Below are 57,671 nucleotides of genomic sequence, written 5' to 3' on the forward strand. Positions count from 1 at the left end.
GGCACGCGTTTGTGCCTTTAAATCGGTTGGCGATAGCGCTACCTCCAGCCCTCGCTTACCTGCACTTACATACACTGTATTAAAGGCCATAGCACTTGAATGAATAAAAGTGGTTAGGCGCTTTTTTTGCCCAAGTGGGCTAACCCCTCCCAAGATATACCCTGTAGCGGCTTGCACCTTTGGCGCGCTTGCCATTGCGACCTTTTTAGCGTGACTGAGTTTGGCTAATTGCTTTAAATTTACTTGCTGGGAAACCGGTGTAACGGCAACAATTAACTGCCCTTCACTGGTTTCAAGCACGAGGGTTTTAAATACCTGCTCACTGTTAAGGTTTAACTTTTCAACGGCTTCTTGACCATAACGTGTTGTATTAGCATCGTGTTGATAACTGAGTACATCGTGAGGCACATTTTGTTTTTTCAGTAATTCTATTGCAGGGGTCATACAATTTAGCCACATTATTTTAAGCGCTTTATTAATCTACAATAAGGGTTAATCATTTTGAAGTGTAACTTAATAGCAAATACGTAAAAAGCCTCTTATTTACGAGGGTATAGGTACAAACGGTAAAGCAGTGTGGGGGCAATTGCCTAAGGCAACAAAATAGCTCAGTGAATTAATCGATTGAGTATACGCACTTTATAATATTGCTAAGTCGTGCCCAGTAATATGGTTGAAAAAAATGAATTTGAGCCAAAAAAAACGGTGCATCAAGCACCGTTTTTTTTAGTTTTTACGATAACTAATTACTTAGTTAAATCGTCAAAAAACTTTTTAACGCCGTCAAAAAAGCCTTGCTCTTTAGGACGGTTTTTTGAGCTATCTTTGCCCATGCTCTCGTCTAACTCTTTAAGTAACTCGCGTTGACGCTCGTTTAAGTTAACTGGCGTTTCAATCACTACTTTACAAATTAAGTCACCTTGAGCACCACTACGAACCGATTTAACACCTTTGCCACGCATACGGAACATTTTTCCCGTTTGTGTTTCAGACGGTATTTTAAGTTTTGCACGGCCATCAAGCGTAGGCACTTCAATTTCGCCACCTAAACCTGCGGTAGTAAAGCTAATTGGCACTTCGCAGTACAAGTTATTCGCATCACGTACAAAAATTGGGTGTTCGCGTACAGATACTTGCACGTATAAGTCGCCAGCTGGCGCTCCGTGCATACCCGCTTCGCCTTCACCGGTTAAACGAATACGATCGCCTGTATCTACGCCTGCTGGAATTTTAACTGACAACGTTTTCGTTTTCTCAACACGTCCTTGTCCGTGACACTTATCACATGGGTCTGAAATAATCTGACCTTGTCCCTGACACGTTGGACACGTTTGTTGAACAGCAAAGAAACCTTGGCGCATTTGTACTTGGCCAGCACCATGACACGTAGTACATGTTTTAGGCTTAGAGCCCGCTTTTGCACCACTGCCATCACACGGCTTACAGCTAACCCATGTAGGTACTTTTATTTCTACTTCTTTACCACGGACCGCTTCTTCTAAGCTTAGGTCCATGTTGTAACGTAAATCTGATCCACGTTGTTGACGCGATTGACGACGGCCACCACCGCCACCAAAAATGTCACCGAACACATCACCAAAAATATCACCAAAATCGCCTTGACCACCACCGCCAAAGCCACCGTGACCGCCGCCACCGCCTTGTTCAAAGGCAGCATGGCCGTATTGGTCATACATTTGACGTTTTTGATCGTCGGTTAAAATCTCGTAAGCTTCTTTTACTTCTTTAAATTTAGTTTCGAGATCTTTATCACCGGCGGTACGATCTGGGTGATATTTCATCGCTAAGCGTTTATACGCTTTTTTTATGTCTCTCTCGCTTGCATCTTTGCTTACGCCGAGAACTTCGTAATAATCGCGTTTTGACATATCTATCACACTACTCTTTTCTATTTGCAGCTAGGCTGCGGGATAAACCGATAAATCACATCGATTTATCATGAAAATTTTAAACCTTAAATACATACAAAAGGCGCGACAAGCTGTAGCCTGCGCGCCTCAAAAGTTCATCCTACCCTAAAAACTTGAGCAAATCATGTTGTTTAGGCTAGTTAGAAGCTTAGCTGACAATTACTTGTCGTCTTTTACTTCTTCAAACTCAGCATCAACTACATCGTCGTCTTGCTTAGCAGTCTGTTGTGGTTGCTCGCCTGCATCTGCGCCACCTTGTTGCGCTTTAGCTTGAGCGATTTCCATTAGCTTTTGAGACTTTTCAGCAAGTGCTTGCGTTTTAGCTTCAATTTCTGCTTTGTCGTCGCTCTTAATAGCTGCTTCAAGGTCAACAACAGCTGCTTCAATTGCATCTTTGTCTTCGCTTGGTAGTGCATCGCCAGCTTCTTCAATTTGCTTGCGAGTACCGTGTACCATTGCATCAGCTTGGTTACGAGTTGCTACTAGCTCTTCAAACTTTTTATCTTCTTCCGCGTTAGCTTCTGCATCACGAACCATTTTTTCTACTTCTTCATCGCTTAAGCCTGAAGACGCTTGAATCGTGATTTTTTGCTCTTTACCTGTATCTTTATCTTTCGCTGATACATGTAAGATACCATCCGCATCTACATCGAAAGTTACTTCGATTTGTGGAGTACCACGTTGTGCTGGACGAATACCTTCTAGGTTAAATTGACCTAGAGATTTGTTGTCGCTAGCACGCTTGCGCTCACCTTGTAGTACGTGAATCGTAACGGCAGATTGGTTATCTTCTGCTGTAGAGAACGTTTGCGATTTCTTAGTAGGAATCGTTGTATTTTTCTCAATTAGCGCGGTCATTACTGAGCCCATTGTCTCAATACCTAGCGATAATGGAGACACGTCTAGTAATAGTACGTCTTTAACGTCACCTGCTAATACACCACCTTGAATTGCCGCGCCTACTGCTACAGCTTCATCAGGGTTAACATCTTTACGTGGCTCTTTACCAAAGAACTCAGCAACTGTTTTTTGTACTAGTGGCATACGTGTTTGACCACCTACTAAAATGATATCGTTAATATCATTTACAGATAAATCAGCATCCGCTAGCGCACGTTTAAGTGGCTCAATTGACTTAGTTACTAAGTCTTCAACTAATGACTCAAGTTTAGCACGCGTTAGTTTAACGTTCATGTGCTTAGGACCTGATGCATCGGCAGTTACGTACGGAAGGTTAACTTCTGTAGATTGTGCAGATGATAGTTCGATTTTCGCTTTTTCAGCCGCTTCTTTAACACGTTGCATAGCAAGCGGATCGTTTTGTAAATCGATACCTTGGTCTTTCTTGAACTCAGCTACTAAGTAGTTGATTACGCGGTTATCGAAATCTTCACCACCTAAGTGAGTGTCACCGTTTGTAGCAAGTACTTCAAATGTGTGCTCGCCTTCAACTTCATCAATTTCAATGATTGATAAATCGAAAGTACCACCACCTAAGTCGTATACTGCAACAACATTTTCACCTTTGTTTTTGTCCATGCCGTAAGCAAGGGCAGCAGCTGTTGGCTCATTGATGATACGTTTAACTTCAAGACCCGCAATACGACCAGCATCTTTTGTTGCTTGGCGTTGTGAATCGTTAAAGTATGCAGGTACTGTGATTACAGCTTCAGTTACTTCTTCACCTAAGAAGTCTTCTGCCGTTTTCTTCATTTTTTTAAGTACTTCTGCAGAAATTTGTGGTGCAGCGCGTTTTTCACCGCCCGCTTCAACCCATGCATCGCCGTTATCAGCTTTGATGATTTTGAACGGCATAATACCGATATCGCGTTGTACTTCTTCGTCTTCAAAACGACGACCAATTAAACGCTTAATTGCAAATAACGTGTTAGTTGGGTTAGTAACCGCTTGACGCTTAGCAGGTTGACCTACTAGAGTCTCACCGTCTTGCGTGTAAGCAATAATAGACGGGGTTGTGCGATCGCCTTCCGCATTTTCAATAACACGTGCTTTATCACCATCAAGTACTGCAACACAAGAGTTTGTAGTACCTAAATCGATTCCAATAATTTTACCCATGAATCTTCTCCAACTTCAAATTCGTTAATACGTTCGATGACTAGTAAATAGGGATGCCACAAAGTTAATTCAACTGTAAAAATGAAAAAAAATTCATTTTTTGTAATTTATTTAACAAAAAACCTTAATAAAAGTAGGGTTTGATGCTTTTTACGCCAAATACACCTATTTAACACAACTAGTCTGACCAGTTGTTATGTGCTATATATGTCTGATAATGATAATTTCAAGGATATTAACGATGCATTTTGATGACTTATTAAAACAAGCCTCTGCTATTTCAAGCTCTTCTTCCGCTTCGCTTGCCAATAACAGCAATACAATGGAGTTTCCTGCTAATTGGTGCCAAGGTAGAACCGCTTTTGGTGGCCTTTCTGCTGCACTACTTTATCAAGCAATCAGAAAACACATTGACCCAAGTAGACGATTACTGTCTTTGAGCACTAACTTTGTTGGGCCGCTGCTTGCCGACACGCCTTTTTCATTGTCAGTTGAAATTTTACGCCAAGGTAAAAGCAGTACTCAGGTATTAGCTAAAGTGATTCAGAGTGAACAAGTGTGCGTTATTGTCCAAGCGTGCTTTGCTATTGATAGGCAATCGGGTGTTAATGTACCGGTTAGTAAAGAAATGGGATTAAAGCCAGTGGATGCACGTCATACATTGCCATTTATTGAAGGGCAAATGCCTGAGTTTTTCCAACATGTTGATTTATGTCCGCAGCAAGGCGCTATGCCTTTTAGCGCTGCACAGACCTCGCATTTAGGCGGCTGGATGCGCTTTAAACATACCCCAGAGGCAATTACCGAAGCACATATAATTGCCCTTACCGATGCATGGCCTCCTACATTATTACAAATGTTTAAACAGCCGGCTCCTGCAAGTAGCATGTCGTGGTATTTAGAATTTGTGCAAGAGCCAACGCTTACACCCGGTGAATGGTTAGGCTTTGAAGCAATTACACATCATGCTAAAGGGGGTTATGGCTTAGAAGATGGCTGTATTTGGTCGCAATCGGGGGAGCTAATTGCTTTGACACGTCAAACCGTTGCTTTGTTTGATTAAGTACCGCTTAGCTTACTAATGAGCTTGGTGGTAACCACTCATTATTTGTTGATATTTTCCCTTTGCTTTTATAGTTAGCAAGCCTTTATCAAATGTTTTTTGCAGCACTGCGTTGTTAAAATAAGCAGGGCGTGGGGCTTTTGGAAAAATTGGGTGAATATTAACGGGTAATGAGTGCGCATAGTCATTGTTATAGTAATGAAATATGCGCTCATCGAGGATAATTACATCCACCCAGTCTTTCATTAGCCTATCGACTTGCGCACGCTGATTAACTACTTCTTCATAACTTGCAAACTGAGCAACCCCTTTTGCAAATGGGGGTGGTAAATAAGCTGTCGCATGTTGAAATCCTAATACACTTTTATTGTTTAGCTCTTTTATAGTCTCAATCGTAAAGTTGCGCTTTTTAAGTGATACCGCCACATTTTTGTAACTCAATACTGGCTGACTAGGGTAAATACCTGCGCCGCGCTTTCCTGCGCAATTAAGCAGTATATCCACATTACCGCTATGCAGTTGCTGCTCGGCGCGCTTGTTAGACATGTAAATAACCACAATATTATCTAAGCCTTGCTCAATAAGTGCCGCTTTAATTATATTAAGTTGTATACCCGTATCTGTTTTTTCTATTACATAGGGAGGAATAGTCGCACTGGCAGCAATCACAATTGGCTGTTTTTGCCAAGCGGCAGACACTGGAGGGCTTATAAAAAAACAGCTAATAAAGCAAAGTAATAACAGCCTCACATCTATCCTTAACGTATTGTTATTGCACTTAATGATGAATCGCGTTGTATTAATAACTTAAATATAGCAAAATTGCGTAAACATTCTTCTTTGATGGTTATAACTTGCAAACAATTTGCCCGTGCTGCGACCTAATAATTGATATACCCGCAATAGCCGATAAGCAAATGGCAGTGTGCCCGCATTGTCACCATAAGTTGTGCGAAGGCGATGTAAACAACGACAGTAAAGTGGTTGCGCTAAGTATTGGCTCATTACTAATGCTATTAAGCAGCATGTTTTACCCGTTTATTTCTTTTAGTAGCAGCGGCATAACGCAAACCATCACCCTGCCCGATGCTGCCCGAATTTTATTTAATTACGACAGTGAGTTACTTGGCTTATTTATTGATTTAAGCATTATTGCGCTGCCAATGAGCTTACTTATCATCCTTATTCCTATGCATCTGGGGCTTTTGCAATCCTTGCCTGAGGCCATCGCTAGGCGATTGCTCAAGTTTACCTTGGCCCTTGAGCCGTGGATCATGTCTGAAATATTTTTAATTGGCGTGTTAGTAAGCATGGTTAAAATTATGTCGCTTGCCGACATTAGTTTTGGCACCAGCTTTTGGGCATATATTGGCTTTGTTATTATGTATATTGCGGCGCTTGCCCATTTAAATAAGCCGCGCTTATGGGCACATATTAAACCAGCAACAACACTTGAAGACGCAGCACATGCCAAGCGCGCTATTGATCAAAACATAAAAGCTTGCCACGTATGCCATCAACTGTGTAAAAGTAGTATTTGCCCGCGTTGTCACACTAAAACCCATGTAAGAAACCCCAACAGTGTTCAAAAAGCAACGGCTTGGTTAGTGACCTCTGTGCTGTGTTACATACCTGCAAATCTATTACCAATAATGCATACCACCAGCCTGGGTGATGTGTCACCGTCAACCTTAATTGGCGGCGTACTGACACTTTGGAAAAGTGGCTCCTACCCCATTGCTGCCATTATATTTTTGGCCAGCGTGGTGGTGCCACTGGCCAAAGCCTTTGTGCTTAGTTTTTTATGCATTATGGTGGCAAAACCTGCTAACAAGCACACAAAAGGCTATACTAAAATTTATCAACTTACTGAATTTATTGGCAAATGGTCAATGATCGATGTATTTGTTGTTGCTATACTCGTTGCCTTAGTGCAACTAGGCAACTTAATGTCAATTACCCCAGGGCTAGGCATTGTATTTTTTACTGTTATGGTAATATGCCAAATGATGGCTGCACATGCGTTTGATCCGCGCTTGTTGTGGGATACACCAAAAAACAAACATTCAGAGAATAAAGCATGACCGAAACGGCTAATGTAACAACAAAACCAAAAATTTCTGCTATTTGGATTATTCCACTGATAGCCTTATTAGTTGGTATATGGATGTTGTATCAATACCAAGCAAATGTAGGCCCTACTATTTATATAAAAATGCCCCACGCAGAAGGTATTATTGCAGGTAAAACAGAAATAAAAGTGCGCAGTGTTAAAATTGGTCAAATTGATGCTATACGCCTTTCTGACTCGCAAGATAGCGTTATTGCCCGCGCACAAATAGACAAAAACTATAATGAGCTCCTCACCGACGATGCTAAAATTTGGGTTGTTAAACCCCGTATAGACGAAACGGGCATTAGTGGTATGAGTACGCTTTTGTCGGGTGTTTATTTAGAGTTTTCACCGGGGGAGAGTAAAAAACTAAAAGAGCGTTTTGTATTACAAGACGAGCCAGCCCTTATTGGTAAAGATGTAAAAGGTGGGCGTTTTCAGTTACTCAGCTACAACGCTGAAGTGCTAGAGGTAAGCACTGGGATATTTTTTAAAAACTATAAAATAGGCCAAATAGAAACCGCTACTTTTGACTGGAAAAACCAAGCAATGAAGTACGGTATTTTTATTAACGAACCGTATCAAAACCTCATAACATTAAACTCTATATTTTGGGTTAATGCCGGCATTGAAATAGATTTGTCGGCCGATGGTATTAATATAAGTACCGGCTCATTAAGTAAACTCCTCAAAGGCGGTATTTCGGTTGGCTTACCAGAGCAACAAGCCCCAGGCGACTTAGCCCAAGACGGCCACAACTTTTCGCTAAGCCAAAGCTACAAAGAAGCACTAGAAGAGCGCTTTTACGACTTTGATTACTACATTATTGATTTTGAACAATCTATACGTGGCCTAAGACCCGGCGCGCCTGTGGAATATCGCGGCACCCGAATTGGTACCGTGGTAGAAGCCCCCGCTAACGTTATTGTTAATGGTAAACCTGCACATTTTAAAAACCATAATACGGCGGTGCCGGTACTGATTAAAATAGAGTATGGTCGTTTATATCACGATAGCGCAGCGGCCAAAGAGTTTTGGCAAAGTAGCCTAACCGGCTGGATAAAAAATGGTATGCGCGCTTCTTTAAAACCTGGCAACCTTTTAACTGGCGCAGTGTATGTAGATTTTGATATATACCCCGACGCACCAAAAGCGCATTTAGCAAAGCTTGCCCAGTATGATGTATTTCCGAGTATATCTAGCGGCATTACGGTGCTTGCCGATCAGGTCTCGGATGTGCTTAACAAGGTAAACGATTTAAAAATTGAAGACAGCCTAGCGCAAATGCAGGCTACATTTAGCGACTACCAAGCGCTTGCTAACGAAATGCGTGCGTTATTAAGCCAAAAAGATACCCAAAACTTACCCGGCGACTTTAACCGTAACTTTGATAAAATGACCAAAAGTATGGAGCAGTTTGAAGTGACCATGCGTCAATTTGATAAAACCATGGCAAGTTATCAGGCCGGCTCTGAGTTTCATCATCAATTACAGCAAACCTTGCTTGAATTTAAACGCTTAAGTGAAGAAATTCAGCCGCTTACACGGGGTTTAAACGAACAACCTAATATGTTTATTTTTGATAAAGCACTCCCTGCTGATCCACAACCAAGGAAGCAATAATGAAACACTTATTTTTGGCCATAACCGTGTTAATTACCCTTGCAGGGTGCAGTGCGTCAATTCAAACCGCAACGCAGTATTATCAGTTTGAACAACCCATTGCTTCATCATCACGCCATGTAAAAGAAACTGATGCCCAATTAAGAGTGCAAACCGTGGCCCTTAGAGGCGCTTTAAACAATTTGGGTATAGCAATGAAAATTGATAGCAACCAAATTCATGCGGCAAATTACAACCTATGGGGTGAATCGCCCGATGTGATGCTCACCGCTACAGCGCAACAAACCCTTTTTAATGCAATGCCTAATTGGATGGTCATTAAGGGCTTACCGGTAATTACCGAGCTTGATCAGCAAACGTTTTACGAGCTTGAATATGAAGTGCACCACTTTAATGGTGATATGCAAGGCAATGCTGATATTTCTGGCCTGTGGCGCTTATATTACACCCACCCAGAAACCGGCCGCCGCCTAATTAGTGTGCATAATTTTTCGCATGTAGTTCCAATAGAAGATGATGGTTACGATGGCTTAGTGGCTACCCTTGAGCAAACTTGGCAAAACATAAACCTAAGCGTAGCAAAAGCCATAGAGCAAGCGCGACTTTAATAACCATATATAATTACGGCGGTTTTATCATTATTAATAACCGCCTTGCCTACCCTATTAAAACCTAACTTTAATAATACACACTGAGATGCGGTATTATTAGCCGCGCAGATAGCACTGACCTGCTTTATCCCAAGTGTGTGCCTATTTTGTAATAGCGCTTTGGCCGCTTCAAAAATATAACCGTTTTTCTCATAACGGGTTAACAAGGCAAAACCTAAATCTGGCAGTTGCAGTACGTCGCGTTTATAAAAACCCACAACTCCTACTACTTCACCATTGTGTAAAGTAATAATATAAGGGCCAAACCCTTGGTGTTTATGGGATGCCCTAAACGATTGCTCAATGTAGCGCTTGGCATCGCTGTGCGTATAAATGGCTTTATCGCCAATATATTTTATAAAATTTGGCTGATTCACCAAAGTAAGTAACATGGCTGCATCGTGCTCATTTGCATAGCGTAATAATAAACGTTGGGTTTTAAATACGGCCTCCACATTATCTCCTATAAAAAGTTATTTTGTACGTAAATTTTTATTGACTGAAATACAAAACCGGATTATTTTTGCGCCGATGTTTTTACAGGCACAACAATAGCGGCATGCTTCTCTTGCACCGTCTGGCGCCAAAGCCAACGCGTTTCCCTTTCGCTATTAATTTAACATAACAGCAAAGCACCCTACGCGGCAAAAGCAGTGACTTGGCACGTAATGACTATTACCTGCTTTGTTTTTGTTAAGCAATTTATTATTTAAATATGCTTTTAATTTTGTGAATCTTTAAATGCTTGAACCTTCTGCATTAAGTTTACTGCCACCAGCGGTGGTTGTGGTATTGGCTGTTGTTTTACGCCGCCCTATTTTATCTTTACTTATTGGCGCTTTAGTTGGCCTAGTAATAGCCGACCCAGCTCAGGTGCTTGCTAACTTTGCCAACACGTCACTTAAAGTAATGACCGACGAAACCATAGGTTGGTTAATACTCGTGTGCGGAAGCTTTGGCGCTTTAATCACTTTATTAGTGCGCACTGGCGGTGCGTCGGCGTTTGGCAAATTAGCGCTAAAATACACTAAAGGTAAACGCTCTTCTTTATTTATGACCTTTTGTTTAGGTGTGGTTATTTTTATTGATGACTATTTAAATGCGCTTACCGTTGGTGAAACAATGAAACGCATTACCGATAAATTTAAAGTAAGCCGAGAAATGCTAGCCTACGTTGTAGATTCAACAGCGGCACCTATTTGCGTACTTGTCCCTTTATCGACTTGGGCGGTATTTTTTGGTGGCTTGTTAGTCGATAACGGCATTGCCGAGGAAGGCAAAGGCATTGCGGTTTATATTCAAGCCATTCCTTATATGTTTTACGCCTGGTTTGCAGTATTGGTGGTTTTGTTAGTGGTACTGGGTGTTATACCTGCTATTGGGCCTATGAAAAAAGCCGAAAGGTTAGCGCAAGTTGAGCAAGCCACTGTAGACCCTGCGCAATTTAGTGATATTCAAACAGCCGACGAATACGCTGTAAAAGCAGTAGAAGAAAGCTTTGAAGATGCAGACCCTAAAGGAAAATTACACAACTTTTTACTGCCTATAATTTTACTAGTAGCCTTTACAGTTTACTTTGAAATAGATGTATATAAAGGCTTATTAGCAACTATGGCGGTAACGCTTCCTTTTTATGCACTACAAAAATTAATGAGCTTTAGCGAAATGATAGAGCGCATGCTTGATGGCTTTAAAAGCATGATACCGGCTATTGGCACTGTAATAGCCGCATTTATATTTAAAGATGTGTGCGACTTAATTGGCTTAGCGCAGTTTGTGATCGGTAGTTTGAGCCCGTACATGACTGCCCAATACTTACCGGCGGTGGTATTTATTGCTATGGCGGTGTTAGCGTTTGCTACAGGCTCTAGTTGGGGTATTTTTGCTGTGTCGATCCCAATAGTTATGCCACTGGCAACTGCCGTTGATGCTAATATTCCACTGGTTATTGGCGCGTTGTTATCGGCCTCATCATTTGGTAGCCAAGCCTGTTTTTACTCAGACTCTACCGTACTTGCAGCACAAGGCTCTGGCTGTAATTTAATGAGCCATGCAGTAACACAACTGCCTTATACATTAATTGCCGCGGCACTTGCCGTTGTCGGCTTTATTGTTATGGCATAAATTAAGTTAATACAAATAAAACACCCCAATGTAGTCTACATTGGGGTGTTTTACCAATCCACAATAATACTTAATTAAGCGGATTGGTATTATTTAGCTGTATAAATATATATAGCTTATTTTTGTAATTTAATACCATTGTAATAGGTTTCAAGCGATTGAATTTTGGTTTGATTTGGTAAATCAGCAAAGTCGCTTTCTACAAACTTAGTACCACGTAACTGCACATTTAAACGTGCGGCTTGTGGGTTTAACATAGTTTGTTTGTAGTACTGCTTAATATCTTCAAGCGTTACTTTTTCAACTTCATCAATTAGCTTTTGCTTAGAGTCAAAGTTAAAGTTTTCACGATACCAATCGGTAATAAGTGGCCCCATTTCATCGCTTAGGTTTTTAGGCTGCTCTTTTAGTGATACAAGCGTGGCATTTTTAAGTTGAGCAAAAGTATCTAAGCTCATATTATCAAGCTCTACCGCGTACTCTTTTTTGAATTGATCAAAACGTGCCTGTATTTCTTTTGGCCCTTTAACAGGTGTTTGAATAAACAAGCCAATTGCCGAGTAATCCTCTATTGGGCGAGCCAGCGCGCCTACAGCGTATGCAAGCTGCTCTTCGGTACGCATTTTATCAAATGCAATGGTTCTAAAGTGGCTTTGTAACACAGCGGCTTGCGCTTTTTGTTTATACCCTGGCACTGGGTGAACGGTCATATCAACAACTGCCACATCGGCAACATCAATATCTTTTTGCAATACTCGCGTTTCGCCTGGCTGTGGTAACCATGCTTTACTGCGCGCAAACTCACTCGATGTATGATTGCTTGGTAAAGTGGCACTTAACTCAGTGGCTATCGATTCTATATCTTGTTGGTTGTAATTACCGTAGCTAAATACACGTAAATCGTTGGTGGCAAATGTGGCTGTTTTTAGCTTGTTTAAATCGGCAACGCTTAACGATTCTGCAGCTTTTATCAGTGCCTCTGTATCAAAGCTGCCTGTGCGGATAAGTTTAGAGTAGGCGCCAAATGCTTGTGCATACGGAAATTGCTTTTGCTGATTTAACAAGCCACGTTTGTAGCGATCAATTGCTTGGGTAAATGCTTGTGCCGTTACGTCGGCTTTTAACCCGCTTAGTGCTTGTTTTAAAAGTACATCTTGCTTATCGGTAAAGCCACTCATTGATAAAACTAAACCATTACTTGGCGCAAGGTTAACGCTCATGCCGGCAATGGCGGCTTCGGTGCTTAGTTGGCTTTGTTGAATGTTATATAAGTCGGCCCATACTGAGTAAAGTACTTCAGCATTAATATCATTTAAGCCTGGCTGGGTATTAATATATACCTCAACCAACCCCTTTGGCTGGGCAGCAAATTTTTGGCTTGCTTGGCGCCATACTTTTACGCCGTTTTTATCGTAAGCCAGTTCAGGGTGTTTTTGCTCTTTAAACTCAGCTGTTTTAATCGCGAAGCTTTCAGGTAGTAAGTTATTTACACTTGGTAAAGCAAGCTTAAACTCGCTTGATGTTTTCCAACTGGCAATTTCGGCATCGCTAATATCTTCTATGCGGTATTTACCATCATAAAAATGCAGTTGCGAGTCGGTTTCTTCTTGTTGCGAAATATACCAAACGCGCAGCGTATCAGCATTTAATTGCTTAAGTACTTCGTTTATCGCCTCTGCGTCAAATTTGGCATAATAGTAAGGCGCATCAATGGCATGATTTAATGGGTAATCTTGCATGCTACCAGTAAGCGCGCTGACATAGCTAAACTCATCGCCTTTTTCTAAAAACTTAAATTGATTGCTAAGTGATGTACGAATTTCATTAAAGTACTTAGCATCTACACCTTCTTTTTTAATCAGTTCAATGTATTGCATAATAGTTGCGACAATTGTTTCGCGGTTTTTCATGCCTTCATCGGTTAATTCAAGCGAAATAGTAAGCGCGCCGTAATTGCCGTACTGACTAGGAGAAGGAGACGCTGTTAATTGCGATACCCAGCCTTTGTCGCGTAGTAATTGTGCCGGGCTACCTGGCATTTCATTACTTAATAAATAACTGACATAACGGTTAGGTTTAACCGCAAAGTCGCGGCTGTTGTTATTAATAGTAAACTCAAGTTGCAGCTGTTTTACGTCTTCATTAGGTGAGTAATATACTTTTTTGCCACCGGCTTTATCAAAATCAAGCTCTGCGGTAACGGTTGGCTTTTCAATGTGTTTATTTTTGATATCGGCAAAATAAGTTTTTGCTTTTTGCTCCATTTGCTCAATTGGCAAGTTTGAAATAAGCGCTACTTTCATAATGTTAGATGAATAGTATTTATTGTAAAAGTCGACCGTTTCTTTGTGTAATTGGCTGCCTTCTTTGTCTCCTAGCGTTTCTAGGTTACCAATTAAAAAGCGATTTGCCGGGTGAGCGCCCATCATTTTACGGGCAAGTTTAAACTGGCCAAAAAAGTCCATTTCGCGGCGCATTGACCACTCGGCATTTACAGCGTTTTTTTCTTTATCTGTATATTCAGGGTACAGCTTAGGGGCTTTAAAAAAATCAGCAAAACGGTCTAGCGCTTCATCAAAGGCATCGTTATTAATTTTAAACATGTAGTTTGTAATATCGAGCCAGGTATACGCATTATTTACCCCGCCATTTTTGGTCATAAAGTCAGAGTAGCCTTTTGTATCGGGGTAGCGCTCTGTGCCTAAAAAAAGCATATGCTCTAAGTAATGTGCCATACCCTGCTGCATCATAGGGTCGTGTAGTAAGCCTACGCCTACACTTAGCGATGCTGCTGATTTTTCAGCGCTTGGATCAGAGACTAAAATGACTTCTATTTCGTTTTCGAGGGTAAGGGTTTTATATTCGCGCGTATCATTTGGGCTTACAACTAATGTGTCTGAGAGTAAGGAGCTTTGCGAAGAACTAGCAACCGATGGGGTAGATGATGTATTAGTACAGCCACTTAAAACTGCTAAAGCGATGACGCTAAAACCAAGAATTTTTTTCATTTTGTTTTTCCATTAAAATTGCGCTTAGGATGCGCTCAAAACAACGTAATAGAGCTAAATTAACACTAACAATTAAGGGTTTACCACAAAATAATACTAATTTATGTAACACATTGTGAAAAACACCTGCATACTTAAAGTCAGAAAATAATAACGAAGGAAATAGGATGGAAAAAATAATAATACTCGCCATGTTTGCACAAGTAACGTTATCGCTCGTTGTAATGTTAATTATGGGCAAGCGACGCTTTGCTGCTGCAAAAAACAAACAATTACAGTTGAGCGATTTTAAAACCATGCGCCTTGATAACGCAGGCGATACCGTACGCGTAGCAGATAGAAACTTTACCAATCAGTTTGAAATACCAGTGCTTTTTTATATCGGTTGTATCGTTGCATTGCAACTTAACAGCGCTAGCTACTTAATTACTGCGCTTGCGTGCTTATTTGTTATTTCGCGTATTGTGCATACGGTTGTTCATATTGGCAGTAATAATGTAAGAATGCGCTTTAATGTTTTTTTATTAGGCTGCGCCAGTGTGTTTGCTTTATGGCTCGCGATTGTTTGGCGAATTTTAGCATTTTAGTAAAAGCGGCTTAATTAGCCGCTTTTTTATTTACTGTTTAACACATAATTAGTATTTAGCGCGTTTTAAGCGTTTACCCACACCAAGCAGTGCAATTAAGCAAAAACCAACACCCATACTCCCACCCGAACTGCTTGATGAGCCAGCCTCTGCTGATGAATCGTCCTGGCTTATTAATGTATTGGCTGTTGGGTTTAAGTTGGCCGATGAAAGCGGGTCGTCATCTAATACCACCACACTGTTAATAGTTACAAAGTTAGCGCTGCTCAGAGCGACATCGCTACTTGAGCATTGTTCACTGGTTATATCAACCAACGGGATATCGCCGCAGTGTACCAATCCAGCAATATTATCGAGCGTAGCTTGGCTTTGCGCTGTAATTTGCCCAAATACTGTAAAACCGCCATTTTGGGTATCAAGCGCTTCGCTATTATCAACCATATTAAAAAACCACTGGCTCGTTGCGCTGTTTTCATCGTTGGCTAATTTAGCCATCGCGATTGTGCCCTTCACATTAGATAAAACAGGCTCATTAACAACAGCAGGCTTGGTGGTTATTGGCACTAATTCGTCGGTAAATGTAAAGCCACCGCCTTGTATTACAAAGTCGCTGACTGAGCGGTGTATTACGGTTTGGTTATACGCGTCATCTTCAATATAACTTAGAAAGTTAGCAACCGTATTGGGGGCTTGTTGATCAAACAAGTTAAGCTCTATCACCCCGTGCGAAGTTTGCATTTCAACAATAGTGGCTTGGCTAGTAAAGCACGAAAACGCAAGTAGTGAGCCAATCAGGCACTTTTTCATTATGAGTCCTTTTTGTTATTGTTATTTAAATTAAGTGTTAATATTAATCCACACTATACGCCAAGGAAAAGCATTTAGAAGGCACAACTACAATTAATTCCCTTTTAGTTACACTTCATTACATATTCTTTTAAATAACACTCGCTGTATTCGCTTTGTGTAAAAGCATTTAATAATTTAATATTACTTTTAAAACTCGAATATAAAAAAGTATAAAATAAGTACGTTATTTATCGCTAAATTAGTTTAAACTAACCGCCTAATAAATTAAGCACACCATAATAAATGGGTATTTCATGCGTATAATTATTTTATTTTCAGTTATTTTATCTGTTATAGGTTGTACAGGCTCACCTTTAAACACCTCCTCTACTCCACAGTATATTACTGTATTACATACTAACGATAATCACGGGCGCTTTTGGCATAACGAAAAAGGTGAATATGGTATGGCGGCGCGTAAAACGTTAATTGACGCTTTACGTAACAAAGCTCAACAGCAAGGCCATGCCGTACTGCTGCTTTCTGGCGGTGATATTAACACCGGTATACCTGAGTCAGACTTACAACACGCAGAGCCTGATTTTAAGGGAATGTCGTTACTCGGTTACGATGCTATGGCAATTGGTAACCATGAATTTGATAACCCACTGAGCGTTTTAACTAAGCAGCAGCAATGGGCTACCTTTCCCTTACTGTCTGCAAATATTTTTGACAAAGCAACTGGGGAAAGCGCATTTCAAGGCTATAAAATTTTTGAAAAGGGGGGCTTAAAAATTGCGGTTATAGGACTTACCACTACAGACACCGCTAAAATAGCTAACCCACAATATATTGGCCATTTAGAATTTAAAGACCCCGTTGATGTGACAGCAGGTCTCGCTAAAAAAATTAATGAGCAATACAACCCCGATATCACTATTGCACTTACTCACATGGGCCATTATGTAGATGCAAACTTTGGGATTAATGCCCCGGGCGATGTCACACTTGCCCGCTCTTTACCCGCTAATACCTTAGATATGATTATTGGTGGTCACTCGCAAGAGCCGGTTTGTATGGCAGCTAAAAATAAAAATGACGATAACTTTAAACCCGGTCTTGCGTGTAAGCCCGATCAGCAAAACGGCACATGGATTATGCAAGCACATGAGTGGGGTAAGTATGTGGGTAAGGCAGAGTTTAAGCTAGAAAACGAAAAGCTCACCCTACTTGATTATAAATTGTTGCCAGTTAATTTATATGTTGATGAAATTCAAGCCGATGGGTCTAGTAAACAAGTATTAGCCAACGAATACATTAAACCCGATCCGACCCTAGAAGCTTTTTTAGCAAGTTACCAAGCAAAAGGCGCAAAACAAATTGCAGGTAAAATTGGCAGTGTTGATGCGCGTTTAGAGGGCGATAGAAACAAGGTACGTTACCAACAAACTAATTTAGCCCGTGTGATTATACAGGCACAAATGAATGTAGTTGGCGCCGACTTTGGCCTAATTAGTGGTGGCGGAATAAGAAGCTCTATTGAAGCTGGCGATATTAGCTATAAAGATATTTTAAAAGTACACCCGTTTAAAAATCGCATTACTTACATGGACTGGCAAGGGCGTGATTTATGGAACTACTTAGAAACAGTGACCAGCTTCCCTGTTGATGCAGGTGCCTATTTGCAATATCACAAATTAGCGTTTACCCGTAAAAATGGCAAATTAGTCAGTGTACTCATTGATGGTAAGCCACTTGATGAAAATAAAACTTACCGTATGAGTTTAAATAGCTATAACGCATCAGGTGGTGATGGTTACCCTGCTATTAATAAACTCAAAGGGTTTGTTAGCACAGATGAAACCGATGCCCAGGCACTTAAAACCTTTGTATCGCAAAATAGTCCACTTAAAGCTGCGCAGTTTGCACCTAAATAACAAAACGTTATTAAAAGATAATGTTTAAGGAAAGTAGCTGACTACTTTCCTTTTATTTCTATGTTTCCCTTTGCAATATTTATTAAACCGTAACTGTGTAAACGTGAGCGAGAGCCCTCGCCATATGCTTTAGGCGGATAATAAATGTCTTTCATATCAGGGTGTTCGTTTAAGACCTCGTCTAGGGCTGCACGAATCTCACTGAGTGTTTTTTCTAAGCTGCTATTAAAATTTGGCCGCTTGCGTATAGTATGTCCAAGCTCAATCAACCTATAAAAGTACTTATTAGCAAGCTCTATAAGCTCATCTGGCACGTATTTATTTTGATTTAGCACAACATCTTTATTATCACGACAAAAATCTATTAATGCTAAATAAAAGCATAGGGGTTTGTTAGCTAAACACACTGTAGCCTCAGGCATATAACTATTACTGAGTGTTTTAGTGTTTAAATCAATGATCAATGCCAGCTCTTTTGGTTTTCCTAAGTCAGTATCAGCGTTCAGTGAAGGGCCTTTAGCATCTACAGGCATACCTATAATAGACTTCAGCCATTTACTAAATAAAATACTCAAAACCAAAAATAACAAACAAATTAAAAATCTGTTTTCTGACCAAAACTGTGCGTTTTTCTCAAACACTAAAGAGACATGGGTAGTGCTCGACTTGAGTGTTCTTACAAACTGGTTTGGCTTTAAAGTTAAAGGCTTAGCTGATTTTGGCACAATTTTAACTAAGCGAAGATTATTGTCTAAATAGCCGTTGAGCTTTAATAAGTAGTCTTGCACTGCATGTTGGTTACCCGAGTGCTTTAAAAGCTCATTAGAGAGCGCAATTAACGGTAAATCCAGCGCAACTTGTTTTTCGGTTTCAATAACCTGGCGTTTAATAGCGTCACTCTGCTCATTAATTACAGACACATAAAACACTAAACAGTTAATAATAAAAACAGCGCAGCCAAAAAAAACATATTTATACTTATCCATTTTTAACGCTCTCATCTTTAGCTGTTACCTGCTCTGAACTGCAATCCCAGTACGATTGCGCCTCTTTGTAATAACTCAGTGTCTGCTCCTTTGACATATCAAGAATATGACGCTGTACAGCGCATAAAAGGTCTGTATTGTTTTGCTGCATTTTTAAATACCAGCGCGAACCTGAAATTTTATTACTTAAAGGGGTTATATAATTTTTTGAAAAACGAGCAGCATCACTTTCTTTCCAAAAAGACGCAATAATATCGACCTGCCCATTAGCTAATAAGTCACGAAGCTCGCTGTGCGAACTGGCGTAAGTAATATCTAAATTGGCTAAGTTAATATTTAAATCTTTAAACATTTTCTTTGGAAGTATATGGCCAGAGCGGCTTGTAGGGTAATCTAATAAGCCTATACGCTTATCTAAAAAGTATTGTTTTGTTAAGCGTGGCTTTTCTTTTGAGGAGATAAAAAATGCGGTGTAATCAGAAAAGCCCACCACAGATTGATAGTTATAAGTTAGCTCTGCATTAAAGGCATCCATTATATTATTTTTTGCAAGTACGAGGTCTGCAATCCCTTTGCCGACAAAATCGAAGCTTTCCGTTGTACTGTCACCCCAGTAACCTTTAACTGAACCGTATTGTTTCGTTACCACGGTATCAAGGCATAGAGACTCTGTAAGCTTCTCTGCCACGCTTTGCGATGGCGTAAATACAATAAGCTGATTTTTGTTTTCACTGGCTGTTGTATAACATTGTGTTGACGTTTTTATTAGTTCTGGGAAATTTATTTCATCACTTTTAACGCTCACCTTTCCAACAGACCATGCAGCAACCATAACCAGAAACAAAAGTGTAACAAACGACAGTTTATGTAACATGACCTTTCCAAACCCCATCAATAAGATGTACCTAACAACACTAAGGCTTTATTTGAACAATATTATTTACTTATTACAACAAGTAATTTTACCCATCAAAGGTAAGTTATTGATTTAATGCGATTATGAATAAGAAATAATGAATACTCTTGACTCCTTTCTATATTTAGCAAAAACAATCACAATGTTCACACCAGCTAATAGGTGAATAAAAATAAATGCAGGAAACATTGATGCGCATTAAAATTGCTACTCTCGTAGCAACAACGTTAATAATTGGTGCTGTTTTTACAACTTCTAAAGCGTATGCGTGGGGTCAAAATGGTCATCGAATTGTTGGGCATATTGCTGAGCAACATTTGAGTGATGAAACAGTGCATAACCTGTTACCACTATTAGAAGGACAATCCCTAGCTCAAATTGCTACTTGGGCAGATGAAATGCGATCTAGTCCTGAACTATTTTGGCGTAAAAAATCTTCACGCTGGCACTACATAAACCTTCCTAAAAATAAAACACTTTCTCTAAATCACGCACATACACACAGCAAAGACGATGTAACAAATATTCTAGAAGGTATTTACTTCTCTATTAATACACTTAAGTCATCTACCTCTTCCCTTAATGAAAAACAGTTTGCTTTAAAGTTTTTAGTTCACTTGGTTGGCGACAGCCATCAACCATTTCATGCTGGGCGAAGTGAAGATAGAGGCGGCAATTTAATTAAAGTTGATTTTTTTGACAACGAAACCAATTTGCATAGCCTTTGGGACACTAGATTAATAGAAAATGAAAACTTAGCTTACACTGAATACGCTAAGTTTATAGATACCGACGATGCAGCATTAATTAAAACATACTTAAACAGCAGCCCTACTACTTGGCTGATGGAATCTCACAAACTGGCCGAAGATATTTATACCTCAACCAGTGATGAAGTGAGCTATAGTTATGTTTTCAAATACAATCCGCTTGTTAAGCAGCGTTTGCAAAAAGCAGGCGTTAGGCTTGCGGGTGTATTGAACTATTTATTTGATTCGTCAGATGACAATAAAAAATTAAAAATAACGACAAAATAACAATCAACCTATAAATAAAAAACCTACACACGGGAATTAATTTATGTTTATACACTCTCTGGAGTATAGCTAAAATAATACAGCTAAAAATGTATTAATTACAAAATGTAAATAATTAATTGTAAAAGGAATTATAAAGTTTGCATTTCATAATACTGTCACATAACGGCGGTAACATAACAATAAGTAATTAATCCAAATTTAGTTAAGTATACAAGTATAAATTGTGCAAATTAATTTTGCATATTACAAGAGTATAAATTCAACAACACTGCTGACTTTATACTACTTAAAATAACAATTTAATTATAACTTTCACGGGAAATGAAAATGAAGACTAAACTTCAAAAAACAGCACTCTCACTTGCTATCGCTGCGTGTGTAAGTGTAAGTGGCGCTGCATTCGCCAACGAAACAACCTCTGCGATTAAGGGTCAAATTACCGGTCCAAACGGTAACCCAGCTCCAGGTACCAAAATAACAATTTTACACGTACCGTCTGGCTCAGTTAAAACAACAGAAGCAAACGATGCAGGTTACTTTACTGCTAAAGGCCTTCGTGTTGGTGGTCCTTACAAGGTAATCGTTGATTCTGATGTTTATGCTGATCAAGAATTTAATAACATTATCCTAAACATTGGTAACGATTACCCAGTAAATGCTGCACTTGAGCCACAATCAAGCATGGAGCAAATTGTAGTAACAGGCGCACCTATCAGCTCTATGTCTGGTGGTACTGGCCCAGCGTCTACATTTACTTTAACTGATCTTGAAAACACGCCTGCTATTAACCGTGATTTAAAAGATATCATTCGTATTGACCCGCGTATCACAATTGATGATAGCCGCGGTTCAATCAACTGTGGTGGTGGTAACCCTCGTTACAACAGCTTAACGCTAGATGGCGTTCGTATGAACGATAACTTTGGTTTAAGCTCTAACGGTTACCCTACTATTCGTGCCCCTTTCTCGTTTGATTCAATTGAGCAAGTTTCAGCTGAGCTAGCACCATTTGACGTACAGTACGGTGGTTTTACCTCATGTAACATTAATGCGGTAACAAAATCTGGTGGTAATGAAGTTCACGGTGGCATCTTCTACGATTTCACAAGTGATTCATTCAAAGGCGACGAAATTGAAGGCGAAGACGTTGATAACGGTAACTACACCGAAAAACGTTACGGCTTTAACGTTGGCTTACCGTTAATCGAAGATAAACTATTTTTATTCACTTCATATGAAAAACTTGAAGGTGTTCAACAGTTTAACTACGACGGTTTAAGCAGCGGCAGTGTAACTGCAGATGATATTGCTCGTATTACAAGTGTAGCTCAATCTGTATATGGTTATGACGTAGGCGGTATGCCTTCAAGTATGCCGGTTGAAGATGAAAAAATCTTAGTTAAATTAGATTGGAACATCAACGAAGATCACCGTGCAAACTTAATCTATAACTACAACGATGGTAATACGGTTTCACAGTCTGATACTGGTTCTAGCCGTGTTTCATTATCTAACCACTTTTACGACCAAAGTGCAGAATTCACATCAATTATTGGTTCTGTTTACTCAGATTGGTCAGATGACTTTTCAACTGAAGTTCGTATTGGTAAATCAGAACTAGATGCAACTGTACAGTCACTTGATGCTGCTAGCAGCTTTGGCGAAATGCAAATTCGTACAGAAGATGGTGGTACGGTTTACATTGGTCCAGATGACTCTCGTCAATCAAATGATTTAGATTACGATACCACTACATTTAAAGTAGCGGGTACTTACTACCTTGACCAACACACAATTACTGCTGGTTATGAGTTTGAAGAGTTAGACGTATTTAACTTATTCGTACAGCATACTGAAGGTGAATATCGTTTTGATTCAATCGATGATTTTGAAGACGGCTTAGCTGACCGTGTTTACTACAATAATGCTGCAGCGACTAACGATCCAAACGATGCAGCTGCAAGCTTTTCATACGCTCAGCATACGTTTTATGTACAAGATGAATACGCATTTACAGACTTAGATGCAAACATCACGTTTGGTTTACGTTACGATAAATACACAAGTGATGACGTACCTAACTTCAACCAAAACTTTACTGACCGCTACGGCTTTAGTAACCAAAGCACGTTCGATGGTATTGATTTACTTCAACCACGTGTTGGCTTCCAGTGGTATGCAACAGACGAATTAGAAGTACGCGCCGGTGTTGGCTTATTCTCTGGTGGTAACCCAAATGTGTGGTTATCTAACTCTTACTCTAACGATGGTATTACAAACATCGGTACATTCCGCAGCCCAGTTGATTTATTCAATACGCCAAACGTAAATGGCGGCGCGCCTGGTTTTGAAGTACCGCAAGAGATGTTTGATGAAGTTGCTAACACTGTTATCGGCTCGGGTGATTCAGCAACAAACGCTGTTGACCCAGATTTTGAAATTCCTTCAGAGTGGAAATACTCAATTGGTGCAACATACACAACTGAAAACGAGTATGTAATTTCACTTGATTACTTATACTCTAAGAAGAAAGATGCTGCCTTAATGCGTGACATCGCACTTCAGGATTCGGGCGAAACTACATTTGATGGTCGCCCTCTTTACGAGTCTATTGAAGGCCGCTCTGGTGAGTACCTTCTTACAAATGTAAGTGGCGATAGCGGTGATTCATCGGTTATTTCATTAGCAGTAAGCAAAATGTTTGATAATGGCGTAAGCGTTAATTTTGGTTACGCGTACACAGATTCAGACGATGTTAACCCAATGACAAGCTCTGTTGCTGGCTCAAACTACGGTAACATTGCGCTAACTGATCCTGGTAACCCTGGTGTTGCATCATCTGATTACGAAATTCCACATCGTTTTACTATGACGCTTGGCTACTCTCATGAATTTGTAGATGGTTTTGCTACTCGCTTTAACCTATACGGTGAAGCATACAAAGGCTTACCATACAGCTACACGTTTGATGGTAGCGATAGTAAATTCGGGGATAGCAACTGGAACGGGAGTCGTCAGTTACTTTACGTACCACTTGAAAACGATCCTAACGTTGTTTACAACATGAGCGCTGATGAAATTAACGCGTTTAACGATTTTATCGCGTCTAACGGTTTAGAGCGTGGTGAAATCACTGGCCGTAATGCTGAAAACTCAGATTGGTTTGTTAAATTTAACTTTAAAGTTACTCAAGAATTACCAGGCTTTATGGATGGCCATAAAGGTGAAGCGTTCTTCGTAATTGATAACTTAACTAACCTATTAAACGATGATTGGGGCGTACTTAAAAAAGGTCCTTTCGTTGGCGCTAGCATGATCAAAACCACGATTGATGAGCAAGGCCGTTACGTTTACTCAGGCTTTAATGAAAACAACGCAAATACATCAGTACAATCTGATGCGTCATTATGGCAAATGCGTGTAGGTGTTCGTTACACTTTCTAATCGCATTAGCGTAAAAAACGACTAATTAAAGCCCATCTTTTGATGGGCTTTTTTTTACCAACCAGCTTAATTAAATGATCTATTTATCCCCTCAAAATGATTAAGTATTATTGCGGATTGATTTTATAAGGCACCTTTAAGCTCTTTTAGTAAATTTAGCAATTGGACTTGTTGCTGCTTACTAAATTTTTCAGCTAATTGCCCTTCCCAATTTTGTGAATCACATGCTATGAGCTTGTAAATTGCATTGCCCTGCTCATTCAACATAACCTGCGTCACTCGCTTATCTTGCTGATTTAGTTGTGCTTCAACATACCCTCTTTGCAGCAATGATTTTATAACTCGCGAAACCGTTGACTTGTCCATATTGGCCTGAGTACATAAATCTTTTGCATTGCTTTTGCCATATTGTGCTAAGTTTGCCAACACCCGCCATTGAGGGATGGTTAAGTTGTATTTTTGCTGATAAACACGCGCAAAATCATCGCTTATGAGATTTGCCATTTGGTTCAACTGATAGGGCAAAAACTGCTCTAGATCTATTTCCATTATTACTTTCTCATCGCATTTACACACTGTGAAAACTGTGCATTTTTATTTACAGGCTAAAACATGCGCCCATTTGAAATTACTCTCACTTGAGAGTACTTTAAACTAATTAGGGCCTGTTGACCTTTCAGGATTGAAATTTGTTCAATCTAGGGGCCATTTAATCGCGGCGCGAGGTTTGTAACCTAGTGGGCTAAGTAAAAAACCGAGCAACAAAGAGTAAATGGCCTCTAGGCAGAACCCTTCGGGCAGCGCCTGTTTGGCATTTATGCTACGTTATGGCCTATTTATGGGGAACAACCACACAGCATAGGCTCTGCCTTGCCTAATTCCCAAACAGACTGCTATAAATTCAACCTCGAAAGATAAACAGGCCCTAGAAAAATAAAACAATGTCACTCTCACAGGATCTAAATATGGCCAGCGAAATAAACTACATGAGCGGTTTTGGCAATGAGTTTGAAACCGAAGCGCTATCCGGTGCATTGCCTGTTGGGCAATTTACCCCACAAAAGGTGAAGTACAATTTATACACCGAGCAATTTAGCAGCACGGCCTTTACCGCCCCGCGAGCCGCTAATCGTCGCACGTGGCTGTACCGCCTTCGCCCATCGGTTGTACAAGGTGAATACACCGCTATAGATAACGCTCTAATAAGAACAGCGCCTATAACTGAAGCAATTACGCCCCCTACAATGATGCGCTGGAGCCCTATTGATATTCCCACACAGCCCACTGATTTTATTGATGGCTTAATTACAATGGCTGCAAATGGCAGTGCCAATGGACAAACCGGTATGGGTATTCATGTTTATGTTGCTAACAGTTCTATGCAAGAGCGTTATTTTTGTAATGCCGATGGTGAGCTGTTGTTTGTGCCTCAGCATGGCGAACTGTTATTACACACCGAATGTGGAAAGCTCACAGTAAAGCCGGGGGAAATTGCCGTCATTCCTCGCGGGATTAAATTCTCGGTTGATTTAATTGATGAAACCGCACGTGGCTACATTTGTGAAAACTATGGTCACGCATTTGAACTTGCCGAGCGCGGCCCCGTCGGGGCAAATGGCTATGCCAACGACAGAGACTTTAAATACCCTGTCGCTGCATTTGAAGATAAAGAAGGTAGCTTTGAATTAGTCACTAAATTTAACGGTCATTTATTTAGTTGCCCTATTACACACTCGCCTTTTGATGTAGTTGCTTGGACCGGTAACAGCGCACCGTACAAATACGACTTAGCACGTTTTAATGTTATTAATACCGTGAGTTTTGACCACCCAGATCCTTCTATATTTACTGTACTTACCTCCCCTTCAGCCACTGAAGGCATGGCAAATGTAGATTTTGTAATTTTTCCACCGCGTTGGATGGTGGCAGAGAATACATTTAGACCTCCTTACTATCATCGCAATATTATGAGTGAGTTTATGGGCTTAATAGAAGGGGTTTACGATGCAAAAGAGCACGGGTTTATACCAGGAGGCGCTAGTTTGCATAATTGTATGTCGCCACATGGGCCTGAAGCCGAGGTATTCGAAAAAGCATCTAACGCTGAGCTTGCACCGCAAAAATACGAGAACACGTTGGCCTTTATGTTCGAGTCTCGTTACATAATATCGCCCACTAAATATGCCCTTGAAGGAAAAGAGCGCCAAACTAATTACACTCAGTGCTGGCGTAGTATCACAAAACATTTTACAGGCGAGGAATAATAACAATGAAACTATACAGCTACTTTCGCTCATCTGCCGCATACCGTGTACGCATAGCACTTAATTTAAAAGGCATTGAGCATGATATGCAATTCGTTAATTTACTTAAATCTGAACAGCTAGCGCAGCCTTACTTAGATAAAAATGTGCAAGGTTTACTTCCTGCTCTTGAAACGGACGAAGGCGTATTAGCGCAATCACTCGCTATTTTAGAGTGGTTAGATGAAAGCTATCCGCAAACGCCGTTAATTTATGGCACTGCATGGCAAAAAGCGCAAATTCGTAATATTAGCTATGCAGTGGCATGTGATATTCATCCAGTAAATAATTTACGAGTGCTGAAGTATTTAAGCAACGAATTGGAGGTAGACGAGCAAGCTAAAGCTGCCTGGTATAGGCATTGGGTAGAGCTTGGATTTGAAAAAATTGAATTGATGCTAAGTGAAAACAATGAGTTTTGCGTAGGCAATACACCCACTCTCGCTGATATATGCTTAGTGCCACAGGTATTTAATGCGTTGCGTTTTAATGTAGATATGGCTGCGTATCCAAAAATTGCAGCCATTTATGCACGTTGTAATGCATTACCCGCTTTTAGTGACGCCGCGCCGCAAAATCAGCGCGATGCAGTTTAACTTTTTAATGCGCAGTGAATAACACTCACGTGCTCTATTAAATCAAGGCCCAGTTCGGTTAAATAGCCGCCATCTGGGCTGTCTATCACGCCTTTATCAAACAACCTTTGCGCCGCGCTTAATAAACTTGGTTCAGCATCCGAATGTAACTTAATCCCTTGCATTTTGCTCTCACGTGGAAATTTAGCTAATAACGTAAATTCATCTATCATTGTTTGATTAAATTGCATGTGTTCACCTTTTTATAATTGTGTGTTTAAGTCAGTGTTGTTTAACGCTATTACTTACCCTAGCATGTTTTTTAATCGTGTGTACTATTTTTAAACTATCAAAATTCGAGGTCGCTCATGCGTCATATTATGGTTTTATTTATTTTTTTAATTGCGTTCACTTTGGCCCCTAGCAGTTATGCAAAAACAGTCAAAACCCATTCTATTATTGACGCTAATGAGATTATTAATAATGGTGATATTTGTTGGTACGACAACAAACGTTATAGTGAAGGCGCGCTGGTACAAGTACATTCTTTTACCTTAGTGTGCGCTGCTAATAACCCGCAGCATAATAACAGTGAGCTAATTTGGCTAAAATTAGATAAAAAAGGCAATATTGTTTATCCCACAAAGCCTAAAACCATTACGGTCAATTAGCGCTAAAAGAGGATTTACGCTACAATGCGCACAGTTTAAATAAGTAGTATGGCTATGGATAATCAACCAAAAAATCCTCTTCATGGGGTAACGTTAGAACAAATTTTAGTAGAGCTTGAGCAGCGCTTAGGGTTTAAAGCCATGGGCGAGCAAGTAAACATTAAGTGTTTTACCGACTCACCGAGTATTAAATCAAGCTTAAAATTTTTACGTAAAACCCCTTGGGCTCGCGATAAAGTTGAAGCTCTCTACTTACATACGTTAAGTAACAAGCCGCTGCGTAAACCCAAAAGCGCTCAGCGCCCTAAACCTGCCAGCCAAAGCGACAGCAGTGGGTTTGTTTGGCCAAGCATTAAAAAGTAACACACAAAAATGCACGTTAAATACGTGCATTTTGTATTTTATAACTCCTTACTAATTACATTTAACGAGGCGGGGTCAACTGTAATAGTAAGCGTATCCGCTGTTTTAATTTCACCATCGAGTACATACTTAATTTCTTCGTCTGCGGTTATCGTTACTTTTTTAGCGTTGGTATGATGCGAGCTAATTGCTAAATGCGTTTGTGTAATACTACTAAACATAAGTTCAGCAATGCTTAACACGCGAGTGGTGTTTTCATCACTAGGTAGCAGCCAATTAATGTCTAATAGGCCATCTTCGTGATCGGGCTGACCACCTCCTTGAGCTAATAACGTAGTAAATGGCGCAGCATTAGCCACAATAAAGCTATTTGTATTTACCTCCTGCGTTTGATTATCATCAAGGGTGACATAAAGGGTTTGCGCTTTTTGCTCACTAAATGCCTGAAAAAAACCACTTAAATAGGCAAGCTGACCCGATTCGTTTTTTGAGTCTCTATCTGCTTTTTCTACCATTGATTGCTCATAACCAATCCCAGCTAACAACAGCATAAGCTCGTCATTACAATAGGCCGTATCAATTGTTTGGGTTTGCCCATCAATAATAAGATCGCAGGCCTGCTCAACAGGAATGATTTTAGAGCTAATCCCCATAAGCACATGCGCTAATGCATTGGCTGTGCCCATTGGGATAATACCCAGCTTGCACTGAGTGTTTACCAACACACTTGCTACTTCTGTCACGGTTCCATCGCCGCCACAGGCAATTATTATATCTGGCTTATCTTTAATGGCTTGTTTAGCAAGCTCAATACCGTCTATTTCTTTGGTGGTGGTTAATACTTCTAAATCATAATACGCCGACAACCTAGCCACTATTAAATGCTCTTTTTCTTGCCACATTTTGGTACCCGATACAGGGTTTGCAATAATAACGGCTTTGTTTTTAATAACTAGCTCGCCCTTTTTATGTCGCTTTGCTAAATGACGAAGCTGATGCTTATTAAGATTTGCGGTTTCGCGGGTTTCTTTTATTTGCGCGAGCACTTGGTGAACATCGGCGTTTTTATCTTGGCTCAGTAAATACGCTGCCATAACAAATACCGAACGCCCTCTGCCCAGTGCACAGTGAACTACCACGCGGCGGTCTTCTTTAATATGATGATGTATCCAGTTAATGGCTTGGTTTAATTGCGAATGGGTAGGCACACTATGATCAAGCACCGGAATATTTAAATAGCTAATATTTTCTTGTGTAGAGCTCCATTCTAAGCCATCAAACTCACACGTGACATCTAATATTGCCGTTATGCCGTTTTCTTTTAACGTATCAATATCAGAGGGGAACAATCGGCATGCTAAAAATAAATGGTCGTTAATTTTTTGAATGGGAGGGACTTTATCGTGCTTGCGAGAATACGCATTGTAAATTTGAACACCCAGTAAAAAAGGCACAAATGCCCAGCGGATATAAAATGGGATGACACCATTTTCACGCTTTCTAAAAATTTTCGCCAAATTAAAAATGTAAGCACCACTGACAAGAATTAACGACAATGCACTCCAGTAAAATACCACTGCAAAATATACCGAGTTAACCTCCCACCCTATAAATATAAAAATTAACGCTAAAATTAAATAACTCGTTGCAGCCCACATATTTTCTCCTTTATTTTTACTGTTTTGGCACATTTTTTTACAGCTGTGTATAAGTGTAGTAGCAATTTACACGCCAACAAAAGTTGTTTTTTAGGAACAAAAACAACACTAAGTAACTGATATAAAATAAATAAAAGTAGCTAGCTTTAGCTGTATTCGCATATTAGGCGCTTTTTACACAGTAATCGGTCATTTTTTCTCACTACTCAAAGGTAACTGTTTATATTTAAAACTTGTTTCAATGTGTACAGCAGCTAATATAAATGTCAGCTTAAAAGTTTTTGCATCCAATCACTCTTTTCACACGTTTATTGAGAGTGTGTTTATCTTTATTTGTTAAATTTATAACAGCCTGTTTAGTCTCTATTTCAAAGCGATTAAGTTGCCCTTAAATAAAACAATTGTTAATTCACGAAGCTCAACACACCTCGGTAATAATAAAAACAACAGGAACCTTATGGAAAACGACAATTTACCTCCCCTTTTGTGTAAAACAGCACAGGGTAACAAAGCCGCGTTTGCTGACTTGTATCAGCAAACAAGCGCAAAGCTTTTTGCGATTAGTTTAAATATGCTTTCAAACCGCGCGCACGCAGAAGAAGTACTGCAAGAGGCATTTATAAAAATTTGGCATAACGCGTCAGAGTACAACTCATCTAAAGGCACAGTTATTAGCTGGATGATAAGCATTGTGAGATACCGCAGCTTAGATGCATTGCGTTATCACAAGGTAAGAAAAGAGCAGGCAATGGGTGATGATGAATACGACGAACAAGCAGTCGATGTTAGTTACGACGAACAAACCAAACTTGTTAATTGTATTGAGCAACTTGATCCCCAACAAAAACAAGCCATTCATTTAGCCTATTACAAAGGGCTAAGCCATGGTGAGTTAGTCAATCACATAGAAACGCCCTTAGGCACAGTTAAAAGCTGGATCAGGCGTGGTTTGCAGCAGTTGCAGAGGTGTTTAACATTATGAATTATAATAAACCAGAATTACTTGATGCTTTAGCAGGGCAGTATGTATTAGGTACTTTAAAAGGCCTGGCACGAAAACGTTTTCAACGCTTAATGCTCAGCTTACCGCAAGCCCGAGAAGCCACTATAATGTGGGAGCAAAATTTAAATGATTTAGCCAGTGCAATTACGCCTCAAACACCCAGCGCGCAAGTGTGGCAGAATATTTTAAATACATTAGAACACACCAACCAACCCGCTAAAACGGTGATCAAACCAGCTACATCGCTGTGGCGCAATTGGTCATTTATAGCTACAGCTGCCTGTATTATCTTAGCATTTTTGGTTATTCAGCCCACAACTCAGCCCCAATACAGCCAACAAATTGCTTTAGTACAAAATCAAGATAAGCAATCACTGTGGTTTATTAACGTAGATGAGCAAACATTATCGGTTAAAGCCAGTGATAAACTCGTTGCGCAAACCGATAAAGACTACGAGCTGTGGATGATTTTAAAAGGGCAAGACACGCCAATTTCGTTGGGTCTACTGCCTAAAAACGGTGAAAAACAGTTACTCAAAGGCACGCGCTTTAAAGCGCAAGATATTGCCCTACTCGCTGTTAGCTTAGAGCCTTTAGGTGGCTCGCCAAACGGCCTACCAACACAAGTACTGTACACGACAGATTTAGTTATTTTATAACTTAATAAACGCAACTGGTTGGTCAAACTTTGTTTGGCCAACCTTTTTATTTACCTTGGGGTCTAGCGCCTTTTAACCATTAATATTTGATTAAACTAAAGTAGGCTTAATCGCACTGCGATGTTTATCATATTGTGTGCTCAATACCTGCTGCGTTATTTTAATTGCATACCCCCCCTGTAATGAGTATATAACCAAACCGCTTCAGCCTCTTTATCACTTCATTATCTAAATATAAAACAGCCTGCTGAAAATTTAATCTTGAACGTTAAACACCCCTTTATTAACAAAATAAAAAAATATTTAACTTTTTTGCATCCATTGTGCTTTTTGCTTCGTTATTAGTTATGACTCCAATCAAAACTAAAGGAAAAAGTCATGAAAGCTTTAACTCCATCTATACTCGCAGTAGTAGTATGCAGTACCTTAGTAAGCACCTCTAGCGAGGCATCAAGTCATCGTGAAGCGCCGAACATTAGCCGCTTTCCAACCTTAGACTCTACCGACTTTTACGTATTTAATAGTTATGAAGCAGGCAGAGACGACTACGTTACGTTTATTGCCAACTATATTCCTCTACAAGATGCCTACGGCGGCCCTAACTACTTTGCTATGGACCCAGATGCAACCTACAGTATTCATATTGATAACGACGGTGATGCAGTTGAGGATATTACTTTTGCCTTTAATTTTACCAGTATGCTGCCAAACGATAATCAAGGTGTGCAATTAACCGTTGGCCCAGAAGATAATCAGCGTACTGTATCTGTACCTCTTAAAAACGTTGGTGGTGTAGCAGCAGGTGATGATAGCGCCGCTAATTTTAGCGAGTCATACACTCTCAGCATGATAAGCGGTCCACAACGCACGGGTACCAGTACAGCATTAAGTAATACCACCACCAGTTCAACCACGTTTAATAAACCGCTTGATTATATTGGTGACAAAACATTTGGTTCAATGGCTGATTACCAAACCTATGCAGATCAGTTTGTTTATCAAGTTTCGGTACCAGGCTGTGACAGTATGGCCAAAGTATTTGTTGGTCAGCGCAAAGACCCATTTGTCGTTAACTTAGGTAAAACATTCGATTTAGTAAATTACGTTCCCGTTGAAGGTGATAGTGCGCCAGGTGCTGGGGATGGCGGTGGTTTCCCTGGAGGGATTACACAAAGCAGTGAGAATGACGACCTCGTAGATAAAAACGTTACCTCAATTGCAGTTGAAATGCCTAAAAGCTGTATTGTAGGTGAAGGCAACGGCGTAATTGGTTCATGGACAACAGCGAGCCTACCTCAAGCACGCATTTTAAACCCTAACGCTAAATTTGCAGATAACGCGGTAAATGGCGGTGCATTAACGCAGGTTTCACGCTTAGGTAATCCATTAGTTAATGAGCTAGTTATTGGTATTAAAGACAAAGATACCTTCTCAACGGCTCATCCTAAAGACGATGCACAGTTTTTAGATTACGTTTCGCACCCGTCTTTACCAGAGCTGTTAAATATTTTATTTAAAGATGCAGTAAATACCACACTTGGTGCTAATTTAGAAACTCTTGCTCCAACTAACTTTCCACGTACTGATTTAATCACCGCATTTTTAACTGGTTTTGCAGGGGTAAACCAACAAGCCACCGTAACGCCATCAGAAATGCTACGTTTAAATACTGCAATTGCAGCCACAGCACAAACTGATCAGTCTGCATTTGGTGTAGCCGGTGATGATTTAGCAGGTTTTCCAAACGGGCGCCGTCCAGGTGACGATGTCGTTGATATTGCACTTCGCGTGGTAATGGGGCGTTTATGTCACCCTATTCCTGTAAATGGTGAAGACACCGACTTAGGTCTATGTACACCAGAGGATGCTGATGTAGGTACAGTGCCATTCACTGATGGTGCTCCAGTTGATGCGAGCATGATGGATGCCACTTTCCCATACTTAGCCACCCCACTTGCAGGCTCTAAATAAGGAGTAACGTATGCGTAATTTAAACCTTACCCATAGCAGTATATTGTTATGCGCTTTGGCACTAGGCGCGTGTAGCAGTGATGATGATAACAAACAACCCACACCGGTTGTAAATTCTGCGCCCAATGCTAGTGATGCAATGTTAACCACACAAACAGAGGTTGAAATTAACGACATGTTAGTGGCAACCGATGCTGATGGCGATACATTAACATACACATTAACTTCGCAGCCGACATTAGGTAACGCTGTAGTAAATAGCGATGGCAGCTTTACCTATACCCCAAACAAAGAAGCAACCGGTAGCGACAGCTTTATGTTTGGTGTATCAGACGGTGTTAACCAGCAAGTGACTGCAGCGGTAAATATAACCATTGAAGCACTGCAAGTGGACTTTGCACAATTTGCAAGCGATGCATTTAATCAAAGCCCCACTGCGCAACCGCTATCTACCAACGGACGTGTCTTTATCAATACAGACACAGACGTAAGCGGTATTTCATCGGGCGCTTCTGGTAACTAACTCAGTAAGTAAATTAAGCTGATGGCCATGGATGGCTTTTTTAAGAGGATAAAACAATGCGCAGTCATTATAAAAAAATGCTCTTTGTTTTTTGCGCTGCACTGTGTGTAAATAACGTGCTTGCAAAACCAATTACCCCAAAAGATAACGCAATTATTGCCTCAAGCAATGCAACATTAAGTGCTAATTTAACCCTGGAGCAACTCACTGCGCTGGTGCTAAATAGCCAATACATAGGCCAAACAGAGCGCTATCAAGGTGTATTAAAAAAACGCTTAAAAAATCTATATACCGCTTCTGCGACTGCACAAAGCGGTTATTTATATGCACGGGTACTTCAAAAGGAGCATGCGTTTTCTCGTGCCATAGACGTTGCTAATAACGTATTAAAAACCCAGCCAGATCATGTAAACACCCATTTATTACTCGCTAATATGTTGATGACACAAGGCAAATTTGAACAAGCTAAGCGCCATTGCGTGGCATTAATTGGTAACACCAGCCTATTAACGGCCAGCACGTGTGTGCTAGATGTACAAAGCCAACAGGGCAAACTGAGTGAAAGTTATCACGCGTTAGTTAAGCTTACGCAAAACAAAAACAGCAGCTTAACGACAAAACATGTGCTCAGCGAAATGGCGTTTAGACTCAATAAATTCACCCGTGCGCAGCAGCATATAAATAATATTGATTTAAACACAGCCCCGGTGAGCCTTATTGTGCTGTGGGCCGATATTCAACTGCAGCAAAACAACCCTGAAAAAGTGCTTAATACACTCGGTAAACTTGCCAATAGCCACTCATCGCTTGAAGACGCTATTTTGCTCAAGTTAGCCATAGCTGAAAAACGTAGTAATAAGCACACTAATACGGTGTGGCAACCGCTCATGCAACAGCGCGTAAGATTACGTGAACAACGCCAAGATACCTTCCATGCCAACGACTTAGCTAACTACTATATTCATGTACAAGCAAACCAAGCCAAGGCACAATACTGGGCAAATATAAATTGGCAGCAAGCAAAAATGAGTACAGATAAACACTTACTAAGCCAAGCAAATACGATGGTTAGGGATTCTTTATGAGTAAAATAAACGCGTTATTTGTTTTATTTATAGTTGCGCTATTTGCCAACTTTAGCGTGCAAGCACATCAGTTGAGCACAAGCTACATTTCACTGGATAATACCAACAACGAAAAGCAATACACAGGCACCTGGCAAATAAATATTAGCGATTTAGAACAACAAGTTGCGCTTGATGTTAACCAAGACACCCAAATAAGCTGGGGCGAATTAAAATCACAAAAGACGGCTATTAATCGCTATGCCAAAAATACTCTATCGGTTTTACAAAATGAGCAAACTTGCCCATTAACAATTACCGATAACTACCAATTAGATAATCATTTTAATGAAGCATATTTAGTGTTGCCGCTAGTTTTTAGCTGTAACACTGATGCAGATGTAACGTTAACGTACCGCGCTTTTTTTAACCAAGACGCAAACCACAAAGTTATTGTAAATGTAAATCAGGTTTCGCGGGTTTTCACTATAGATGAGCAACAGCACACTTTTACCACTGAGCAATCGAGTTATTTAACGACTTTTAACCAATATGTTTATCAAGGCGTGTTGCATATTTGGATTGGCATTGACCATATTTTATTTTTAATCGCACTACTTTTAACCTGCGTTTTAACACGCACTGAAAGTCACTGGCAGGCAATAGCAAGTAAAAAGCACATTATTAAGCACACTGCGTGGATTGTGACTGCGTTTACCCTTGCGCATTCACTTACCCTTACTGCTACGGCTCTTAATCTTGTTTCGCCAAGTAGCCGCTGGGTAGAGCTAGGTATTGCAATCTCGGTATTATTTGCGGCTGTAAACAATGTATGGCCGGTTATATTACGCCTTGGCTGGCTTACTTTTGCGTTTGGTTTGTTACATGGAATGGGCTTTGCCAGTGTACTGGGTGAGCTTGGGCTCTCGAGCGATTATCAATTGCTCAGCATTTTAGCGTTTAACTTAGGCGTAGAGCTTGGGCAGCTGAGTATACTGTGTATTGCACTACCGGTGTTACTAACCATGCGCAATAAACCTATTTACATAAAATGGGTGATGCCAATTGGCTCCCTTGCTATCGCTGCAATGGCACTATTGTGGTGCATAGAGCGTATTTAGCATTAAAAAGCGAGTCGTTTGACTCGCTTTTTAGTTTTCTATTACTTGGTTTTATCAAACGGCATGAGCAAGGTTTTCATCGCAGGCCTTAGCGCGATTAACACCGTTTCTTCGGTGAGCTCAGGGTAGAGCATCTTACGAAGCAGTAACCCCGCCATCATCGAAAAAATAACGTTAATGCGGCTTTCAAGTTCGTGTTCATCAGTGTCTTTAAGTGCACTACGTTCACTGGTGAGCAATTGACGCATGCGCCCCCGTGCTTGAATATCCATATCTCGTAAAAGCGAGGCCACTTTACTATTGCGACCCGCTTCCGCCATCATGTCTAAATCAACCACACAGGCACCGGTATCCATATGCCTTTGTACACCAATGTTTAAGCCATCTATAAGCGCTTGCAGAACATCACCAGGGTGATCTTCAAACTCCTGAAAGATAGAAAACATTTCTTCCATGTCTTTAGCAATAATACTTTCAATTATTGCCTCTTTGCTTTCAAAGTAGTTATATATATGCCCAGCGCTCATGCCTGCCGTACGGGATATTTCGGCCATGCCTGCGCCATGATATCCCTTGCGTTTAAAACACTCTGAGGCAGCACTAAGCACCTGCTCTCGCCTAGCTTGTGCTAATGCTGGGTCTGTATGCCTTTTAGCTTTCGTGCTCATAACCCTACTCCGGTATTAAGCGCATATTTAATACAGCGTAAGCTCATTGCATAGCTTAACTTAACAACACCTTTCATTTTACTGCTCTTGCACAGGTGTTTTAGCTATATTCCAGCCGCCACCTAAAGCTTTATACAAATTAATTTGGCTGGCAAGGTAAGCCTGCTGACCTGTTATTAACTGCTGTTGAGCCGAGTACCACGTACGCTGTGCATCAAGTACCTGTAGGTAGCTATCAGCGCCTTTTTCGTAACGCATTTTTGATAAATCGTACGTTAGCTGACGCGAACTAATTAGCATATCGAGGGCATCAAGTTGCTCTTTGTAGCCTTCTCTATCTGCTAATGCATCGGCAGTTTCACGAAACGCATTTTGAATTTTTTGCTGGTACGTCGCCACCGCAATTTCTTGATCGGCCTTTGCCACATCAAGGTTTGCCTGGTTACGTCCCATAGTAAAAATTGGTAAGTTGATTGACGGTACAAAGCTCCACGTCCCTGAGCCTGAATCGAACAAGCCACTTAAATCGCTAGACGTACTGCCCGCAGTTGCGGTTAAGCTAATGCTTGGGTAAAACGCCGCACGCGCTATACCTATATTCGCGTTAGCGGCTAATAAAGCGTGCTCAGCGGCTTTAATATCAGGGCGCTGCGTTAATAAATCAGAGGGTAAACCAACAGGTACTTCTGGTAAATCCAGTAAATTAGTTAACGAGTTAGTCGGTAATAAATCACTCGATACAGGACGCCCTACCAGTAAATCTAACGCGCTTTTATCACGCTTTAACAAGCGTTTATATGTTGCTATATCTACTTTTGCAGTGGCAACCGTACTTTTAAGCTGCTCAAGCGTAATTGCCGATGTAGCGCCTAAATCAAAGCTTTTTTGCGTAAGCGAGAGCGACTCCTGCTGCGAGCTTAATGTTTCTTTAGCAAGCTCTAATAGCTGTAAGTCAGTTGCGTAGTTTAACCAAGCATTGGCAAGCTCAGCAATGAGTGAAATTTGCGTGCTGTATTGCGTAAGCTCAGTGTTATAGAGGTTTTGCAGGGCTTGCTCAGACTGGTTACGTACCTTACCCCAAATATCTAATTCATAAGAGGTAATACCAACCGTTGCGCTGTATTGTGAGCTAATACCTGCTTCACCCGTACTGGTTAAATCAGCCGGTAAACGTTGGCGCGTAGCCCCACCATTAAAATCTAATGAAGGGTATAAACCCGAATCTTCAATTTGATATAAACCTCGTACACGCTGCACATTTAATACCGCGATTTGCATATCTTTATTATGCTCAAGGCTTAAGCTAATCAAGGTTTGCAATTTTTCATCATTAAAAAATTGCTGCCAATGTAACTGCTGCGCTGCTGCTTGCTCAGTGTCAGATACATAAGTATCTGGCACTGGTAAAGCAAGGTCTTGTTGCTCAGGGGCTAGTTGGCAGCCACTTAAAACAACTAATGTAATTGCGCTTAAAGTGAAGCGTTTAATGCTCATTGTGCGCTCTCCTTTTTATCGTCGCTGTTTTTCATTGGAAATACACGACGAACTAAAACAAAGAATAACGGCACAAATACCACCACTAAAATAGAAGAGGCAAGCGTACCACCTATAATCGAAATACCCAGTGCATTTTGCGCACCTGAACCGGCACTTGAGGCAATAGCAAGCGGTATAACACCACAAATAAAGGCCATTGAGGTCATTAATATTGGACGTAAGCGTAAGCGTACTGCTGCAATAGCCGCATCGACCAACCCTAAGCCTTCTTGCATTTTATGAATCGCAAATTCTACGATTAATATTGCATTTTTAGAGGCTAATCCTATGGTGGTTAATAAACCTACCTGAAGATAAATATCGTTAGATAAACCTGCCATTACCGCGGCAACCGTAGCTCCAAATATACCTAATGGCACAATAAGCATAACCGCAAACGGTACAGACCAGCTTTCATAAAGCGCTGCTAAACATAAAAATACAAACAATAGCGATAAACCGTAAAGTAACGGTGCTTGGCCACTGCTAGAGCGCTCTTGAAACGAAATACCCGTCCACTCAGAGGCAATTCCATTAGGAAGTTGTTTAACTAAGCGCTCCATTTCATCCATTGCTTGACCAGTACTGTAACCTGGTGCAGCAGTACCTTGAATTTCCATTGCTGAAAAGCCGTTATAACGCTCAAGACGTGGTGAACCATAGGTCCAATACGAACTTGCAAAGGCTGAAAATGGCACCATATCGCCGCTGTCATTACGTACATACCACTTGTTTAAATCCTCTGGCACCATACGTCCTTGCGCTTCACCTTGAAGGTAGACCTTTTTAACGCGGCCACGGTCAATAAAGTCATTAACGTAACTACTACCCCACGCAGTTGATAGCGTGCTGTTAATATCAGCCTGAGACACTCCGAGTGCTTGTGCTTTAGCAAGGTCAACATCAAGTTGCAGCTCGGGCATATCTTCTTGTCCGTTAGGGCGTACACCCGCCAAAATTGGGCTTTGACTCGCTAAACCAAGTAATTGATTACGCGCTGCTAATAAAGCATCGTGGCCAAGTCCAACCCTGTCTTGTAAAAAAATATTAAAACCATTTGCAGTACCTAGCTCAACAATGGCTGGCGGCGGGAAAGCAAACACAAACGCTTCTTTAATCGTTGAGAAATAGCCCATTGCTTTACCTGCCACACCTTGCACAGATAAATCATCACGTTCGCGCTCATCCCAATGCTTAAAGTTTACAAACCCTATTGCTGAGTTTTGACCAGAACCTGCAAAGCTAAATCCGGTTACCGTAAAAATACCGTTAACAGCTTCAGATTGATCGTTTAAATAGTGGTTTTCTACTTTTTTAACCACTTCTAATGTTTCTTCGGTAGTTGAGCCTGCAGGCAGTGAAACCTGGTTAAACAAAATACCTTGGTCTTCATCAGGTAAAAACGCTGTAGGTAGGCTTGAAAAGATATACACCATGCCCGCAACAATAAGGCCATAACATAAAAGGTAGCGCTTAGATAAGCGGATCATACGGCTTACAAAACTTTGCGCGCCGGCATTTGTTTTATCAAACCCGCGGTTAAAACCACTGAAAAAACGGCCAAACATCGAGCTATTATCATGCACGTGGCTAGGCTTTAAAAGCGTGGCACACAATGCAGGTGTTAAAATAAGTGCTACTAATACCGAGAGCCCCATTGCTGATACCAGCGTAATAGAAAACTGACGATAAATAACACCGGTAGAGCCACTAAAGAACGCCATCGGAATAAATACAGCCGACAGCACCATGGCAATACCCACTAGCGCGCCTTTAATTTCATCCATCGATTTACGTGTTGCTTCAAGCGCAGAGAGTTTTTCTTCACTCATTACACGCTCAACGTTTTCTACTACAACAATCGCATCATCAACCAGTAGACCTATGGCAAGTACCATCGCAAACATGGTTAATGTATTTATTGAATAGCCAAACGCGTACAAAATACCAAAAGTACCTAACAACACCACAGGTACAGCTATAGTTGGAATAAGCGTAGCGCGGAAGTTTTGTAAAAACAGATACATAACAACAAATACCAGCACAACCGCTTCTATTAATGTATGCACTACTTTTTCAATCGATAACGAAACAAACGGAGTAGTATCATAAGGAACAACAACATCTAAGCCTTCAGGAAAAAACGCTTTTAACTCTTCAATAGCAGCTTTTACACCTTCTGCGGTATCGAGTGCATTTGCCCCACTGGCAAGCTTAATACCTAAGCCCGATGCTGGTTGTCCATCGTAACGCGCTACAACACGATAGCTTTCACCACCAAGCTCTACACGGGCTACATCTTCAAGGCGTACAAACGAGCCATCGGCGTTTGCCTTAACTATAATGTCTTCAAACTCTTTTGCTGTTTGTAAACGGCTTTGTGCAGTAACGGTAGCATTAAGTTGCTGACCTTCAACCGCAGGCATGCCGCCTAATTGCCCAGCAGACACTTGGGCGTTTTGAGCACTGATTGATGCACTAATATCAGCAGGGGTTAACTTGTAGTTTTGCAGCTTAGCTGGGTCTAACCAAATACGCATAGCATACTGAGAACCAAACAGCTGAACCTCACCTACCCCTTCAACACGCGAAACAATATCTTGAACATTAGATGACACATAATCACCAATATCGATATTCGTCATGCTGCCATCTTTTGATACAAAACCCAGTACCATTAAAAAGTTACGTGCAGACTTAGCCACCGATACACCTTGCCTTTGCACTTCTTCAGGTAGCAAAGGGGTGGCTGTGGCTAACTTGTTTTGCACTTGTACCTGTGCAATATCCGGGTCAGTTTCGGCGCTAAATGAAAGCGTAAGGGTTGCTGAACCACTCGACTCAGAAGTCGATGACATATATAGCAAACCATCAAGGCCTTTCATTTTTTGCTCAATAACTTGGGTAACCGTATCCTCTAGGGTACGTGCTGATGCGCCCGGGTATGTTGCAGTAATACTAATTGCCGGCGGGGCAATTGACGGGTATTGAGCTATTGGTAAACTTTGAATAGCTAAAACACCTGCAAGCATAACCACGATAGCAAGTACCCATGCAAAGATGGGTCTGTCGATAAAAAATCGTGACATTAAAACTCTCCGTTATTGCGCTTTGTCAGCTGTTGCTGATGGTGAAACTTCAGTCGGTGTTACCGGCGCTCCAGGGCGAATTTTTTGTAACCCTTCAATAATCAGTTTATCGCCATCGCTTAGCCCGTCGGTTACTAACCAGTTTGAACCAATCGTTCTGTCTACTTTTAAAACGCGGCTTTCAACGGTGTTTTCTTTGCTAACAACCATGGCTGTTGGCTCGCCTTTTGTATTACGGCTAACCCCACGTTGCGGCACTAAAATAGCGTCTTGTTTTACGCCCTCAACCACAGAGGCACGTGCATACATACCCGGTAATAATAACTTATCAGGATTTGGGAATTTAGCGCGTAAAGTAACCGACCCTGTGCTTGGGTCTACTGTCACTTCAGAGAACTGTAACGTGCCTTTAAGTGGGTAAGTTGAGCCATCTTCCATTTGCAGTTCAACATCTGTTTGCGATTGTGAATCAACGCTCAATGAACCTGAAGAAATAGCTTTTTTAAGTTGAGTTAGCTCGTTGCTTGATTGGGTTAAATCAACATAAATAGGGTCAAGCTGGGTCACTGTTGCCAGTGCTGTTGTTTGATTAGCGCTAACAAGCGCACCAACAGTAACGCTCGATTTACTAATTTGGCCACTTATTGGAGAAGATACATGGCTGTAGTCTAGGTTAATTTGCGCCGATTTAAGCTGTGCTTTCGCCGTTAATAGCTCTGCTTGTGCTTGCTTTTGCGCTGCATCTGCTTCGTCAAAGTCTTGCTGACTTACGGCTTTAATTTTTAAAAGCTCGCTATAACGCGACGCTTTTGATTTAGTGCTGGCAATACTTGCCTCAGCGCGGGCAACAGCTGCTTCGCTTGCTGCTAGGTCAGCTTCAAACGTAGCGGGGTCAATTTGATAAAGCGCTTGGCCTTGCTTAACTTGAGCACCTTCTTTAAATAAACGCGATTGCACAATGCCACTTACTTGCGGGCGGATTTCCGCAATTTGAAAAGCACTAATGCGACCGGGAAGCTCCTTTTTTAGTGTAAGCGCTTGGCTTTTTAATGTAATTACACCAACAGGTACTGCTTGTGGAGCTGAAGCTTGTTGCGAGTCAGCTGCTTGGTCGCAACCTGTTAAAGCAACAGATCCAACGAGGGCTGTTAATACAAATAAAGCGATGCGAGAACGCTGCATGTTAAATACCTTTTAGTCTATTTATGTCTAGAGTGAACGATCATTCTAAAGTAAATCTAAACGAGAATAAATTAAAACGGGTGCAAATTTACACTAACTTACAGTTGCAAAATTAAACTACGCCATAGGTTGTAGAAGGTGTTAACTTGATGAAAAATAAAACGGATAAGTATGAAAAATAAACTTTATTGCGGTGCGTTATTTATTAACCTGCAACAAAAAAGCCAAGCTAAGCTTGGCTTTAATACAAATTTATAACTATTTACTTATACGAGACACCAATAATTGCTCAACCCTTATGCCCTCAACATCAACCACCTCAAATTTAAAGCCATTAAAGGTAAAGTGCTCAGCACGTTTAGGTATACGCTTCATTGTGTATATTAAAAAGCCAGCCACGGTTTCAAAGTGCATTTGATCGGGAAACTCTTCAATGCCTAATACTTTTGCTAAATCAGAAATCGGGGTTAAGCCATCCACTAACCATGAGTGCTCATCGCGGGCAATAATAAGTTCATCGCCTTGGTGGGTAATTAAATCTCCCATAAACCCTTTCATTAAATCTTTTACGGTAACAATACCGACTAACAAGGCATATTCATTTACTACCACAGCAAACGGTTTTGCAGCACTTTTAAATGCATTTAGCGCCTCGGACAGGCTTAGGGTTTCAGGTAAATAAAACACGTCTGTTTCAATCAGCTCTTGCTTAATATTAGCTGGCTCACCCTTTAGTACTTGTCGTAGTATATCTTTTGACTCAACAGAGCCGCGTAATTTATCTAAATTACCCGAGACCACTAAAAAATGATTATGGGGATTTTCAATAATTTTGGTGGCTATATCGTGGCTGCTTTCATTTAAGTCAAAATAAACTATTTGGTCGCGTGGGGTCATTACACTTGATAAAAAGCGTGCTTCTAGTTCAAACACATTGCCAATTAGCTCATACTCTTGTTGTTGTAAGCTGCCGTATTCTGCGCCCGCATCCATCATCGCCACAATGTCTTCGGTGGTAACAATGTCTTCTCGCTCTGCGGGTACTTTAAATAAACGCAGTACAAAATTAGTTAAACCATTAAAAAACATCACTAATGGCGTAAGTGCAAAAGTAACCCATCGCATTATTGTTACCACACGCACAGCCACCGCTTCGGGCATGATCATCGCTAAACGCTTTGGCATTAAATCCGCAAATAATATAAACAGCGAGGTAATGGTAAAAAACGAAAATAAAAAGCTAATTTTTTCAAGGTGTACACCTTGATAAAAAAGCACCAATACACTTTGTACATAAGGCGATAGCGCTTGCTCGCCCACTATTCCGCCTAAAATAGCAATCGCGTTTAGGGCAATTTGGATCATCGCAAAAAACGCCCCAGGGTTTTCTTGCAGTTTTAATACCGCGGCTGCGTTATCACTGCCTTCATCGGCCATTACCCGCAGTTTAATTTTACGCGACGCTGCAATAGCAATTTCCGACATGGCAAACAACGCACTGATCAAGATCAATAAGCTAATCCCGATTAAATCACCCATTTAACGCTCCAAAAGTTAGCGCTTTTTCAATAAAAAGCAGCTGATTATAGACGCTTTTTTAAACGCGGCAATTTATATTTATGCTTTTACAGGCTAAATTAATAAGTCATTGAGTTAGCGTTGTTTATTTTGCTTTTTTGCTTCATCGAATGCCAGCGCGAGTCTATCTTGTAGGCTTTGCGGCATGTTTTTATTACAGGCAAAGTAAAGGGGGGAGTGTTGTGTATTGAGCGTAAATATAGGCTCTAATAATTTAAGCTTTGGCTCAAACTGTGCGCGGTAGTTAAATTGTTTTTTACTTAATATAACAAAGTCGAGAATATCGTGCCGTGTGCTTATTAATTTATCTATTTTGTCTAAGCTATCAATTATCAATAAGTTTTTAGCTTCACTAAAGCCACGCTCTAACAAATAATGGTGGCTAAAATTATCCCTAAGCACCGCTGTTTTATATTTTTTAGCGTCGTTAAGCGTTTTTAAGCGAATGTTTCGTGATTTAAGGGCATAAATAGCAGAGTCAAAACTTTCAAGCTCAGCCACCCAGCTAAACTTATCTTCTCGCTTAGGTAACCTTACAATAGAAAATATACAGGTATTCGTATCTCTTAATACTGCGTTATAAGACACAGCCCAACTGTGCGCTAACATAGTGTATTTAATATCTGTATTGGCGAGCGCGTTTCTCACTTTATCTACAGAGCGCCCTGCAAGTTGGTTGTTTTCGTCAATGTATTGAAAGTCGGGGAATACTTCGGTCACTATTGTAATTTCAGCTGCATTAAGCCTTATGCATGCAAAACACAACAAAAATAAGTACAGCTTCATTTAGCTTCGCCTCAAAACTAAAACAGATATACACCAACTATAGCCGAGGGTAACCGAACCGCTAGTTTTTAACCTAGCCCTATGCGCTGATAGGACTAGATTTTTTAAAGAATAACTTGCTATTTATTCATTGCACTAATTAAGAACGCTGAAATTTTAGCGCCTTCACGTAATGTTGTTTCTGAACTTGCTTGGCCTACTAATGAGCTGTCGGTAAATGGCGCTATTTCCATCATGTCGGCGCCAGTAATTGGAAACTCATCGGCAATAGCTTGTAGAATATCAAGTGCATGTTGCGGGGTTAAGCCGTTATCTTCTGGTGTGCCCGTTGCTGAGGCAAATTCGGCATCGAGTGCGTCTATGTCAAAGCTTACGTACACTTCATCTACGTTATCGGCTTTAAGCTGCGCAATGGTTTCATCAGCAACCGCTTTTGCACCACGCTCTATAATTTCATTAGCCCAATGTTGTTTTACACCAAAGGTGCTTTCCCAGTGCGATTTAGGTTTACCGCTTGAGCGAATACCAAACTGGATTAAATGATGCGGTGCAGGTAAAAACTCTAATATATGCGTACACCACGAGCCAAAACATAAATCTATCCCTAAGCGCTCTACTAATAAATCGGTATGCGCATCAAAATGAATAATAGCGGTACGTTTGCCTTGCTCACGCTTAGCTTTTAAATACGCTTTAGTTAGCGGGTAGCTAATTGAGTGATCGCCCCCAATCCCAAATATGCCTTTATCTTTAAATGTGGCGTAAAAGCTGTCACACACATCTTCGGTAATAGAAAGTGGGCTTACGTAGTAATCATCGTTTTTATCGCCGTATAGGGCTTTTTGGCAGTTTGAAATTGTGGCGTCGTTTAAGTATTTATCATGCAATAAATGCGGGATAACACGTACATCACCTAAATCAAAAGAGCGGCACTGGGTTTGCTGATCAATCAAGGCTGAGCGTAAAAATAATGGCCCCCAGTTTGCTCCACGTAAAATACCGCCGCCACAATCTGAGCTAATACCTAACATAACCGCTTTGTGAGGAGATTCGGGTAATTGTGTTAAAGAATCGCGCCACAAAACATCAACATTTTCGCTTTGCCCATACAATTTATTACGTAATGCCGCTTTACGCTCTTTCGCGGTATTAACTGTAAATACACCATCGCCAGGTGCACATAAACAGTGCTCTACTTTACGTTTAAACGCGTCAAATTGTGTGCTCATAATAAATCCTATACTTGTGTGTTTTATTCATGTGGTTTTGATTAGTTATGCAAAAACTAAAATTATCGGCCTATTTGCAAATAACGCGCAATGCGCTCACTTATTGCTCAAGCATTATTTATGCGCTTATATAAAAGCCGTTAAAAAAAGCTAAAATAAAACCGTAACTGTTTGTTATTAAATAACTAAAAACGCTTTAAACCACGTATTGATAAATTTAAATTATCACCATAATCAATACATATAGACTCTCAATAAACAAGTCAACCACCCGCCTTTTAACGAACTTTAAGCCTTTGATTTAATATTCAATGTGAATGAATAAAGCCATCATTTATAAGTATTTTTCAACATCGGACATACGTCCTGTACTTAGTTTACATTTGCCGTAATGATGCTAGATTGACAACAAATTTTTATAAAAAGGCTTAGTTATGGAAAAGGTATTTCACTTAGGATTATGTATTGACGATTTAAAAGGGGCTGAACTTGCTATTGTCCCTGGTGACCCAGATCGTGCTGCACGCATTTCTCAATTCCTAGACAACCCAACCTGCCTTGCTCAAACACGTGAGTTTCATGTTTATTTAGGCCAGTTAAATGGTCACTCTGTGGTGATTTGTTCAACCGGTATTGGCGGCCCTTCAACCTCTATTGCTGTAGAGGAGCTGGCACAGCTTGGCGTACGTACTTTCTTACGTATTGGTACTACTGGGGCAATTCAGCCACATATTAATGAAGGTGATATTTTAGTAAGCCAAGCGTCTGTGCGTTTAGATGGCGCAAGCCAACACTTTGCACCACTTAGCTACCCTGCAGTATCTGACTTTTTTGCCACTCAAGCTATGGTGCAAGCGTGTAAAAACCTAGATATCGACTTCCACATTGGTATTACTGCCTCAAGCGACACATTCTACCCAGGGCAAGAGCGTTACGATACGCACTCGGGTTATGTACCTAAGTCATTACAAGGTAGCTGTGAAGAGTGGCAAAACCTAGGCGTGATGAACTACGAAATGGAGTCTGCTACCTTATTTACCATGTGTGCAGCACTAGGCCTTAAAGCGGCGTGTGTTGCCGGTGTATTGGTTAACCGTACTCGCCAAGAAATTCCAAATGTTGATCACGGTGAAATTGAGAAGAAATCTGTGGCCGTGGTATTAGAAGCTGCAAAAGTACTATTAGGCTAATGCCTTTTTAGCGCTTTAATAAAACGCATAAAGCACAGCAATTGCTGTGCTTTAATGTTTTTAGCTTACCCTAAATTCTGGTTACCTTAGCTTTGCGCTAATCACTTCTATTTCTGGCAAATTGCTAAAGCTTGCAAGTACCGCACGTGCTACTCCCCCTTGGTTTTCATGACCTTGGGTTTCTAACAGTGTAATTGCTTTAATCGTTTTATCGTTAAAGCTAAGACCCGCTAAAAACAATTGACTAAGCGCACTTTGAAGTGGCGAAAGGCTTGGGCTGTAAGCCGCGTTTTCTGCGTAACTGCCGTAAAAGTCACCATTATTAAAGGTGCTTATTTTAACTGCGCTAAAGTTGTTACTGTAAGGTACGTAGGCCATTAGCGCCATGGCTGCTAGTTTTTCATCAAGGGCTGTATCTGCAAATGTGTGTTGCTGCTGTTTTGGGTTAAACAGGCTAAAATCGTTGCCTAAATCAGTGGGGCCAAATGAATGCGGTAATAAATCAGCTAATTTAAAGTGCTGATCTGGTAGTAAAATATCAAACTCTTTTGCATCAGCCAGTTCGTTCATAAACTGCCTGCAATAGCCACATGGGGCATCGCTAATTGCTATTTTTAGTATTTTTTTTGCGCCATTTAACCACGCATTGTTAATCGCCGACTGCTCTGCATGCACGACTAGACTAAGCGCCTGGTGATCAAACTCAACATTCGCACCAAAATAAAAATTTATATCACCTTGCTCATCAAGTGCTTTAACAATCGCTCCCACATGAAAATGAGAAACAGGAGCCACCGAAAATTCAGACGCTAAAGGCACTAAACCTTGTAATAACGCGTCATCAGATACATTAAGTTGCGCGCATAATTGGCTAATATCGTTAGGATGTAAAATACCGCGCTGGGCTTTTAATTGGCTGCGTAATGCTTGAGTTTGCGTAACGCTTAGTGAGATATGTGAATTCGTGAGTGCTGTGTCTTGTTGCACAGTAAAAGTTGCTGATGCCATAACATATTATAATTATTTAATGGCTAAGTAGTTTAAAAGGTTAGGCGCCTAAATGCCAGCAAAAAAGGGAGCACACTGTGCTCCCCTGTTTTTTAGTTAAAGTAGACTAACCAGTATTGCGCATACCTGCAGCAATACCTGTCATGGTGATCATTAATGCATTATCAATATCACCTTCACTTACTTTATCGCTTGAGCGCGAGCGGCGCAGCAGCTCAACTTGCAGTACATTAAGCGGATCGGTGTACGGATTACGCAGCGCAATCGACTCTTTTATCCATGGTTGATCTGCCAATAAGCTATTTTGTGGGCTAAGCGATTGCACTAAGCTAATTGCTTCTTCTAGCTCTTTACGTAACGAGATACCTAGTGGTTTGTACATGTCTTCCACCAGCGCGTTATCGTAATGCTCACTTAACCAGCTATCGGCTTTACTAAATACCATTTCTAGCATTTCAAGACGTGCTCTGAAAAATGGCCATTGCAAGCTCATTTCGTGCAGTGTTTCTATGCCGTATTTATCGAGTGCCGCTTTTAAGCCTGTTAATGCACCAAGCCATGCAGGTAACATTAAACGGTTTTGGCTCCATGCAAAAATCCATGGAATAGCACGTAAGCTCTCAACCCCACCATTTGGGTTACGTTTCGCAGGACGCGAGCCCAATGGTAATTTAGACAGCTCTAGCTCAGGCGTTGCCATTCTAAAGTAAGGAACAAAGTTTTCATCATGGCGAACCACATTACGGTAGTGATCGCACGACTGCTCGCTTATCAACTTCATCACTTCACGCCATTCTTGCTTAGGTTCTGGCGGTGGTAATAAGTTACTTTGCAGTACGGCACCCGCGTAAATGTTTAAACTTTGCAGTGCTACATCGGGTAAACCAAACTTAAAGCGGATCATTTCGCCTTGCTCAGTTACACGCAAGCCACCTTTTAATGAACCAGGCGGTTGTGAATGCAGTGCTTGTGCAGCAGGCGCACCACCGCGCCCTACCGTACCACCACGACCATGGAATAAAACAAGTTCAATGCCGCGCTCATCGGCAAGCTGCACTAGTTTATCCATTGCTTCGTACTGTGCCCAGCCTGCGGCCATCATGCCGGCATCTTTAGCTGAATCAGAATAACCAATCATGACATTTTGGGTATTTTTAATATGCCCGCGGTACCATACGTTATCAAGCAACGTGGTAATTACATCGCTACCGGCGTTTAAATCGTCAAGCGTTTCAAACAAAGGCGCTACTGGTAAATCAAACTGACAGCCACTTTCTTTTAAAAGCAGTTGTACAGCTAAAATGTCAGAGGCGGTACGCGCCATTGAAATAATATACAAGCCAAATGTTTTTTCATCTTGCTTAGCTATTACATCAAAGGTGTCGAGTACTTCTTGCACCTCTGGACTTGGTTGCCAGTTTTTAGGAATAAGCGGACGGCGTGAGTTAAGCTCGGTAAGCAAAAATGCTTGCTTATCTTGCTCTTGCCATTGGTTGTAATCGCCTAAGCCTAGGTGGCGTGTAAGCTCAGAAAACACATCGCTGTGGCGGTCTGAATCTTGGCGTACATCAAGTTTTGCCAAACGCAGGCCAAAGCTATTTATACGGTGCAGTAAATCAAGTAATAAACCATCGGCGACAACTTTCATGTTGCACTTTAATAAAGAGCGATAGCACACCTCTACTGGGTGCTTGATTTGATTTATATCAGTGATTAAGTCTTCTGAATCGCTGCGCTTATTCTTAATTTTTGCACCTAAATGCACCACTGTTTCAGAGACTTGGTTTTTAAGCTTTTTAAGTACAGCGCGATAAGGTTCAAAGTCTTGTCCTGCCAGCTCAATTAGCTCATCGCTTGCATCTGACATGCTCAGCTCTGCGCTTAGCGTGTCAATATCACGGCTGTATAAATCAAGTGCCATCCAACGACCATGGTCAAGTACTTGCTGTGTTACCTGTGCGGTTACAAATGGGTTACCGTCACGGTCTCCGCCCATCCAAGAGGTAAACTCAATGGGGCTGTAATCAATCGGAAGCTCTAAACTTAAATGCTCTTTAACTTGATCTGAAAACTCACGTAAAAAGCGTGGCACAGCATGCCATAAGCTGTTTTCAATAACAGCGTATCCCCATTTAGCTTCATCAACTGGGCTTGGGCGAGAACGACGAATATCATCGGTGTGCCATGCTTGGCTGATAAGCTGAGCGATACGGTTTAAAATAGCTTCACGCTCTTGTGGTAAATTGTCTTTGCGCTCAAGCGATGCTAAACAATCACTTAATTCTACGTGCTTATTAATAATTGTACGGCGCGTCACCTCGGTTGGGTGAGCGGTTAATACTAAGTTTATGTGGAGTTTTGAGAGTGTTTCGGCCAGATGATTACTATCTAATTGGCCTTCTTTTGCTTTTGCAGTTAACGTTTTTAATGTTTGAGTGAGAGGGTTTAGTTGGCAAAAACCAACATCATTAAAACGCGAAACAGTGTGGAACTGCTCTGCTACATTAGCTAAATTTAAAAAATGATTAAATGAACGGGCAACCGGTAAAAGCTCTTCATCACTAAGCGCATGTAGTACCTCAATTAGCGCTTGTCTGTCGTCTTCGTTACCACTGCGAGATGACTTTGATAAAGCGCGAATTTCCTCTACTTTATCTAAAATCGCTTGGCCTTGGGCATCTTTAATAGTTTGTCCTAGTAGCTGCCCAAGTAAATTAACATTACCTCGCAAGGCGGCATATTGTTCACTCATTTCTCAGTCTCCTTTGTTTCATGGAATGCTATTAATATCATCATGAGCGCAGATTTAATAGATCCATTTGCAATGGTGAATCGTAATTAGCTATATGTAAATTATTAGAAAACGGCTTTTATGATCATTTTTTACGACGCCAGCTGCCCGCTTTGCAATACCGAAATGCAGCACCTTAAAGATGCTGATACTAAACATAAAATTGTTTTAGAAGACCTTAATAGCCACGATTTTAGCGCACGTTATCCAAGTGTTAATAAAAACAAGGCCATGGCTATATTGCATGCACAGTTACCAACTGGCGAGATGATTTACGGCTTAGATGTTACCTATCAAGCGTGGAGAACAGTAGGAAAATACCGCTGGTTGAAAATTTTTCGCTTGCCAATAATTCGCTACTTCGCTGATGCCGCCTATATGTTTTTTGCAAAACACAGACAAAAAATAAGCCGTTTGCTCATGCCAAACGCCTCATGTTTAAACGGCCAATGCACTGTTAATACAAAGGACAAACAATGAAAACAATTGTTTTATTTGGTGCCAGCAGCGCAATAGCACAAGCTTATATTGAGCACCTACAAATAAATGCACCCACAGTGCAAGTTATATGTGTTAGCTCAAAAAAGGCAGATACAAATAGTAATGTTGTTTACATAAAGAGCGATTACACAGCGCAAAGCTTAGCCAAGGTTACAACTTACTTAAAAGAGCAAAATGCCGAGATTCAACAAGTCGTTATGTTTAATGGCACATTGCACAATAAAAACCACATGCCAGAAAAAAAGCTAGAAGAGCTAAACGCAGACTATTTTAATGAATTATTTAATTCCAACACACTCACTCCCTTACTGTGCTTGCAGAGCATTTTACCGCTGTTAACACATAAAACGCAGTGCACTATAACGGCGCTCAGTGCGCGTGTGGGCAGTATTAACGATAATAAATTAGGCGGTTGGTATACATACCGCGCATCTAAAGCGGCCTTAAACATGCTATTTAAAACCGCAGCGGTAGAACTGGCGCGCCGAGCTAAAAATACTAAACTGGTGTTATTTCATCCGGGCACTACCGATACTGCGCTTTCAAAACCATTTCAAAAAAACGTGCCTGCGGATAAGCTTTTTAGCGCTGAATTTGTAGCTAAACAGCTTTTTACATTTACGTTTAATAACCCTCATTTAGAACTTAACGGTGAGCCCGCCTATTTAGATTGGCAAGGCGAAGCCATACCCTGGTAAGGACCTTTAATGCATTTTACTAAAGAGCGCATAAACGCACTTGAAAAACACACTCGTACTCATTTAATTAATTCACTTTCGGGTTTTAAAAGCGCCAACTTAATTGGCACGCAAGACAAGCAAGGCAATACAAATGTAGCTATTGTTAGCTCGGTTATTCATTTAGGGGCTCACCCGCCATTGGTTGGCATGATAATGCGTCCTAATAGCGTGCCTCGCCATACGTTTGAAAACATCATAGAAACCGGCTGTTACACCATTAACCAAGTTAATAAGGCCATATATAAGCAAGCTCATCAAACATCTGCTCGCTACGATAAAGGCGAGTCGGAGTTTGACGCGACAGGTTTAACGCCAGAATACCTAAATGAATTTACAGCCCCGTTTGTGCAAGAGTCGCGATTAAAATACTCTGTAAAATACGTTGAGCACCAACACTTAGCCGTTAATGGCACCGAGCTGGTTATAGGTGAAATTACCGATGTGTATTTAGATGAAGCGGCGCTTCAAAGTGATGGCTTTTTAGATTTGCAAGCCATTGAAACAGTGGCTGTAACAGGGCTTGATAGCTACCACACTAGCAATAAATTATCGCGTTTACCTTACGCTAAAAAACTCTAGCATGCATGTTGTCGCATAATATTGAATTATGATTTTACATTAAACACAATGCCTTACACCAATCTGCTTATTCGGGCTTTTTAACATTTTAGTGAAATTTAATATGTTCAATTGCTCAAGTATTTATGCAGCTTGGTATTGAAACCAAGGAGACTTTTATGGCCACACTAGGCGTTGGTACACACACAAGCGAGCAAGCATTAGCGGGATTAAGCAATATGACCGCCAATGTAACCCCTATTCAAGCAGATGAATATTTACAGCGCATTGCAAAAGCACAAGCTTATATGCAAGCAAATAATATTGATGCAATTTATTTAAATGCAGGTACAAACCTTACTTATTTTACAGGTATGAAATGGTATGCAAGTGAGCGCATGGTTGGCGCCATTTTACCCGCTATAGGCGATGTACAATACATAGCCCCTTATTTTGAAATTGGCACCCTAAACGGCTTTAAAGTGATTGAAGGCCCCATTCATGGCTGGCAAGAGCACGAAAACCCTTATGCGCTATTTGTAAGTGTACTCAAGCAGCTCAACATTAATGACAATGCCACAATAGGCATTGATGAAAGTGCACAGTTTTTTATATTTGATGGCATTAACAAAGCGCAAAAAGGCTTAAATATAGTTAATGCTCAAAGTGTTACTGCACATTGCCGCATGCATAAATCAGTAAACGAATTAGCGCTTATGCAATGCGCAATGGATATGACCCTTGCAGTGCACCAAGCAACTGCAAGCATGCTATATGAAGGTATTACCACCACAGAGGTAGAAGCCTTTATTAAAAAAGCGCATCAAAAGGTAGGTGCACCAGGTAACTATTTTTGCATTGTATTGTTTGGTGTGGCGACCTCATTTCCACATGGCGTTAAAGATGCGCAAGTGCTTAAAAAAGGCGATATGGTATTAATAGATACCGGTTGCAAAGTGCATGATTACCTTTCAGATATAACCCGCACCTATGTATTTGGTGAGCCAACAGTGCGACAACGGATGTTTTGGGATCATGAAAAAGCAGCTCAACTCGCCGCTTTTAGTGCTGCAAAAATTGGCGCTACGTGTGAAGCCGTTGATGCAGGCGCTCGTCACTATTTAGCGGCTCAAGGATTGGGGCCACAGTATCAAACACCGGGCTGCCCGCATCGTACGGGCCATGGTATTGGCTTAGACATTCACGAATGGCCTTATTTAGTCGGTGGAGACAAAACCCCACTTGCACCTGGCATGTGTTTTAGTAACGAGCCAATGCTAGTAATACCTGATGAATTTGGTGTACGTTTGGAGGATCACTTTTATATGACCGACAACGGCCCGCATTGGTTTACACAACCAAGTTATAGTATTGACGACCCGTTTGGGCTGAACGCTTAAACCCTTTATAAAGAGCAGCCATTAGCTGCTCTTTTTAGTTTGAGGATTGATAATGCATACTTCATCCCAATATCGTTTGTTATACCAAAGCAATCCGCAAAAGGATGAATATGAAAAACTTTAAAATTGATATCGTGTCAGACGTAATGTGCCCATGGTGCGTAATAGGTTACAAAAACCTAGAAACAGCGCTTGGCCAACTTAAAGACGAGATGAGTGCAGATATTACGTGGCATCCTTTTGAGCTAAATCCTGACATGCCGCTTGAAGGTCAAAATTTAAATGAGCACCTAATGCAAAAGTACAACCTAAGCGAAGAGCAAGGCGATGAAAATCGTAAAAACATGTACGAAGCAGGTCAGCGTGCCGGGTTTACCTTTAATTTTGATGGTGAGCGCATCATGATCAACAGCTTTGATTTACACCGCCTACTTACTTGGGCGCGTGAAGAAGATAAGCAAACCGAATTAAAGCTTGCCATGTTTGAAGCACACTTCACCGATTTAAAATACTTAAATCAAGAAGAGGCACTGCTTGATGTAGTAGAAAGTGTTGGCCTTGATAAAGAACAGGCGCGTAGTATTTTACACTCAGATAAATACGTTCAAACAGTACGCCAAGAGCAAGACCGCTTTAAGCAACTCGGTATTACTTCAGTCCCTACATTTATTATCAACGATAAATATGCAATCAGTGGCGGACAACCGAGTGAGTCGTTTATTCAAGCACTAAAACAAATTAGTGAAGAAGAGGCCAAGCAAGACGCTTAGCAAGTAAGCTGCTGTTTAACATATATAAGGCTGCGCAATGCAGTCTTATATGATTTTAAAGGTGCAGCGTGACTTTACTGCCTACGTGAACCTATTTTTCTATAAGCTTTTAACAAAAACCCTCTGCTACTCAAACTTTACCTTCTGCGCTTTTATAAAAGTGCTGGCACTATACGTGCATTGCCTATTTTGTGTTCTTAATGAGTGTGCTGCGCGCTATTTTATTTCAAATACCACGTAAATATTACAACGTGCCATTAACTTCTTTCATACCGCCATTCACTCACTATTATTTAAGGGCTAACGAGTAACTAAATACGCATAAGGAGCAAGCATGGCTAAGTCAGCAACATTATACAGAATGGTAACTAATGAGCATATTTGCCCATTTGGACTCAAATCAAAAGATTTACTTAAGCGAAAGGGCTATAAGGTAGATGATAAGCCGCTGACTTCGCGCGAAGAAACCGATGCATTTCAACAAAAGCACAATGTTGATACCACACCACAAACATTTATCGATAACGAACGCATTGGCGGGTATGACGACCTGCGCACTTACTTTAATAAATCGGAGCCTGGCCAACAAGGTACTACTTATACTCCCGTAACGGCCATTTTTGCTGTTACCTTATTGCTTGCCTTTGCATTTAGCTACTCGACTGGCTTTGCACTTTTTTCTATGCATACAGTTATGCTGTTTGTTGCGTTAACAATGGGCGTACTGGCTATTCAAAAATTACGCGACTTATACAGCTTTAGTAATTCTTTTATAACCTATGATTTATTTGCGATGAAAGTAGTGAGATATGCTTATGTGTATCCATTTTTAGAAGCATTTGTAAGTATTGGCATGATTGCAGGGCTTTCAGCTTATATTGTTGCACCAATTTCTTTATTTATTGGGGGTGTTGGCGCCGTGTCGGTGATTAAGGCTGTTTACATAGACAAACGAGAGCTTAAATGTGCCTGTGTTGGCGGAGATAGTAATGTACCGCTGGGATTTGTCTCTCTAACCGAAAACCTGTTTATGATTGCGGCGGGTATCTGGATGTTTATTAAATTACCTTAATTCAGGTTAAATAATGAGCTTGATAACTAACCGGATTATTTTACATGGCTGGTCTTTTAGTGTAAAAAAGGGGACTAACTAAATAATAAAAGGAATTAAAATGAAATACTTACTGTCTATCATTGCCGCTCTAATCATTACTGGCTGTACTACAACTCCACTTCAAGACAGTCCTACCGCAACAGTAAAATCAACAGTTCCCCCTAAATACCCTGTTGCAGAGGTACGTAACAAAACAGAAGGTTTTGTTACCATGTCTTATGATGTAGATAGTTATGGCCGCCCAAATAATATTAAAGTTATTAACGCTAAACCTGAACAAGTGTTTAATAGCGAAGCCAAACGTGCCCTATCTAAATGGCAATACTCACCTAAAGTTGTTAATGGTGTTGCTGTACCTGATAAAAACTTAGAAATAACAATTGAGTTTAATTTGGATAATTAATAATCGGGTAAGGTTATATCTTAAAGGCTGCAGTGTGCAGCCTTTTTAGTATTTGACAGCGAGCTTATTAAGTACGATAAAGCACTTTAATTACATGCCAGCCAAATTTAGTTTTAACTAAATGTGGCTCTAAAATAGCGCCATTAAAGGCTATTTTGTCAAACTGTGGAACCATTTGCCCACGTCTAAATTCGCCAAGGTCACCGCCTTTTTTACCTGATGGGCACGACGAGTATTTTTTAGCTAAGGTTTGAAACTTGGCACCTTTACCTAATTGCTTAATAATGTCTTCTGCTATTTCTTTGTGTTTAACCAATATGTGGAGTGCGTGCGCTGTACTTGCCATTTCAAAGCCCTGATAATTTAAAACGCGGCGATTTTAGCACAGCCACTTAAACCTAGCATCTACTTATACTGCAATGCGTGAACGACTAGTTTATAAATAATGTTTTGCATCTTCTGGATTGGGTATTCTGCAATACTGATATTTTCCAAATAAGGTATAGCGGTTTAAAGCAATTTTATCATACAGCCAATTATTAAAGGTGCTAGGTAAAACACTAAATACAGTGGCGAGTTTATAGGGGTAACCTAGCTGCTTTACTACTTCAAAAAAAGCATGGCTTTGCGTGTACGCTTTGCCGTTTTGTAGGTAAACCATTGTGGCGTATTGTGTGGTTGAAAAACCAAAGTGAGTTAATAGCAGTGCACCTTTTGGGGATTGCACGCTGCACAGTTTAAAAATGCTAATTATAAAATTACACCACGCACTACATAATTTGCACTGTGCATCGAATAATATAATTTTTTGATTACGCATTAATGTAGCCGCATCATCACTCATTTTATACCCCTTAAGCAGTTACTGCTGAACCGGCTTTTTTTGTAACTTACGCTGCAATGTGCGCCTATGCATATTGAGTTGCC

Annotated in this window: 51 protein-coding genes (2 of these 51 cut by a window edge); 27 read left to right on the forward strand and 24 right to left on the reverse strand. The window is 40.7% G+C overall.

What is annotated here, in order from left to right; translation table 11 throughout:
- From ybaK to dnaK, 3 genes are all read right to left on the reverse strand, one after another.
- Positions 1 to 444, reverse strand: the 5' portion of a protein-coding gene (ybaK, locus tag MTF64_RS02055; RefSeq protein ID WP_248450345.1) for a Cys-tRNA(Pro) deacylase. 18 nt of this gene lie to the left of the window's left edge; the window shows 444 of its 462 coding nt (coding positions 1-444); its start codon is at positions 442 to 444; the stop codon falls past the left edge of the window.
- A 302-nt stretch (positions 445 to 746) separates the two neighbouring features.
- Positions 747 to 1,889, reverse strand: coding sequence for a molecular chaperone DnaJ (gene dnaJ, locus MTF64_RS02060; protein WP_024031901.1), 1,143 nt, complete (start codon positions 1,887 to 1,889; stop codon positions 747 to 749).
- Between the two features lie 201 nt (positions 1,890 to 2,090).
- Complete coding sequence (gene dnaK / locus MTF64_RS02065) at positions 2,091 to 4,010, reverse strand: molecular chaperone DnaK (protein ID WP_248450347.1); 1,920 nt, start codon at positions 4,008 to 4,010, stop codon at positions 2,091 to 2,093.
- Positions 4,011 to 4,251: 241 nt separating this feature from the next.
- On the opposite strand from dnaK, the gene MTF64_RS02070 reads away from it, so the two are divergent.
- Positions 4,252 to 5,073 carry a thioesterase family protein gene (locus MTF64_RS02070; protein ID WP_138579089.1) on the forward strand — a complete coding sequence of 274 codons (822 nt, stop codon included), beginning with the start codon at positions 4,252 to 4,254 and terminating at the stop codon, positions 5,071 to 5,073.
- Between the two features lie 15 nt (positions 5,074 to 5,088).
- On the opposite strand, the gene MTF64_RS02075 is transcribed toward MTF64_RS02070, so the two are convergent.
- Positions 5,089 to 5,772: a transporter substrate-binding domain-containing protein gene (locus MTF64_RS02075; RefSeq protein WP_248450349.1), complete on the reverse strand. Its 684-nt coding sequence runs from the start codon at positions 5,770 to 5,772 to the stop codon at positions 5,089 to 5,091.
- A gap of 218 nt (positions 5,773 to 5,990) precedes the next feature.
- On the opposite strand from MTF64_RS02075, the gene MTF64_RS02080 reads away from it, so the two are divergent.
- The 3 genes from MTF64_RS02080 to MTF64_RS02090 are packed head-to-tail and all read left to right on the forward strand — an operon-like array spanning position 5,991 to position 9,417.
- Positions 5,991 to 7,157, forward strand: a complete 1,167-nt coding sequence (locus tag MTF64_RS02080; protein ID WP_236695089.1) for a paraquat-inducible protein A — start codon at positions 5,991 to 5,993, stop codon at positions 7,155 to 7,157.
- Entirely contained in the window at positions 7,154 to 8,809 is a 1,656-nt protein-coding gene (gene pqiB, locus MTF64_RS02085; protein WP_029771939.1) for an intermembrane transport protein PqiB, read from the forward strand. The genes MTF64_RS02080 and pqiB overlap by 4 nt, the downstream gene beginning before the upstream one ends.
- A complete protein-coding gene (locus MTF64_RS02090) occupies positions 8,809 to 9,417 on the forward strand; it encodes a PqiC family protein (protein WP_024031907.1) in 609 nt (202 codons plus the stop codon). Before pqiB ends, MTF64_RS02090 begins: the two co-directional genes overlap by 1 nt.
- On the opposite strand, the gene MTF64_RS02095 is transcribed toward MTF64_RS02090, so the two are convergent.
- Complete coding sequence (locus MTF64_RS02095; protein WP_029771936.1) at positions 9,414 to 9,914, reverse strand: GNAT family N-acetyltransferase; 501 nt, start codon at positions 9,912 to 9,914, stop codon at positions 9,414 to 9,416. The genes MTF64_RS02090 and MTF64_RS02095 overlap by 4 nt on opposite strands.
- Positions 9,915 to 10,200: 286 nt before the next feature.
- On the opposite strand from MTF64_RS02095, the gene MTF64_RS02100 reads away from it, so the two are divergent.
- Entirely contained in the window at positions 10,201 to 11,583 is a 1,383-nt protein-coding gene (locus MTF64_RS02100) for a Na+/H+ antiporter NhaC family protein (RefSeq protein ID WP_248450351.1), read from the forward strand.
- Positions 11,584 to 11,699: 116 nt separating this feature from the next.
- On the opposite strand, the gene MTF64_RS02105 is transcribed toward MTF64_RS02100, so the two are convergent.
- Complete coding sequence (locus MTF64_RS02105) at positions 11,700 to 14,591, reverse strand: insulinase family protein (RefSeq protein ID WP_248450352.1); 2,892 nt, start codon at positions 14,589 to 14,591, stop codon at positions 11,700 to 11,702.
- Between the two features lie 167 nt (positions 14,592 to 14,758).
- Here MTF64_RS02105 and MTF64_RS02110 point away from each other — a divergent pair, with 167 nt between their 5' ends.
- On the forward strand, positions 14,759 to 15,178 hold the full coding sequence (locus MTF64_RS02110) for an MAPEG family protein (protein ID WP_004588731.1): 420 nt from the start codon (positions 14,759 to 14,761) through the stop codon (positions 15,176 to 15,178).
- A gap of 48 nt (positions 15,179 to 15,226) precedes the next feature.
- On the opposite strand, the gene MTF64_RS02115 is transcribed toward MTF64_RS02110, so the two are convergent.
- Positions 15,227 to 15,985 (reverse strand): peptidylprolyl isomerase, encoded by a 759-nt coding sequence (locus tag MTF64_RS02115; protein WP_248443895.1) that lies wholly within the window; start codon positions 15,983 to 15,985, stop codon positions 15,227 to 15,229.
- A gap of 296 nt (positions 15,986 to 16,281) precedes the next feature.
- On the opposite strand from MTF64_RS02115, the gene ushA reads away from it, so the two are divergent.
- Positions 16,282 to 17,904, forward strand: coding sequence for a bifunctional UDP-sugar hydrolase/5'-nucleotidase UshA (gene ushA, locus MTF64_RS02120; RefSeq protein ID WP_248450354.1), 1,623 nt, complete (start codon positions 16,282 to 16,284; stop codon positions 17,902 to 17,904).
- 41 nt (positions 17,905 to 17,945) lie between these two features.
- Here ushA and MTF64_RS02125 read toward each other — a convergent pair whose 3' ends face one another.
- Both MTF64_RS02125 and MTF64_RS02130 read right to left on the reverse strand, forming a co-directional pair.
- Entirely contained in the window at positions 17,946 to 18,890 is a 945-nt protein-coding gene (locus tag MTF64_RS02125; RefSeq protein WP_248450356.1) for a hypothetical protein, read from the reverse strand.
- Positions 18,883 to 19,764 (reverse strand): hypothetical protein, encoded by an 882-nt coding sequence (locus tag MTF64_RS02130; RefSeq protein WP_004588735.1) that lies wholly within the window; start codon positions 19,762 to 19,764, stop codon positions 18,883 to 18,885. Before MTF64_RS02130 ends, MTF64_RS02125 begins: the two co-directional genes overlap by 8 nt.
- Positions 19,765 to 19,997: 233 nt before the next feature.
- Between MTF64_RS02130 and MTF64_RS02135 the strand changes: the two genes are divergently transcribed.
- On the forward strand, positions 19,998 to 20,843 hold the full coding sequence (locus tag MTF64_RS02135) for a S1/P1 nuclease (RefSeq protein ID WP_248450523.1): 846 nt from the start codon (positions 19,998 to 20,000) through the stop codon (positions 20,841 to 20,843).
- A gap of 330 nt (positions 20,844 to 21,173) precedes the next feature.
- On the forward strand, positions 21,174 to 24,290 hold the full coding sequence (locus tag MTF64_RS02140) for a TonB-dependent receptor (RefSeq protein WP_248450357.1): 3,117 nt from the start codon (positions 21,174 to 21,176) through the stop codon (positions 24,288 to 24,290).
- A gap of 123 nt (positions 24,291 to 24,413) precedes the next feature.
- On the opposite strand, the gene MTF64_RS02145 is transcribed toward MTF64_RS02140, so the two are convergent.
- Positions 24,414 to 24,839: a MarR family transcriptional regulator gene (locus tag MTF64_RS02145; protein WP_064386616.1), complete on the reverse strand. Its 426-nt coding sequence runs from the start codon at positions 24,837 to 24,839 to the stop codon at positions 24,414 to 24,416.
- Between the two features lie 416 nt (positions 24,840 to 25,255).
- On the opposite strand from MTF64_RS02145, the gene hmgA reads away from it, so the two are divergent.
- Positions 25,256 to 26,554 (forward strand): homogentisate 1,2-dioxygenase, encoded by a 1,299-nt coding sequence (gene hmgA / locus MTF64_RS02150; protein WP_064386615.1) that lies wholly within the window; start codon positions 25,256 to 25,258, stop codon positions 26,552 to 26,554.
- Positions 26,555 to 26,559: 5 nt separating this feature from the next.
- Entirely contained in the window at positions 26,560 to 27,189 is a 630-nt protein-coding gene (maiA, locus tag MTF64_RS02155) for a maleylacetoacetate isomerase (RefSeq protein WP_064386614.1), read from the forward strand.
- Here the strand turns inward: maiA and MTF64_RS02160 are convergent.
- The gene (locus MTF64_RS02160; protein ID WP_024031920.1) at positions 27,186 to 27,419 is read right to left on the reverse strand and encodes a TIGR02647 family protein; all 234 of its coding nucleotides are present in this window, start codon (positions 27,417 to 27,419) and stop codon (positions 27,186 to 27,188) included. The genes maiA and MTF64_RS02160 overlap by 4 nt on opposite strands.
- Before the next feature lie 117 nt (positions 27,420 to 27,536).
- Between MTF64_RS02160 and MTF64_RS02165 the strand changes: the two genes are divergently transcribed.
- Together MTF64_RS02165 and MTF64_RS02170 are read left to right on the forward strand one after the other, a co-directional pair.
- Entirely contained in the window at positions 27,537 to 27,839 is a 303-nt protein-coding gene (locus tag MTF64_RS02165) for a DUF1496 domain-containing protein (protein ID WP_004588742.1), read from the forward strand.
- Between the two features lie 54 nt (positions 27,840 to 27,893).
- Positions 27,894 to 28,202, forward strand: coding sequence for a VF530 family protein (locus MTF64_RS02170; RefSeq protein ID WP_004588743.1), 309 nt, complete (start codon positions 27,894 to 27,896; stop codon positions 28,200 to 28,202).
- Between the two features lie 38 nt (positions 28,203 to 28,240).
- Here MTF64_RS02170 and MTF64_RS02175 read toward each other — a convergent pair whose 3' ends face one another.
- On the reverse strand, positions 28,241 to 29,860 hold the full coding sequence (locus MTF64_RS02175) for a diacylglycerol kinase family protein (protein WP_248450358.1): 1,620 nt from the start codon (positions 29,858 to 29,860) through the stop codon (positions 28,241 to 28,243).
- Positions 29,861 to 30,317: 457 nt separating this feature from the next.
- Here MTF64_RS02175 and MTF64_RS02180 point away from each other — a divergent pair, with 457 nt between their 5' ends.
- From MTF64_RS02180 to MTF64_RS02205, 6 genes are all read left to right on the forward strand, one after another.
- A complete protein-coding gene (locus tag MTF64_RS02180) occupies positions 30,318 to 30,842 on the forward strand; it encodes a sigma-70 family RNA polymerase sigma factor (RefSeq protein ID WP_248450360.1) in 525 nt (174 codons plus the stop codon).
- On the forward strand, positions 30,839 to 31,522 hold the full coding sequence (locus MTF64_RS02185) for an anti-sigma factor (RefSeq protein ID WP_248450362.1): 684 nt from the start codon (positions 30,839 to 30,841) through the stop codon (positions 31,520 to 31,522). Before MTF64_RS02180 ends, MTF64_RS02185 begins: the two co-directional genes overlap by 4 nt.
- 378 nt (positions 31,523 to 31,900) lie before the next feature.
- The gene (locus tag MTF64_RS02190) at positions 31,901 to 33,493 is read left to right on the forward strand and encodes a DUF4331 domain-containing protein (RefSeq protein ID WP_029771656.1); all 1,593 of its coding nucleotides are present in this window, start codon (positions 31,901 to 31,903) and stop codon (positions 33,491 to 33,493) included.
- 10 nt (positions 33,494 to 33,503) lie between these two features.
- Complete coding sequence (locus MTF64_RS02195; protein ID WP_138579117.1) at positions 33,504 to 34,016, forward strand: Ig-like domain-containing protein; 513 nt, start codon at positions 33,504 to 33,506, stop codon at positions 34,014 to 34,016.
- A 56-nt stretch (positions 34,017 to 34,072) separates the two neighbouring features.
- Positions 34,073 to 35,101: a tetratricopeptide repeat protein gene (locus MTF64_RS02200; protein WP_248450363.1), complete on the forward strand. Its 1,029-nt coding sequence runs from the start codon at positions 34,073 to 34,075 to the stop codon at positions 35,099 to 35,101.
- Positions 35,098 to 36,201 carry a HupE/UreJ family protein gene (locus MTF64_RS02205; protein WP_248450365.1) on the forward strand — a complete coding sequence of 368 codons (1,104 nt, stop codon included), beginning with the start codon at positions 35,098 to 35,100 and terminating at the stop codon, positions 36,199 to 36,201. The genes MTF64_RS02200 and MTF64_RS02205 overlap by 4 nt, the downstream gene beginning before the upstream one ends.
- Before the next feature lie 41 nt (positions 36,202 to 36,242).
- Here MTF64_RS02205 and MTF64_RS02210 read toward each other — a convergent pair whose 3' ends face one another.
- The 7 genes from MTF64_RS02210 to MTF64_RS02240 all read right to left on the reverse strand — a co-directional run bounded on the left by MTF64_RS02210 (position 36,243) and on the right by MTF64_RS02240 (position 46,269).
- Entirely contained in the window at positions 36,243 to 36,869 is a 627-nt protein-coding gene (locus MTF64_RS02210) for a TetR/AcrR family transcriptional regulator (protein ID WP_154945473.1), read from the reverse strand.
- Between the two features lie 78 nt (positions 36,870 to 36,947).
- The gene (locus tag MTF64_RS02215; protein ID WP_248450367.1) at positions 36,948 to 38,363 is read right to left on the reverse strand and encodes an efflux transporter outer membrane subunit; all 1,416 of its coding nucleotides are present in this window, start codon (positions 38,361 to 38,363) and stop codon (positions 36,948 to 36,950) included.
- On the reverse strand, positions 38,360 to 41,494 hold the full coding sequence (locus MTF64_RS02220) for an efflux RND transporter permease subunit (protein WP_024031930.1): 3,135 nt from the start codon (positions 41,492 to 41,494) through the stop codon (positions 38,360 to 38,362). The genes MTF64_RS02215 and MTF64_RS02220 overlap by 4 nt, the downstream gene beginning before the upstream one ends.
- Positions 41,495 to 41,506: 12 nt before the next feature.
- Complete coding sequence (locus MTF64_RS02225; RefSeq protein ID WP_064386607.1) at positions 41,507 to 42,676, reverse strand: efflux RND transporter periplasmic adaptor subunit; 1,170 nt, start codon at positions 42,674 to 42,676, stop codon at positions 41,507 to 41,509.
- 258 nt (positions 42,677 to 42,934) lie between these two features.
- Positions 42,935 to 44,215 (reverse strand): hemolysin family protein, encoded by a 1,281-nt coding sequence (locus MTF64_RS02230; protein ID WP_248450369.1) that lies wholly within the window; start codon positions 44,213 to 44,215, stop codon positions 42,935 to 42,937.
- 114 nt (positions 44,216 to 44,329) lie between these two features.
- Positions 44,330 to 45,040 (reverse strand): transporter substrate-binding domain-containing protein, encoded by a 711-nt coding sequence (locus MTF64_RS02235; RefSeq protein ID WP_126009061.1) that lies wholly within the window; start codon positions 45,038 to 45,040, stop codon positions 44,330 to 44,332.
- A 119-nt stretch (positions 45,041 to 45,159) separates the two neighbouring features.
- Positions 45,160 to 46,269, reverse strand: coding sequence for an arginase family protein (locus tag MTF64_RS02240; RefSeq protein WP_024031934.1), 1,110 nt, complete (start codon positions 46,267 to 46,269; stop codon positions 45,160 to 45,162).
- Positions 46,270 to 46,703: 434 nt separating this feature from the next.
- On the opposite strand from MTF64_RS02240, the gene udp reads away from it, so the two are divergent.
- A complete protein-coding gene (udp, locus tag MTF64_RS02245; protein ID WP_004588758.1) occupies positions 46,704 to 47,459 on the forward strand; it encodes a uridine phosphorylase in 756 nt (251 codons plus the stop codon).
- Positions 47,460 to 47,540: 81 nt separating this feature from the next.
- On the opposite strand, the gene cdd is transcribed toward udp, so the two are convergent.
- Together cdd and ppc are read right to left on the reverse strand one after the other, a co-directional pair.
- Complete coding sequence (gene cdd, locus MTF64_RS02250; protein WP_055253932.1) at positions 47,541 to 48,467, reverse strand: cytidine deaminase; 927 nt, start codon at positions 48,465 to 48,467, stop codon at positions 47,541 to 47,543.
- A gap of 106 nt (positions 48,468 to 48,573) precedes the next feature.
- Entirely contained in the window at positions 48,574 to 51,219 is a 2,646-nt protein-coding gene (gene ppc / locus MTF64_RS02255) for a phosphoenolpyruvate carboxylase (protein WP_154945467.1), read from the reverse strand.
- 120 nt (positions 51,220 to 51,339) lie between these two features.
- Here ppc and MTF64_RS02260 point away from each other — a divergent pair, with 120 nt between their 5' ends.
- From MTF64_RS02260 to MTF64_RS02290, 7 genes are all read left to right on the forward strand, one after another.
- Positions 51,340 to 51,738, forward strand: coding sequence for a DUF393 domain-containing protein (locus MTF64_RS02260; protein ID WP_248450370.1), 399 nt, complete (start codon positions 51,340 to 51,342; stop codon positions 51,736 to 51,738).
- Positions 51,735 to 52,457 carry an SDR family NAD(P)-dependent oxidoreductase gene (locus MTF64_RS02265; protein ID WP_248450372.1) on the forward strand — a complete coding sequence of 241 codons (723 nt, stop codon included), beginning with the start codon at positions 51,735 to 51,737 and terminating at the stop codon, positions 52,455 to 52,457. The genes MTF64_RS02260 and MTF64_RS02265 overlap by 4 nt, the downstream gene beginning before the upstream one ends.
- Before the next feature lie 9 nt (positions 52,458 to 52,466).
- Positions 52,467 to 53,078: a flavin reductase gene (locus MTF64_RS02270; protein WP_248450374.1), complete on the forward strand. Its 612-nt coding sequence runs from the start codon at positions 52,467 to 52,469 to the stop codon at positions 53,076 to 53,078.
- A 158-nt stretch (positions 53,079 to 53,236) separates the two neighbouring features.
- Positions 53,237 to 54,457, forward strand: coding sequence for a Xaa-Pro peptidase family protein (locus MTF64_RS02275; protein WP_154945465.1), 1,221 nt, complete (start codon positions 53,237 to 53,239; stop codon positions 54,455 to 54,457).
- A gap of 110 nt (positions 54,458 to 54,567) precedes the next feature.
- Positions 54,568 to 55,227, forward strand: coding sequence for a DsbA family oxidoreductase (locus tag MTF64_RS02280; protein ID WP_248450375.1), 660 nt, complete (start codon positions 54,568 to 54,570; stop codon positions 55,225 to 55,227).
- Positions 55,228 to 55,561: 334 nt separating this feature from the next.
- On the forward strand, positions 55,562 to 56,299 hold the full coding sequence (locus MTF64_RS02285; RefSeq protein ID WP_248450377.1) for a MauE/DoxX family redox-associated membrane protein: 738 nt from the start codon (positions 55,562 to 55,564) through the stop codon (positions 56,297 to 56,299).
- A gap of 100 nt (positions 56,300 to 56,399) precedes the next feature.
- Complete coding sequence (locus MTF64_RS02290; protein ID WP_248450378.1) at positions 56,400 to 56,744, forward strand: TonB family protein; 345 nt, start codon at positions 56,400 to 56,402, stop codon at positions 56,742 to 56,744.
- A gap of 67 nt (positions 56,745 to 56,811) precedes the next feature.
- Here the strand turns inward: MTF64_RS02290 and MTF64_RS02295 are convergent, their stop codons facing one another.
- From MTF64_RS02295 to MTF64_RS02305, 3 genes are all read right to left on the reverse strand, one after another.
- Entirely contained in the window at positions 56,812 to 57,090 is a 279-nt protein-coding gene (locus tag MTF64_RS02295) for a peptidylprolyl isomerase (RefSeq protein WP_004588770.1), read from the reverse strand.
- Positions 57,091 to 57,180: 90 nt separating this feature from the next.
- Positions 57,181 to 57,588: a DCC1-like thiol-disulfide oxidoreductase family protein gene (locus tag MTF64_RS02300; RefSeq protein ID WP_248450379.1), complete on the reverse strand. Its 408-nt coding sequence runs from the start codon at positions 57,586 to 57,588 to the stop codon at positions 57,181 to 57,183.
- 18 nt (positions 57,589 to 57,606) lie between these two features.
- Positions 57,607 to 57,671: the end of a response regulator gene (locus tag MTF64_RS02305; RefSeq protein WP_248450381.1), read on the reverse strand. The gene runs 463 nt beyond the window's last position; only the last 65 of its 528 coding nucleotides appear in the window; the start codon falls outside the window, past its right edge — the gene reads right to left on this strand; the stop codon is at positions 57,607 to 57,609.

The sequence above is a fragment of the Pseudoalteromonas sp. 2CM41L genome, from assembly GCF_023161905.1.
Classification (GTDB): Bacteria; Pseudomonadota; Gammaproteobacteria; order Enterobacterales; family Alteromonadaceae; genus Pseudoalteromonas; species Pseudoalteromonas atlantica.

What these genes read in the sequence shown, in the direction of transcription:
- MTF64_RS02170 (WP_004588743.1), top strand. Translation starts at nt 27,894, where the DNA reads ATGGATAATCAACCAAAAAATCCTCTTCATGGGGTAACGTTAGAACAA.
- MTF64_RS02090 (WP_024031907.1), top strand. Translation starts at nt 8,809, where the DNA reads ATGAAACACTTATTTTTGGCCATAACCGTGTTAATTACCCTTGCAGGG.
- MTF64_RS02295 (WP_004588770.1), bottom strand. Translation starts at nt 57,090, where the DNA reads ATGGCAAGTACAGCGCACGCACTCCACATATTGGTTAAACACAAAGAA.
- MTF64_RS02230 (WP_248450369.1), bottom strand. Translation starts at nt 44,215, where the DNA reads ATGGGTGATTTAATCGGGATTAGCTTATTGATCTTGATCAGTGCGTTG.
- MTF64_RS02130 (WP_004588735.1), bottom strand. Translation starts at nt 19,764, where the DNA reads ATGTTACATAAACTGTCGTTTGTTACACTTTTGTTTCTGGTTATGGTT.
- MTF64_RS02200 (WP_248450363.1), top strand. Translation starts at nt 34,073, where the DNA reads ATGCGCAGTCATTATAAAAAAATGCTCTTTGTTTTTTGCGCTGCACTG.
- maiA (WP_064386614.1), top strand. Translation starts at nt 26,560, where the DNA reads ATGAAACTATACAGCTACTTTCGCTCATCTGCCGCATACCGTGTACGC.
- MTF64_RS02110 (WP_004588731.1), top strand. Translation starts at nt 14,759, where the DNA reads ATGGAAAAAATAATAATACTCGCCATGTTTGCACAAGTAACGTTATCG.
- MTF64_RS02160 (WP_024031920.1), bottom strand. Translation starts at nt 27,419, where the DNA reads ATGCAATTTAATCAAACAATGATAGATGAATTTACGTTATTAGCTAAA.
- MTF64_RS02220 (WP_024031930.1), bottom strand. Translation starts at nt 41,494, where the DNA reads ATGTCACGATTTTTTATCGACAGACCCATCTTTGCATGGGTACTTGCT.
- MTF64_RS02215 (WP_248450367.1), bottom strand. Translation starts at nt 38,363, where the DNA reads ATGAGCATTAAACGCTTCACTTTAAGCGCAATTACATTAGTTGTTTTA.
- MTF64_RS02205 (WP_248450365.1), top strand. Translation starts at nt 35,098, where the DNA reads ATGAGTAAAATAAACGCGTTATTTGTTTTATTTATAGTTGCGCTATTT.
- MTF64_RS02275 (WP_154945465.1), top strand. Translation starts at nt 53,237, where the DNA reads ATGGCCACACTAGGCGTTGGTACACACACAAGCGAGCAAGCATTAGCG.
- MTF64_RS02145 (WP_064386616.1), bottom strand. Translation starts at nt 24,839, where the DNA reads ATGGAAATAGATCTAGAGCAGTTTTTGCCCTATCAGTTGAACCAAATG.
- MTF64_RS02300 (WP_248450379.1), bottom strand. Translation starts at nt 57,588, where the DNA reads ATGAGTGATGATGCGGCTACATTAATGCGTAATCAAAAAATTATATTA.
- pqiB (WP_029771939.1), top strand. Translation starts at nt 7,154, where the DNA reads ATGACCGAAACGGCTAATGTAACAACAAAACCAAAAATTTCTGCTATT.
- MTF64_RS02290 (WP_248450378.1), top strand. Translation starts at nt 56,400, where the DNA reads ATGAAATACTTACTGTCTATCATTGCCGCTCTAATCATTACTGGCTGT.
- MTF64_RS02210 (WP_154945473.1), bottom strand. Translation starts at nt 36,869, where the DNA reads ATGAGCACGAAAGCTAAAAGGCATACAGACCCAGCATTAGCACAAGCT.
- MTF64_RS02240 (WP_024031934.1), bottom strand. Translation starts at nt 46,269, where the DNA reads ATGAGCACACAATTTGACGCGTTTAAACGTAAAGTAGAGCACTGTTTA.
- MTF64_RS02225 (WP_064386607.1), bottom strand. Translation starts at nt 42,676, where the DNA reads ATGCAGCGTTCTCGCATCGCTTTATTTGTATTAACAGCCCTCGTTGGA.
- udp (WP_004588758.1), top strand. Translation starts at nt 46,704, where the DNA reads ATGGAAAAGGTATTTCACTTAGGATTATGTATTGACGATTTAAAAGGG.
- MTF64_RS02140 (WP_248450357.1), top strand. Translation starts at nt 21,174, where the DNA reads ATGAAGACTAAACTTCAAAAAACAGCACTCTCACTTGCTATCGCTGCG.
- ppc (WP_154945467.1), bottom strand. Translation starts at nt 51,219, where the DNA reads ATGAGTGAACAATATGCCGCCTTGCGAGGTAATGTTAATTTACTTGGG.
- MTF64_RS02175 (WP_248450358.1), bottom strand. Translation starts at nt 29,860, where the DNA reads ATGTGGGCTGCAACGAGTTATTTAATTTTAGCGTTAATTTTTATATTT.
- MTF64_RS02180 (WP_248450360.1), top strand. Translation starts at nt 30,318, where the DNA reads ATGGAAAACGACAATTTACCTCCCCTTTTGTGTAAAACAGCACAGGGT.
- MTF64_RS02100 (WP_248450351.1), top strand. Translation starts at nt 10,201, where the DNA reads ATGCTTGAACCTTCTGCATTAAGTTTACTGCCACCAGCGGTGGTTGTG.
- MTF64_RS02185 (WP_248450362.1), top strand. Translation starts at nt 30,839, where the DNA reads ATGAATTATAATAAACCAGAATTACTTGATGCTTTAGCAGGGCAGTAT.
- MTF64_RS02105 (WP_248450352.1), bottom strand. Translation starts at nt 14,591, where the DNA reads ATGAAAAAAATTCTTGGTTTTAGCGTCATCGCTTTAGCAGTTTTAAGT.
- MTF64_RS02265 (WP_248450372.1), top strand. Translation starts at nt 51,735, where the DNA reads ATGAAAACAATTGTTTTATTTGGTGCCAGCAGCGCAATAGCACAAGCT.
- MTF64_RS02285 (WP_248450377.1), top strand. Translation starts at nt 55,562, where the DNA reads ATGGCTAAGTCAGCAACATTATACAGAATGGTAACTAATGAGCATATT.
- MTF64_RS02070 (WP_138579089.1), top strand. Translation starts at nt 4,252, where the DNA reads ATGCATTTTGATGACTTATTAAAACAAGCCTCTGCTATTTCAAGCTCT.
- dnaJ (WP_024031901.1), bottom strand. Translation starts at nt 1,889, where the DNA reads ATGTCAAAACGCGATTATTACGAAGTTCTCGGCGTAAGCAAAGATGCA.
- MTF64_RS02195 (WP_138579117.1), top strand. Translation starts at nt 33,504, where the DNA reads ATGCGTAATTTAAACCTTACCCATAGCAGTATATTGTTATGCGCTTTG.
- MTF64_RS02190 (WP_029771656.1), top strand. Translation starts at nt 31,901, where the DNA reads ATGAAAGCTTTAACTCCATCTATACTCGCAGTAGTAGTATGCAGTACC.
- MTF64_RS02080 (WP_236695089.1), top strand. Translation starts at nt 5,991, where the DNA reads ATGGCAGTGTGCCCGCATTGTCACCATAAGTTGTGCGAAGGCGATGTA.
- MTF64_RS02125 (WP_248450356.1), bottom strand. Translation starts at nt 18,890, where the DNA reads ATGGATAAGTATAAATATGTTTTTTTTGGCTGCGCTGTTTTTATTATT.
- MTF64_RS02115 (WP_248443895.1), bottom strand. Translation starts at nt 15,985, where the DNA reads ATGAAAAAGTGCCTGATTGGCTCACTACTTGCGTTTTCGTGCTTTACT.
- MTF64_RS02165 (WP_004588742.1), top strand. Translation starts at nt 27,537, where the DNA reads ATGCGTCATATTATGGTTTTATTTATTTTTTTAATTGCGTTCACTTTG.
- hmgA (WP_064386615.1), top strand. Translation starts at nt 25,256, where the DNA reads ATGGCCAGCGAAATAAACTACATGAGCGGTTTTGGCAATGAGTTTGAA.
- dnaK (WP_248450347.1), bottom strand. Translation starts at nt 4,010, where the DNA reads ATGGGTAAAATTATTGGAATCGATTTAGGTACTACAAACTCTTGTGTT.
- MTF64_RS02135 (WP_248450523.1), top strand. Translation starts at nt 19,998, where the DNA reads ATGCGCATTAAAATTGCTACTCTCGTAGCAACAACGTTAATAATTGGT.
- MTF64_RS02280 (WP_248450375.1), top strand. Translation starts at nt 54,568, where the DNA reads ATGAAAAACTTTAAAATTGATATCGTGTCAGACGTAATGTGCCCATGG.
- MTF64_RS02270 (WP_248450374.1), top strand. Translation starts at nt 52,467, where the DNA reads ATGCATTTTACTAAAGAGCGCATAAACGCACTTGAAAAACACACTCGT.
- cdd (WP_055253932.1), bottom strand. Translation starts at nt 48,467, where the DNA reads ATGGCATCAGCAACTTTTACTGTGCAACAAGACACAGCACTCACGAAT.
- MTF64_RS02260 (WP_248450370.1), top strand. Translation starts at nt 51,340, where the DNA reads ATGATCATTTTTTACGACGCCAGCTGCCCGCTTTGCAATACCGAAATG.
- ushA (WP_248450354.1), top strand. Translation starts at nt 16,282, where the DNA reads ATGCGTATAATTATTTTATTTTCAGTTATTTTATCTGTTATAGGTTGT.
- MTF64_RS02235 (WP_126009061.1), bottom strand. Translation starts at nt 45,040, where the DNA reads ATGAAGCTGTACTTATTTTTGTTGTGTTTTGCATGCATAAGGCTTAAT.